This is a genomic window from Pseudoalteromonas sp. 2CM28B (genome assembly GCF_023161935.1).
In genome coordinates this window covers 57672-115342 of sequence record NZ_JALNTH010000003.1, presented here as the reverse complement: position 1 = coordinate 115342, position 57671 = coordinate 57672, and the positions used below count along the sequence as shown (strand labels likewise).

The window sequence follows — 57671 nt, the reverse complement described above, 5'->3', positions numbered from 1 at the left end:
AATCCTGCGGCAAATAAGCCAATAGCAAAAAAGTAATGCGCTGCTTCGCCAAGTAATGGCTCAAGTTGCACGGCCATATTTGCTGCACTAATTTTACCGGCATCGGTGCCATAAAAGGCAACAGACGCGGTTGATAAAATGGCAAGGGTGATCACCCCACCGAGCGTAATTGATAAACCTGTATCTAAGTTAGTTTGTTTAATAACAGTGTCTTTATCACTTTTAGAATGATCTTGCGCTGCCAAAACACCAGAGTGCAAAAATAAGTTATACGGTACAATGGTTGTGCCAATGAGGGCCAATACCGTTGTAATTGAGCCACTTGGCATTGTAGGTATAAACCCAGCGAGGACTTTAGCCATTGGTGGCGCAGCCATAATTAGGGTAGATATAAATACCAGGCTCATAAGGATCACCAGCAGTATTAATGCATTTTCTACCACTTTGTGCTTACCACTGTATAAAAGAATAGCGCTACATACAGCAATTAACGGCGTCCATATTTGTGCACTTACCCCTGGGAAAATACCAACTAGCCCCATACTTGCACCACTGAGGTTTCCGGCTTCATATGCAGCGCTACCTACACCAATAGCACTTATTACTAAAAAACTAGCAAGCGCTTTAAGATAAGGGGTTTTAATGTGTGCACGTAACGCTTGTGCTAAATCTTGCCCTGTTGCTACTCCTAATCGAGCAGCCATAGACTGCAACAAAATAGTGGCAATAACCGAAAAAAGTAATGTCCAAATTAATGCAAACCCAAAGTTTGCACCGGCAACACTTGCCGTTGTGATTGTTCCGGGGCCAATAAATGCGGCTGTTACAAGTAATCCTGGGCCAAATCGCATACTGTTACCTTAATATTTGCTTTTAAATTTAGAACAACGTTTTATTATGTTGAACCTAGATTGCTGCCACTTTACGTGCCATGCAGCGAGAGCCCCACCTTGGCTAATTAACCTTAAACTCTGGGTAATTATTTTAATATGATTATCAAAAAGCCGCGTAGGATACCAACTTATATATAGATTTAAAGAGCCAAACGCTTACCTGCTTGTTAATTGCACAATATGCGCGAGTTATATTTATAAATCAGCCATGTGCGTTGCTGGTTTCATATTTTTATCCTACCTTATAGATTGTAAAATGAGCAAGTTACTTAGTTTTTTAATGATGTGAGCCATTTTTTAAATAAATTGTTTAAAAAGGCATCTTTTTATTGCTGAGCTTCGTTAAATAGCACTACTATGCGCAACTTTTTGGTTTTGGACCTTTTAATGAATACTAATTTAAAAATCTTTCACTTGATCTGTATTATGTCGCTGGCTTTAGGTCCGAGTAAAAGCGCTGCGAATGAATTGCTACACGAGCTTGAGGTAGGTGTAGGCGGGAATATAAAAAGCGTTGCACACCCTGACCACGCAAATGAAAAATTAAATATTCATATTCATCCTTTATGGGAAAGCCATTATGTGACAGAAGGGCGCGATAACTTGCCCGGTAGCGCTTTAGTCTCTATTGCGGGCGAAATAAATTACAATGACTTTACGTTTATCCCTTGGTTAGCAACAGACACTGATAATGACTACGATGAGCTAAATTTAAATGCGATTTAATCGACTGAGCTTGCAGAGCACCTAACTTTGTATGCAGGTTACAACCATATAAAAGCACGCGAGGAAGGAGTAAATTCCCATGATAATGAGCTTAGCCTAGATATAAGCTATGCATATGATTGGGATATACATGCAATGGCGAGTATTTACCACTCGTTATCGCTCAGCGGCTCTTTTATAGAGCTGGCAATTACAAAAGAGTATGCATTTAGTGATTTAATGCGATTGGAGCTGCAAACTGCGGCGGGTTTTAATAGTGGTTATGTAAGTGATGGCCACAATGGCCTTAATAACGTAAAACTTGCTGCTAATTTATCTTATCAACTATTAAATAATGTCATGCTATCTGGCTATGCCAGTTACAGCGTTGCAATAAACAAAGATGCTGCACACTATAGCGGTGATGAGCATTTACGCTCCTTATTTTGGGCAGGACTTGGTGTTAGTTATCAATTTAATTAAGTGGAGATTAGGCGTTAGCATTAAAGCGTAAGTGATGGGTGCCACCCTTATTAATTTTTGTTTAGAGTGCTAAAAATTGTGCAAACAAATAAAAGTCTCGCATTTTTAATATGTTTTAGGTTTAAGGTATAGTGGGTACAACACTCAATTAAGGAGGCTTTTATGAAATTTTTAGTTTTTTTAGGCACCGTTCGAGATAGCACACCCCCTAAGCCAGCACGATTAGGAGAGCGAGTAGCTGAGTCATGCCTCAAATGTTTAAACCAGCGCTACAGCGAGCACGAGTTTGAGCTTATAGACGCGCTCGACTTTCCTTCAGAGGATGTATTTAAACCTCATTTTGCCTATGCAAAAAGCCAAGCTCCAGCACATTTAACAGCCTTAGCAGATAAAATTACCCAAGCCGATGGCTATATAATGGTAAGCCCAGAGTACAATCATAGTATGAGCCCGGCATTAGCTGATTTGCTAAACCATTTTGGCAGTTCTTTGTTCTCGTATAAGCCAAGCGCTATTGTCACCTATTCGGCAGGGCAATGGGGAGGGTTACGTGCCGCAATTAGTTTACGTACCTTTTTATCAGAACTTGGGTGTTTGCCAGTCTCTGCAATGGTTCATGTACCAAAGGCACAAGAGGTGCTAAATAGCGATGGTTCAATGCAAGAGGGCGAAGAAGAAAAATCGTGGTTTAATTATTATTCGCGTACTTTTAGCCAACTGATGTGGTGGGCACAGGCGAGCAGCCAACATAGTAAAAACGTAGATCCCCACGCTATGTTAAAAAGTTTTAAAACAGCGCCATCTCAGCGAAATGCACCTTAAAAAATGTATTAAGGTGCGCTTTTATATGTGCACTGTTTTTATATACAGTGTTTTGCTCGGTTAAAACAATAAGCTAATTGATAAGCGGGCTGTGCGAGGCTCAATAGGATGAAAGTGATTGTCTTCTACACCTTGTGCAGGCTCGCCCGGTAAGCGCGAAGCGTAGTAGTAATCTATATCGTGATCGGTACTATCAAATAAATTCAGTAGTTCAAAATCGACTTTCCAGTGAGTTTGTTTATAGCTAATAGCACTATTTACAACCGTTAATGGTTCAGAGCGAATATCACCCGAGTCAGAAAGCATCCGTTTACCAATATGGCGCACTCTAAACGATGATTGCCACAATTGCGTTATATGCCAATTTAAACCTGCACTTGCAACAACAGGTACTGCGCCTTCTATATAGTTTTTGTCAGAGTTTATATTTAATCTTGAATGAGTAAACGAGGCTTCCATGTCTAGACTAAAGCGCTCATTAATCCAATAATACGCGCTTAGCTCTAGACCATAACGTTTTGATGCATCACTGGGCTCTGTATTACCCGCATCACCTACAAATAAAAGCTCTGAGTCGAGTGTAAGCCACCATAAAGCGGCGGATAAATTAACGTTTTGATCATCGGCAAAACGCAGGCCTAGTTCAGCACCTTCACTTTTTACCAGTAAATCTACTTTTTCGGCATTTTGTTGGCTAACAGGGTCAATATTAATGGTAGTGCCGCGGGCATCGTTTGAATGAAACGACTGCCCCCAGTTTGCATAAGCGACTAACAAATCAGTAAGTTTATAATTTAAACTGCCTTTAAAGCTTACTAAGTCATCGTTTGCTTTGCCCGAATTTACCCGTGTAATACTGCTAACATCGGTATCAAAATAGTCGTACCGCACGCCTGCAGTGGCCTCTAATTTAGGTGTGAAAAGTATTTTTGTTTGCCAATAACTCGAATAGCTTGTTTGTTTTATTGCATCTTGTCTTATTGTATTGAGTCTCTCTCGCGCTTTAGTGTTATAAAGTCCTACCTTGTCTATATCGTCATGGCGAACCTCAAGCCCTGCAGTGTGCTGCATATTTAAACCTGCAGAAAGGGAGTCAAATTGATAACTTAGCTCACCACCATAAATAGTGCGGCTATCTTGTTGGTTAAACTGATCGCCATTTATAGGGTCGTTTAAAAAATAGCTAAAGTTAGAAAACAGCGTTAAATCGTAATCTATGGCATAAATACTGGTTTTTATATGCTTGCCTTGCCAAACACTTGATAGGCTATAGCGACTCGAACTCCCCCCAAGGGTGGTATCAAGCGACCCTAAGGGTGACGTTATATTTTGTGACACTGCGCGCTGTGGAATTTGATCGGCTGATTGCCATGTGTTGTCGTAAGCCATTGCTGTAATAGATAAATCTCCATTTAAAGCTTTGCCAACATAACGAAGTAGGGCATTTTTTTTATTTACGTTTTCGTTTATATCATCCCATGGGCCATCGTAGCCTTGCCACTCAGCTGCTGCTATTAACTTGGCATTAGATACATCAACTGCACTAAGCACTACTGCACGTTTATAGTTATCTTCACCAATGCTTAGCTCTATTTGCTTGTGCTTTAAGTTATTAGCTAAATTAAATTGCGCACTCCCAGCACTTGAAAAGTCCCCTTGTGTAGCGCTGTATGATCCTTTTTGGTAATTAATAGTTGAAATAGCTTCTGGAATAATAAAATTAAGATCGGTATAACCTTGCCCGTGTCCATGGCTTCGCATATTTATGGGCATGCCCTCAATGCTGGTGGCAAAGTCGGTGCCATGATCTAAATTAAAGCCTCTAATAAAGTATTGATTAGCCTTACCCGAGCCACTGTGTTGTGTAACCGCCATGCCTGGAATAAGCTCTAACATTTCGGCGCTTCTGAGCATGGGGCGCTGCTGTATTTCTCCCTGACCAATAATACCGCTTGAGGCACTGATAGACTCGCCAATTAAACCATTTCTATGTCCATAAACAGTAAGGGTCTCTATATTAGCGTAGGTGCTAATGCTATATAACGTGCTCAGTGTAAGTAAAGCTAATCTCTTCATCGCTAAAATCCCTATGTATTTACTATCTAAAATAAGCAGATAGTTTAAATACGGCTTAGCTAATCGATTGGATGCAACATTTGTTAGCAAGGTGTAATAGTGCATGTTTAGCACTTGGCTAGTTAGCTCTTTAGGTATTAGTAAAAACTACCTAGTGAGTATTGTAATCTGGCTATATAACACTAATAATCATGTGGCTAACTCACTATTTAACCTATAAAACAAAGAGCCTGTATTGAAAGCCAAAGAAATTCGCAATTTTTATATTAACGAAGAGCAATCTGTTTATTTGCTGTCACATAGAGATGCCAAAAAACACCGTCAATGGCTTAATATTTGTATTAAACAACTGAGTGCGCTTGGGTATAAAAATGTAGAGATGATTGGCTCAGGGGCGTTTGGGTTTGTGTTTGCTGGCAATGACGAAAACGCCTTACCTTGGGTGTTTAAGTTCTCGCGTATTACGCTTGCCCAAAGCGTACGCGACCGCCTAGAAGACGAAGCGTATATGCTCTCGCAAATTAATAACCCCCTAGTGCCCACCTTTTATGCTTTTGAGCGTATAAAAAAGCAAGGTATTTTAATGATGGCCCGCGCCATTGGAGAAGACCTTGAAAAAGTATCGCTAAAAAAAGGGCGTTTTAGTGCCGCCCATATTATGCAATTAGCGGTGCGGCTGCGTAATGTATTAATAGATTTGCGTAATCATAAAAATGGTTTAACCCCTAAACCTATAGTCCACGGCGATATTAAACCTTCTAACTTAGTATGGGATGAGCAAAGCGATGCGCTGTCTTTAGTTGATTGGGGAAGCTCTGTTTACGCACAGGTTGATAGTAAGGGTGAGCCTATAGCCAGTAATTTTATGGATTTAATGTCGGGAGATTTAAGCACTACTAATGCCAGGATGGGCGATGTGTATTTTATAGGTGATGCGCAAATGTCGGGTGAGCAGTCATCACCACGCTTTGATGAACAAGGCGTGGCTTCTACTTTATATGCACTTGCCTCCGCTCAGTCGTGTCGTTTTGGTGCGCAAGCCATTCCTGCAAGCTCGCTTGGCTTACCCAAAGAGCTTGCCAATGTAATTGATGGCATGCTGTCTAAAAATAAAACCATACGCGATGGCGCAGGCGATTACTTTATCCGTAACATTACCAAAATGGCTAAGGCGTATTTACCTGAGCTTAAAAAAGCGGAGCCTCGTCCTGCTATTCCGTATTGGTTTGGTAAAGGCGATAAGCCCGACACCGTAGTATATAGCTCGCGAAAACAGTTTTTACGACAAGCCGATCATAATCAACAATTGCTTGATGTAAACGATGCTCAATTAGACCGCTACTATAAAGAGTTTTTGTTTGATACCGGCGATACCGAAAAAGCCTTTTTGGCCTCTATCAGCCGCCTAGCTAAATATCCGGTAGTGGGTGGATTGAGCTTTCATTGGAAAGATGAGTCGTTGTTTGTTGAGTCATCGCTTATTATGCATGATGAAAGTTTAAAAACAGCCTTTACCGATGCCATTAATAATACCGTGATGCTTGCACAAGCAATAAGTCAAAAAGGTTTATTTAAGTGTTGTTTATTTGATGCGCGTAAAACTATTCAGTTAGAGCGAGATGGAACCGGGGCGTTTAAGTTTGATAACCTCCCTGAGCTTGATTATGAAGTTGTCAGTATGAAGGCAAACGAAATTGCACGTCCACATTCTTACTTTGAAGATGGTAAAGACCCTGATGAGCAGCTGCAACTGCCTAAAAAAGTGATTAGATGCGTGTTTGAGCTAAACCAAATTCATCATACTGGCTGTATTATATTTGAAGCCCTGCCAGATAGAATGAAAATACACCATTACTATCGCTTACTCGATGAAAGCAAAGAAGTAGAGTTTAAACGGTTACTTAATAAATTAATGCAGTATGCAGTTAACATTACTGATGTAGGGGTAGCAGGATTTATGAAGCTTCCTTATAAAAACACCCGCGAATTTTCGCTTTGTGAAAAACAACCAGAGAATTTCTTTCCTAAAAATCCAAAATTATTAGCGCAATAAATTAAAAAAGGGCAGCTTAATATTAAGTCTGCCCTTGGCTACTTAATTGTTAGTTTAAAACACTGTGCTAAAAGGCGTACGCGGTGTTAAGGCAAACTGATTAGTCATTTTTTGCTGTTTGTTAGTGGCGGTAATGTGGTACTTATTTAAATCAGAATTTTGACTAAATAACCTTACGTTTAATTTTAGCTGTGCGCTTATATCGGGCACTGTATATCGGCCCGTAATCGTTATGTACTCAATGTTATTAGTATCAGTATGCGACACTTCAGGGTTTAGTAATAAGCCCTCTAAAGAAAACTTATAATGATGATCGTTTAAATAAACCCCTCGCATTATGGTTTTGCTGATTTGCTTTTTATGGGCGTTGAATTCATCCATAGATACTTTTTTATTTAAATCATCATCAAGGTTATTAAATGCAGAAATAGGCAGCGAGAGCACAATAAAGGCATGGTTATCAATCACGTTTAATGTTCCGTGTTGAGCCACCATTAAATGTGCATAAACAACCGGTGCTATAACAATGTTGGCCACTAAAATAAGCGCAACAAGTGCTTTTTTATGTAATTTCATCATGCTCACTTTGCCTATAAGTAAATTTATAGCTCGCCTTTAACACAGCGTTGAAAAAACGGATAAGTATCGGTTGCATAGTAATGGTATATGCCTTGTGGAAATTCAGGGGTAACACCAAAGCGCCCGTTACACTCATCTAAATCGCCAGAGCCAGCTACATACTCCCAATCTTGTGCAAAAGTTCCCAGTGGATAAATATCGGTAGAAGGGCGGTTATCGCTCACAGTACTAATATGTTGGTAGCTACCTGTCATCACTTTAAGTGACGAACTTGCATCATCTGCGGTGCTATAGCCATAACGCGCATAAATAGGAAACCCATCAGCCGCCCATGCAATTAGAGTCATTGTTGAGCTGTTGCCGCCTCTAAGGGAGATAAACCCCTCAGGCATGCCATGATAATGATATGTGCCATCGGGCTGTACGTGTGCGTTGTTATCGTCAGTACCAAAACTAAAGGTATCTTGGCTTAGTGCTTCAATACTCCAGTTGCCACTGTTATCGCCAAGCGAGCAATTATCGCCAGAGTCATCACAACTGCCGCCGGTACCAGCATCAATTTTAACGCCATTTAGTACTATGCCTAACACGCCTCGAGGGCCGCCCATTAAGGTTGCTGTATCGCTTTGTTCAGGCGTTAACGTAAAGCTCTCACTCACTGTTTGCTCAGAAATAGTGTTTGGATTATCGGGGTTAGGAAACGTGCCCACATAATGATCGGGAATGCCATTAGCAACTACATCGCGTGTTGTACCTGTGCATGCCCAATCAGCAGAGCTGGTGTTTTGCACTGATGTTGAGTCGTTGTATTCATTGTAACTGTATTCACATAGCACTTGCTCGGTTGAGCTGGTGCCACTTGTTGCTGTTGTGCTGTCACTGCTTGAACTTGTACTTTCATCAGTGGCGGTTGTTAGGTTTTGCTCATCACTGCCACATGCAACAAGAGAAGAAATTGCTGCGCTTAATAACGAAATTTTTAATAGTTTAACTTTATTACATAGAGAGTGATTCATCATACACTGCCAATTAAGTACTAATTGACGCTATTTTTGATCTTAAATGTGCAAGCAATGTGCAAAAATAAATCAACATTGAGTATGTTTGTTAATCAGGTGATTTTACTTAAGCTGCATGTATTATAAAATCAGTGCATTAACAGCCTAAAGTAAAGAATGGTGTAATGGCAAAATCAAAACCTGAGGTGTCGATTCAAAGTTGTGGGATTTATTCTACTTGGGATAGCAAAAGTAAAGCATTGCCACAAATTGAGCAATTTACTACCAATGTAATTGCCAAGCTTGATGTTGAATTTGGTTTAATAATTAATATTAAAAAAGCAAAAGGCGAAAAACTTCACTTTTGCATCTATCACCCCGATATACCAGACAGTAATGGCGAAATAATGCCGCCCTTTGAAGGCGTTGAATACATTAAAGAGAACGACTGGCAGTTTTATTTAGGTGATACGCTGTGGGAGCCTATTGAAAATAAATTAGGTGATTGGCGAATGACACTCACCCTTAATAATAAAATTATTGCCGATAAAACATTTAACGTTGCACTTGAAGAGCAAGGCTCTGTTAATGATTTTTGGCGTAAACGAGGTTACTAAGCCCTAAAACTGCAGAGCTAAAAAAAGCCAATATACATTGGCTTTAAAAATATAACTTAACCTGAACTCTGGTTAAGAGATATACCAACATAATTTATCATGATGATCTTTAAGCTTAATTCTCTAGCCAGCGGTTTTCGGTGAAAACAAGGCGAATTTACGCGTCAATAGCTAGCCTATTGCAAGTAAATTCAACGCTGTTAGCGCTGAAAATAGCTGCTAGAGATAGATTTATTATCCAGAGTTGAGGTTAACTTAGTTACCCCACGGGTTAGTTGCATTTGAGCGTTGTTTTCGTGCCCTGGCGCGTTGTTTAGTGGCCTTTTTTTCCATAATTCGCTTTGCATCACTAAAACTTAATTCGCACGGCTCCCCCGGTTTATGATCCGCAGGAATGACTCTATCTCGTGGCGGTAATTCGTATTGCACGTCGTCGGGTTTAGGTAAGTTTTTAAGGCGGTATAGGTAAAAGTTATCTACCTTTTCTTGTGCCCATTGTGTTTTACGTAAAAACTTAACCGCCGATTTAATATCAGGATTGTTTTTAAAACAGTTTAATTGCAAATAAGCGTGTAGTAGCTCCCACCCATATTGCTCAACCAGTTCTTCAACCACTTGCTCTAATTTTACGCCTTGCAGTGGGTTATTACTGTAAAGATCTTGGTTGCTCATAGGTGTTGCCTCATTAATAAAAATACAAATGCCATTATAAATTTAATAACGAGGCTTTAATAGATAAAATTGCTTAACTTTGGCAATTAACAACTACGCGGCCGCGAATTTTACCTTCCATAAGTTGCTCGGCATTTTCGATTACTTGTTCAAGTGTAATTTCGGTTGAAATTTTATCAAGGTAATCGGCTTTAACTAAGCTTGCTAGTCTGTCCCATGCTTCTACTCTGTCTTTTTTAGGGCGCATAACGCTGTCTATACCAATTAAAGATACACCACGTAATATAAAGGGCGCTACAGAAGCGGGTAAATCCATGCCTTGGGCTAAACCACACGCAGTAACCACACCACCGTATTTAAGCGATGCACAAATATTAGCAAGTGTGTGGCTGCCTACCGAATCTATAGCACCCGCAAAGCGCTCTTTTTGAAGTGGCTTACCTGGGTTTGAAAGCTCATCGCGGCTAATAATTTGTGACGCACCTAGTTCTTTTAAGTAATCGCTTTGCTCCATTCTTCCTGTTGCAGCGGTTACGTTATAGCCTAGCTGATTTAATAAATAAATAGCAAAGCTGCCAACACCACCGTTTGCACCGGTCACTAATATTTCGCCATCACTTGGAGTGATGCCTTGTTTTTCAAGGGCAATAACACTCAGCATTGCTGTGTAGCCTGCGGTGCCAATTTGCATTGCTTGTTTTGGCGATAGCGCTGCAGGGAGGGGGATTAACCAATCACTATTAAGCGATGCCTTTTGTGCAAGGCCGCCCCAGTGTTTTTCGCCCACACCAAAGCCATTTAAAATTACATTATCGCCAACAGTAAATTCATCCGTACTTGTTTCACTTACTGTGCCCACTAAATCGATGCCTGGCACCATAGGAAAACTGCGCACAACAGGGCCTTTACCTGTAATGGCTAACCCATCTTTGTAATTGAGTGTGCTGTAAAGTACATCAAGTTGCACGTTTTGATCTGGTAGGTCACTTTGCTGCACTTCACTAAGCGCCGCAGCGTAGTTTTCGTCTTTCGTAATTACAATAGCTTTAACTGAGTTACTCATAACATATCCTTTTAGACCGATCGGTTTTTAATGGCTAAATAAAATGCGCATTAGGTAAGTAATGCGCGTAAAAACATTTCTGTATACAACGTAAGGGGTTTACTTGATTGGGTAAGTTTAGCTCGCATAACGGCGCCTTCCCAGCCAATCCAAAAATATTCACTCATAAGCTGCGTATCAACAGTTTTAGCAATCGTGCCTTGTTGCTGTGCTTCATTTAAACACAGCTCAACTTGCTGCTGCCATGCTACGTAGCTTTGTAGTAGGCGGATTTTAAATTCATCACTTAAATGATTTAGCTCTTGATTTAAATTGCCGACCAAACAACCGCGTTTGTACTGGTATTTTTGCATGCCCATAATGGCGCTTTGCGTAAAGTGAATTAAGCGCTCCAGGGGCGGTGTATTGCTATCGGTTAAATATTTTTTGAGCTTAGTAATAAAGTAGTCATCGTAGGCATTAACTAAAGCAATACCAAACGCTTCTTTACTTTTAAAGTAATGATAAAACGAGCCTTTAGGGACGCCGGCTTTTTTTAAAATGGTATCAAGGCCTGTTGCGCTAAAACCAAATTCAGTTAAGGTTTCTAGGCCAACCCTAATAAGGTGCGCTTTGGTATCGGCGTTTTCGCGAGGTATTTTAGGGGGTCTTCCGCGCCGTGCAGGTGCTTGAGCAGTATTCATTATAAGTAACCCCTAATAGCATTTTTTAAGTTAACCCATATTAGACCGATCGACTTTAATTAATCAAGCACAAATACCAATTGTTTAAAAATAAATCGTTAAAGCTGTTTTTTAAACAAAAGGGCAAATTGCAATAAAATTGTCATGATTACATTTTTGTTTGGAACTTAGCCAAAAAAGCTGTGTCGGATAAATAGGTCGTGTTAATTTTTGCTGGTTAAATTTGCAGTGGTGTTTGGAATTTAGATAAGGCGATAATGCACCATAAATACCAACTATATGCTGCCCATTAGGTGCTTTCATTAAGCAGTTATTTAATCGCTCTAATGGATATATTTAAATCAGCAAAGTAGAACACGCCTTAGCACATAAGTGCATTTAAGCGGTTAGATAGCCGTATTGTAAATTAAAGAAGCAGTAAGAAATGAGGTGGTACGACCACTGTGTTTTTATTAATGTTAAATTATTTTTGCATCAGCACGTTAGTTAATGTCAAACAAATTAATTAATTTTGCTATTTGAATTTAACATTTTTATTAACTATTCATTAAATGTAGATTTCACTAATGCTACAAAATTTATAATTAAAAAAGGTGAGGATATTACCGATGAAGAGACAAAAAAGAGATCGTTTAGAAAGAGCTCATTCTCAAGGTTTTAAAGCAGGTTTAGCCGGGCGCTCAAAAGAGCTATGCCCTTATCAGCAAATCGATCCTAAGTCAGAATGGTTAGGCGGTTGGCGTGAAGCAATTGAAAACCGAAACATGTATAAAACCTAATTCATCAAATAAGAATTAACGTAAAAAGGCCTCCAATTGGAGGCCTTTTTGCATACATTACTAATTTTAGAATGCGCTTGTGTCTTGAAATAAGCCCACTTTTAAATCTTTTGCTTCGTAAATTACGCGGCCATCTACTTCAACTGTGCCATCAGCCATGCCCATAAATAATTTACGCTTAATTACACGTTTCATATCAAGGCGGTACGTTACTTTTTTAGCGGTAGGTAAAATTTGACCGGTAAATTTAACTTCACCCACACCTAAAGCACGGCCTAAACCTGGGCCACCAGACCAGCCTAAGAAAAAGCCAACGAGTTGCCACATAGCATCTAGCCCTAAACAACCTGGCATAACTGGGTCGCCTTTAAAATGGCAATCGAAAAACCATAGGCTTGGGTCAATATCAAGCTCAGCTACAATTTGGCCTTTACCGTGCTCGCCGCCATCAGCAGTGATTGAAGTAATACGGTCCATCATTAACATGTTGTCGCTTGGTAAACGGCAGTTACCTTCACCAAACATTTCACCTTGACCACATAGGATCAAATCTTCTTTTGTATAGCTATTTTTAGGTTCCATAACACTTATCTTCGCTTAGAAATTGCCAAGTACTTTAGCGTACACTTGTACGCTAAACAACTCGGAGCAGTTGAAAAAAAGACTTTTTTGCGTGATTTATCGCCAATCAGTAGTGGCGATTGCTTTTTGCACTATAAAACCGCGCAATTACAATCAGAAATCATTATAATTACCCCTGACTTATAACCAGTTTAAAGGAAGTTTATGATCCTTTTTGTTAACTCACTAACAGTGATTGATTTTTCTTACTTATGTAACAAACGCGGCGCCGTTGGCGAGAGCTGGATTGTTGACTTAACGTTGCATGGCAAGCTAAATGAAGAGTCTATGGTGTTAGACTTTGGCTTAGTTAAAAAGCAAATTAAAGGCATAATTGACGACTGTTTAGACCACAAATTAGCAATTGCTAAAGGTTTAAATGGCACAGTACAAGAATTTGATTCGCACAAAACGCTCGATTGCACATTTGGTGATAACCACCATTTAGCCATGAGTGCTCCGCATCAAGCTTATTGCATGATAGACGCGCCAGAAATTAGCGTTGAATCAGTGACTGAATTTTTAATCGACACTATTTTACCAAAACTGCCAGGAAACATTGAAAAAATTGAGTTGTCGCTTAAACCAGAGCACAGCCAAAGTTTTTATTATCATTACAGCCATGGCCTTAAAAAGCACGATGGCAACTGTCAGCGTATTATTCATGGCCATCGTTCGCAAATTGGTATTAGTTTAGATGGTATGTCTATGCCACGCTTACAAAAGCAATGGGCAGAAAAATGGCAAGATATTTACTTAGCCACACGTGAAGACCAAATCACAGCAAGCGAATTAAAACACATAAGCGCTAAAAACGATGATGTGTGTTTTGCTTATACCGCTGCACAAGGTTACTTTGAAATGGCGATTAGCGAGTCACGCTGTGACATTTTACCTGTTGATACAACGGTTGAATGTATTGCTCAACACCTTGCTGAGCAAGTTAAGGCAGAATACCCCGACAAAGACGTAAGAATTACCGCATATGAAGGCGTAGGAAAGGGATCGATTAGTTATGCTTAAAACTCTTTTAGCAACAGCGCTTGTAACCACAACTAGCTTTAGTGCATTAGCGCTTGAGCTAAAAGGGCACCTAACGCAGGGCGGCTTAGTGACTGGCAAGCTTGAAAATGTAAAGTCGGTATCGCTAGATGGTAAAACATTAAAGTTATCAGACTCTGGCGATTTTGTGTTTGGCTTTGGTCGCGATGCGAAAGCAAAACACGTCCTTACGTGGGTAGATAATAATGGTAAAACACACACGCAAGATTTAATGATCACTAAACGTGATTATAAAATTGATAAAATTACCGGTGTGGCTAAAAAGTATGTGTCGCCCCCTAAAGAAGTAAGCGCACGTATTAGCCGTGAGGCGCAAGCAATACGTAAAGCGCGCGCAGTTAACTCTGATTTACAGTACTTTTTAGACCCGGTATTAAAGCCTGCACAAGGACGTATATCGGGTGTTTATGGTAGCCAACGTTATTTTAACGGCGAACCGCGACGCCCACATTTTGGTTTAGATATTGCCAATAAAACCGGCTCACCTGTTTATGCTCCGATTAGTGGCACCGTGGTGTTTGCTGATCCCGATTTATACTACTCTGGCGGTACGCTTATTATTGACCATGGCCATGGCGTTACCTCTACATATATTCATTTAAGCAAATTAGATGTAAAAGTAGGCGATACAATAAGCCAAGGCGACAAAGTGGCCGAAATAGGTGCGACAGGGCGTGTAACAGGCCCACACCTTGATTGGCGTTTTAACTGGGAAGGCGAGCGCCTAGACCCAGCATTATTGATGCAAGATAAGCTTGCTAATAAAAAGTAGATACTATGACAGACATTAACCGCGATGCAATTATTGCAAAGCGTATTGAAGACTCAACGACCTCGGTTACTAAAACCGTGTTTCCTGGGCGCACTAACCATCACAACACATTATTTGGTGGCGATGCGTTAGCATGGATGGACGAGGTTGCTTTTATTGCCGCCACTCGCTTTTGCCGAAAGCCGTTAGTGACTATTTCATCTGATAGAGTTGATTTTAAAGAGGCTATTCCAGCGGGTACTTTTGCTGAGCTAATTGCTAAAGTTGTGCATGTGGGCAATACATCACTTAAAGTGGATGTGGATATTTGTTTAGAAACCATGCATAAAGATGATAAGCACTCGGCGATTTCAGGCAGCTTTACTTTTGTAGCCGTAGATGATGACCACAGACCGACACCGGTTGTGTGCGATAAAATGATTTACGGTTTTGAATAAATAAATATTAAGGCAAGCAGCCTTTAAATAAGCATCTTTATTAGGTGCTTATTTAATTACAGGAAAAGAACACATCATACTAGTTAATTGTAAAAGCAATCTTAGCAGCTATAAAAATATATAGATTAAGTCAGCAAAGAGGGAGGTATAAAAAAGGCATGAAATACATGCCTTAAAAATAATGAATTATACACACTATAAGTGCAGAGGTGCTAAAGCACCATAGCCGCAATCCAACCAAATATAAGTAATGGAATATTAAAATGTATAAAGGTGGGGATCACGGAATCTCGTATATGGTCATGTTGACCATCGGCATTTAAACCCGAGGTTGGCCCAAGTGTAGAGTCAGAGGCAGGAGAGCCCGCATCACCTAATGCACCCGCTGTACCAACTAAAGCCGCGGTCGCCATAACCGAGAAACCTAAATCTAAACATAAAGGAACAAATAAGGTAGCTATAATTGGCACTGTAGAAAACGAACTACCAATACCCATTGTTATCAATAATCCCACCAATAAAATAGAGCCCGCAGCGAGGGGCTTATTGCCATCAAATAACGCCGCGCCACTGTGAACTAAACTTGCTACATCACCGGTTGCTTTCATTACTGAGGCAAACCCTTGAGCCGAAATCATAATAAAGCCAATCATCGCCATCATGGCGACGCCTTTACTAAATACGTCGCCGTTTTCTTCCCACTTAACAACACCAAATACACTAAATATCATCACGCCAACAAGGCCGCCTAATATCATAGAGCCACTTAGGTTTTGTGCAACCAATGATGAAAGTACAGCAAACAAACCCACGATCATCACTTTTTTTGGTTTCTCAATCTCGGTAGCTTTACTTTGTGTTGTTAACGGTTGCGCTTGGTAGTCACGGCGCTTTGCGTAACTTATAAACACCGCGATAATTAAACCAACCAACATACCGCAGGCAGGAATAATCATTGCCATAGGCACTTGTGTGTTAACTATGTCTAGGCCGTTATCAACTAAGTTTTTATGCAAAATAGAGTATAAGTAAATGCCACCAAATCCATAAGGCAATACCATGTAAGAGGTAGCTAAACCAAAAGTTAATATACAAGCAATGGCGCGGCGGTCTAAACGTAGTTGATTAAACACAACCAGCAAAGGGGGGATTAAAATAGGTATAAAGGCTATGTGCACAGGCACTAAATTTTGAGATGAAATAGCGCAGCCTAATATAATTAATAAAATAAAATAGCTTAAAAAGGTTTCGCTGCCTGCACCTTGTGCATTCACTTTGTTTAATAGCTTTTCGGCGAGGATACGGGTTAATCCCGATTTTGAAATAGCCACAGCAAAGGCACCTAACATTGCGTAACTTAGTGCAATTTCAGCGCCGGCCGACAAACCAGAATTAAATGCATCAACACTTTCTTTTATTCCTAAACCCGCTGTTAAACCAGCTACAAGTGCACTAATTATCATAGCTACAATGACATTTACACGGGCTAAGGAGAGCCCAAGCATTAAAATAACGCCTATAACAACCGCATTCATAGTTTTCTCTATTTTGAAGATTTAATTAATTTTATCAGATCTTTAGCCTGATTTTTACGTTCTTTAGTAAAAGGTTTTTTAGCGTAGCGCACTTGGTTAAATAAATAGCTAAATTCGCTTAAAGGTTCCGCAGTATCAGGGCTTTGCTCAGCAAAGTATATTAACTGCTGATTAGGTGAATAATGACTAGGCGCCGCTATGTCGTTTTTATCTGCCCAGTGCTTAATTGCCTCAAATTCTACAACTAACGGCGGCCGTTTACTTTTATTGCGTGGCCAATTTAAATAAATAAAGTAAGCAGCAAAGCTAAAAGCAAGCCCTAAAATAACCGCTAAAGGTACCAACCAAAGATGTTTACTACCAAAAAGTGATTTTAAAAAGTTGCTTTGCTTTTCTTCGTCAAAGCCAAGTACCCAGCTAGTCCATTGGTAATCAAGGGTTTCTAGTTTGAGCCTTAACCAATTAACGACTGCAAAGTTACTTAAACTCACTAAACCAAAATCGAGATTACTTTTAAATTCATCATTGAGTTCTTCGTTTTGCGAAAGTGAACCATTTAAACGCTCGGGGGCGACCACCGCAGTGGCATCAAAAATTTGCCACTGATTATTAATATACACTTCAACCCAAGCGTGGGCATCGTATTGGCGAACCGATAAATAGTTATTTGTTTGGTTTTTTTCGCCACCTAAATAACCGCTGGCCAAGCGCGCGGGAATACCGGCGCTTCTAAAAATATACGCTGCTGCACTGGCGTAATGGCCGCAAAAGCCGCGTTTTTTATCAAATAAAAATTGATCAATAGTGCTGTCACCGGTCATTGGCTCGGGGGTTAACGTGTAACTAAATTCTTGTTTAGCAAAGTAGCTAAGCAATGCATTATAAAAGTCGCTTTGCGAGGTGGTTGATTGTTTAAGTTTGGCAGCAAGCTCGGCTGCTTGTTGGTTTGTTTGGTTATTTAAGCGTGTGTAATAAGCGGTTTGCCAATCTGAAAGTTGCTCTGTACTCAGTGCTGCACTTGATACCTGATACTGCAAGCTTTTAGCTTGATATTGTTTTTTTCGAAGTAGCCCCAGCGCATTACTTTCAACATTTTTATTGTTACTGGTTGCGTAATCAAGCCCATATAACCATTTTTGATTAGCAGGCTCGGCAATAATAGTGTAGGTATTTTGTACTGCAATTTGTTTATTGGGATCTGCGCTTTGATTATTATATTTTAATAAATCAGATGTTTTCCACGCTTTACCATCAAAGGTATCGTGCACAAGTGCTCGCCAATAATAAGGTGAGGCGGGCGTGTCGTTATCAAAACGCGCTCTAAAAACAAGTTCATCAGAATTAGACAGCTTTGCAATATCAAACGGGTCTACCTGTTCAGAAAGCCCTGTTTTAGCAAGCTTGGGCCCAGGTAACTGCCAAAAAGCGGGCATTTTAGGTAAAAACAACAACAAAAATATAGCTAAGGGCAAAGCAATAAATAACAGCTTAGCACTTTGTTTAGAGGCTAATTTTAAACTATGAGAAGATTCAATTAAGCTCAATACAGCAAAATTGAGTAAAAATAGGGTGCTCATGGTTAAGGTGGTTATTATGCTTTGGTTAAACAAATACGCCGATGAAATAGAAAAAAACGTGAGTGTGACAATAATATGGTAATGTTTTTTTGTTTTAGCCTGCAGTAATTTAAAAATACTAGAGAGCAATAACATAGCAACAAACAATATGACTGTATCGCCTATACCTATGGTGTAAATCATTAATATTAAGGCTAATCCAGCCAAAATATTTGCAAGCCACGCGTTAGGTTTAGGGTTGTTAGTCAGTGTTAAGTACACGTTCCAAAGGCATAAAAGCGATAAAACCCCAATAAAGAGTATGGGCATATGCGATAAATAAAACGCAAATAAGCAGGCGTATATAAAGCTCATTGCTAAATTAATTGCCCGGTAATTTAATAGCTCAGCCATTATTTGCTCCGCCGTATTCGCTCAGAAGTGCTAAACACAGTGATTTATCGTGCGTATCGTTAGTTGCTTTGTAACTTGCTGAGGGCAAAATTAGTGTAAACGGCGTGTTGTTTTCGCATGCATTACACACTAAAAAGCAAAGCTGACTCAAGCGTTGCTCGGTGTTACCCGTTAGCAGGTTAAAATCAAAAACAATATCGGACTTTTTATAATCTATAAATTCTTTTACGAGTAACTGCTGCGATTTAGCATAATGTTTCCATGAAATTCGCTGCAATCCCATTTCTGGTAAATGCGTAATTAGTTCATCAAACTCTTCGCTGCCGGGCTCTTTAATACTGCCTGTTTGCGTTGTGTGTTCAAACGTACTGTTGTAAGTGTCGTTTAGTACATGCTCTGGCGCAGGGTAAACGTAAACAGAGTCATTGGGTTGTATATAACTCCACACGCTTACCAGCCCAAATGGGTAATTACTGTGTATTTTAAAACGTTCAAGGGTATATTTACCGCGGGCATTATAAGGTAGGTTAATAATTAAAGCGCTGTCTTTGGGCGTAACTTGCGTTAAGTGCTTTGCGTATTCTGAGTCACTCGAGTAGCCAAGCGATACTGATTGCGTAAGTGTAGGGGCTTTTAAAATAAATTTAACCGATCCTTTATTTGGTGAGAAGCTGGCAAAACTTTTTATATATTGAACTTTTAGCCCTTTGGCGTTTGTATAACCAAGCAGTACGGCAATAATCATCACCACAAACATTAAATAAGCCATCACCAAAATTAAGTTATTTTGATAATTAATGCCCATAACAAAATTTAAAATAGCCACAATAATAAAGTAAAAGCCGAGCTGCGAGGGCACTACATAAATATTGTTATGAGCCAGCGTAATGGATTGCTTTGAATGCTTGTTTTTAAGTAGTTTATTAAGTAAACGCTTTTTTAATGCGCCTAATATACTGACCTTTTTGGCTTTTTTTTTAAATAACACGTTAAACTGGCACAGCAACGGTTTTTAAGATTTCATTTACTTGCGCTTCGCCTGACTCGTTATGCAGTCCTAATCGGTGTTGGCACACACTGGCAAATACAGCTTGTACATCGTCAGGGGTTACAAACTCTCGCCCTTCAATAAATGCCCACGACTTAGCCGCTTTGGCCAGCGCCATACTTGCCCGAGGAGAGAGCGAGCCTGCAAATGCTGCGCTTTGACGAGTATGTGTTACTAATTCAATAATATAATCGATTACAGGGCTACTTATCACAATTTGGTTAATTAAGGTTTGAATTTGCTGTAGCTGCTTAGCGTCTATTCTTTGTGGTAATTGGCTGTAGTCTCGCGGTTTAATGTTTAAAATAAGTTGTTTTTCAGCCTCTTTAGGAGGAAAACCTAAACTTATACGCATTAAAAATCGATCTAACTGCGATTCTGGAAGTGGGTAAGTACCCGACTGATAAAGCGGGTTTTGCGTGGCAATTACAAAAAAAGGATTTGGTAACATGTACTTAGTACCATCTACTGTAACTTGCTGCTCTTCCATTGCCTCAAGCAATGCACTTTGCGTTTTAGGGCCCGCGCGGTTTATTTCATCTGCTAATACAACTTGGCTAAAAATCGGCCCTTTATGAAATGTAAACGTGTGCTCATTAGCGTTAAATACATTGGTTCCTAAAATATCGGCAGGTAAAAGATCGCTTGTAAATTGTATACGCTGATACGACAGCCCAAGCACAGCAGCAAGTGCATGTGAGAGCGTAGTTTTGCCCATACCGGGTAAATCTTCTATCAGTAAATGTCCTTCACTGAATAAGCAGGTGAGTGCTAGTTTTATTTGTTGTTTTTTGCCAAAAATAACACTAGATAAATCGTCGATAATTGCCGTAACAGTGCTTTGCATACTGACCTTATTTTATTCGCTTAGTTCGAGGCGCTTCATAACAGAATTAACTTTTTTAGCGTTAAAAGGTTTTTCTATAAAGCCTTTAGCGCCTAATTCCCAGGTGTTTTGCACGTTTTCAAGGGTGTTATGTCCCGAGCACATAACAACGTGAGCGTGAGGGTAGCTATCATTAATATGTTCTAGAATATCAGAGCTTTCAGAATCAGGTAAGTCCACATCCAAAAATATGACATTGGGTGATTTTTTATCAAGAAGGGGTTTTGCAGAAAGGTAATCGTTGCTTTCTAAAATATCTTCAAAGCCTAGCTCTGTTAATATTTGGTTTAGGTAGTCACGTATTTCCTTAACGTCATCAATAATAAGTATAGGCTCAAGCGGGCGCACAAATTCCATATGTTAATTACTTCTATTTTTTATACATCTAAAGTAATTTAATTTTATGCTAAGCACTGTATAAGCTCAAGAAAGTAAATCAAAAAACAACCAATTAGCGCTTTTACGCGCCTAAACCTGCTGTATTAATTAAACGCCCACACCATTTAATTGGTTAATAAATGTTAAATATCGTTCTTCAATAGCCCTTTACAGAACATTTTAAATAAGACTTTAGTCATAGCTGGCAATTTTATTTTGGAATTCAAAACTATTAAACCCTTGTTTATAAATGTAAATTTTTATAAACGCGATTTCATGTAAATGTTTTGTAATAAAAGATGTTGACGTTACATTATTCATTTGTGATTATGCTCATAAGCTGAGCCGATGCCCATTACGAAGTTTAAAAACACATTTAAATAAAATGCCCATTAGCTTTAGCTGCACACTGAAAATACACAACACACTAAATAGAGAGTTCATTATGTTAAATAATAAGAAAGCTAAATTTGCGCTAACTTTAGTAGCAGCAGCGTTGGCGGCGCCTGCACAAGCAGAAATGTCAGATTACTTTGACCGCCTTGACGTTAACTTTCTAGCAATGCAAAACTTTCAGTCTATTCAAGCTAAAGACGGTGCATTTCGTCCTGGAGATGAAGAACAATCATCAGGTTTTGGGCGTATTAGAGCTAACTTAATGCTTAAGTTTCATATAAATGAATACATTACTGCCGACATTGATATAGCCGAAGAGCCAAACGATTTTGGCGGCGGCGACCGTGATTTTTCGTTCCATAACGACTTTGCAGGTATTGAATTTGATTTACTTGGCTTATACGGCACACCAAACGAAAACGAAAATTTAACGCTTCGTTTAGGTAATATTGGCGCGTCTCCATTTCAGTTCAAAGGTTTTCAAGACGGCGCAGATAACCAAGGTAATGCCTTAATTGGTAACGGCATTAACGACTACGCAACCGCAGAAAACGGTGCACAATTAAGCTACACAGAAACTTTTGACAGTGGTGTGCTTCGTTCTTATAACGTGGCAGGTCACATTACTACATCAAGCTTTGGCGAAGCATTTCAAGAAGATAGAGGCTTTAATTACCGCTTACAAGGTACATTAGAGTTTGAAGGTGGCTTTAAAGTTGGCTTAAATTACTTACAAGCTAACCAAGGCGACCAACTTCGTTTTGAAAATGGCGTAGCGAGCTTAGATGGACTCACAACAACAAATTACCGTTTTGGTGATGGCGAAAACTATAACTTTTCGGCTTCTCCTTCAAGCGAACGTGATACTCACGTAGGTGTTATGCCAGGGCTTGATCAGTCTATCATTCAATTAAATTTAGCGTATCAGCCATCAGATCAAACCAGCATCATTTTAATGTTGGGTAAATCGTCTGACGATTACACCTTTGCAGACTCTGCAGGTAACGCAGTGGCAGGTATTACCTACTTTGGTACAGATGGCGTGGCAGACGAAAACGGTACCACGTTTGATTCTAACAGTGTAATTAAAGGCGAAAGCTCAGTAGAATATTACGCCGTTGAAGCACAGCAATATATCATTCCTGAAAAACTTTACGTAGCCGCGCGCTATGCAGAGTCAGAAAACACTTCCGATTTAATCAGCCAAAACGATAACACCGTTGAGCGCTTACAAGTAGCCGCAGGTTACTGGTTTACAGATTCAACACTTTTAAAAGTTGAGTATGTAAACCAAGAAGAAGGCGCAAACTCAGGCGGCCAAATTGGTCGTGGTTTTGACGGTTTCACCTCAGAAATCTCAGTTAAATTTTAAATAGCTTACTAACTTACTGTTTGGTTTAAAGGTAATTTCAGCGTTGTAAATACGTTGAAATTACTCACCGCTTTATTTACTAAGGCGCTTTACAGTTATTTTTTAAGCGTCATTTAACATATTTATGAGGGTTAACCCGATGAAAACTAAATTATTAATGCTCGCGTGTTCAGTTATGGCTATTAACGTAGCCGCTAAAGAAACCATAACCATTGCCACTGTTAATAATGGTGACATGATCACCATGAAAGAGCTAAGCAATCATTTTGAAGAACAAAACCCAGATATTTCATTAAAATGGGTAACACTAGAAGAAAATATTTTACGTCAACGTGTAACAACCGATGTTGCCACAAAAGGCGGCCAATACGATGTAATGACAATTGGCACATATGAAGTGCCAATTTGGGGTAAACAAAACTGGCTAACTGAGCTTGATAACCTAGGTGAAAATTACGACGTTGATGACTTACTACCGGCTATTCGCAGTGGCTTAACGATAGATAACAAATTATACGCGGCCCCATTTTATGGCGAAAGCTCTATGGTTATGTACCGTACAGACCTAATGGAAAAAGCCGGCCTAGAAATGCCAAACGCGCCTACGTGGAGCTTTATTCAAAAAGCTGCAAAAGCGATGACCAATAAAGATGAAGGTGTTTATGGCCTTTGCTTACGTGGTAAAGCAGGTTGGGGCGAAAATGTTGCTTTAATTACTTCAATGGCAAATTCGTTTGGCGCTCGCTGGTTTGATGAAAATTGGAAACCACAATTTAACACCCCTGAGTGGAAAGCCACACTCCAGTACTATGTAGATGTTATGAAAGAGTCTGGACCTGCGGGTTCGTCAGCGAATGGGTTTAACGAAAACCTAGCGTTATTTCAAACGGGTAAATGTGGTATTTGGATTGATGCAACGGTTGCTGGCGCATTTGTAACCAATAAAAAAGATTCTGAAGTCGCTGATAAAGTAGGCTTTGCACTTGCACCAGATAATGGCCTAGGTAAACGTGGTAATTGGCTATGGTCATGGACACTTGCAATTCCTTCTAGTAGTAAAAAATCTGATGCTGCAATGAAATTTATTAGCTGGGCTACATCAAAAGAGTACAGCCAATTAGTTGCCGATAACAAAGGCTGGGCCAAAGTACCGCCGGGTACTCGCGCATCACTTTATGAAAACGAGCAATACATGAATGCAGCACCGTTTGCACAAATAACGCTTGATTCTATTAATTCGGCCGACCCGAAAAACCCTACTGTTAAACCCGTGCCTTATGTTGGCATTCAGTTTGTAGCTATTCCTGAATTCCAAGGAATTGGTACTGCTGTTGGGCAGCAGTTTTCCGCTGCACTTACTGGGCAAATGACTGTTGAGCAAGCACTTAACACATCACAACGCCTAGTTGAGCGCACAATGCGTAAAGCGCGCTACCCAAAATAAATAAGTAGGCGGGTAAGTTTAACGCTTACCTCGTATTTTTCGTCAGCATTAGCATGTTATCTAGTAGCCGTTTGTCGTTGTTGCTAAGGTTAATGCTGACTTTTTGAAGGTCACTGATATGGCAACTACACAGTCTCGTACGCTTGCACGCATAATGCTATTTCCTAGTGTAATTTTATTACTAGGATGGATGATAGTGCCGCTGTGCATGACACTCTATTTCTCGTTTGTAGATTACAACTTACTTATTCCTGGTGAACGTGAATTTGTAGGCTTTTTAAACTACGAGTTTTTTTTAACAGATCCCGCATTTGTAGAATCCTTTTTTAATACCCTTTATTTAGTAACGGGTGTTTTAGCTATCACAATTTGTGGTGGTATCGGTTTAGCTGTTCTCCTCGACCAAGCAATATGGGGGCGAAACTATGTTCGTATTATGGTTCTCGCCCCATTTTTTGTTATGCCAACCGTATCGGCTTTGGTGTGGAAAAACATGTTTATGAACCCTGTAAACGGATTATTTGCACACTTTGCAATTTGGCTCGGGTTTGAACCTATCGACTTTTTTGCGCAAATGCCTTTGTTTTCAATCATTATTATTGTTTCTTGGCAGTGGTTACCGTTTGCTGCGTTGATATTACTCACGGCAATTCAATCCCTTGACCGCGAACAACTCGAAGCTGCCGATTTAGATGGTGCAGGACCTTTTAGTAAGTTTTTTTACATCGTGCTGCCGCATTTATCACGCGCTGTTACCGCTGTTATTTTAATTGAAACTATATTTTTACTGTCTATTTTTGCAGAAATTTTAGTGACAACCAGTGGCGGGCCAGGGTATGCATCAACCAATATTACTTACTTAATTTACACCCAATCGTTATTACAATTTGATGTAGGCGGGGGCTCAGCAGGGGGCATAGTTGCAGTAATTATTGCCAATATTGTAGCCATATTTTTAATGCGCCTTATTGGTAAAAACTTAGAGGGTTAATCATGGCTAGTGCAGCAAATAAAAAATCAAAACTAATTTATACCCTGGCAGCATGGACCATCAGTGGGATGATATTTTTCCCAATTTTATGGACATTAATCACCAGTTTTAAAACCGAAGCAGAAGCAATATCAGCCACACCAGCGTTATTTGCTTTTGATTGGACACTGGAAAACTATCAAGATGTGTTAGCCCGCTCGCCGTATTTTGATCACTTTTGGAACTCGGTGGTTATATCACTCGGCTCAAGTTTATTGGGCTTATTAATAGCCGTACCAGCCGCGTGGTCAATGGCGTTTGTGCAAACGAAAAAAACTAAAAACCTACTTATGTGGATGCTTTCTACAAAAATGCTCCCGCCAGTAGGGGTGTTAATTCCTATTTATTTACTCTTTAGAGACTTTGCCTTATTAGATACAAAACTGGGCTTAGTTATTGTTATGACCTTAATAAACTTACCGATTATGGTATGGATGTTATACACCTACTTTAGAGAAATTCCGGGTGAAATTTTAGAGGCGTCACGAATGGATGGTGCAACTATTGGCGAAGAAATATTTCATGTATTACTGCCAATCGCATTACCCGGCATAGCCTCAACATTACTGTTAAACGTAATTTTGGCATGGAACGAAGCATTTTGGACACTCATTTTAACCGCTGCGAATGCCGCACCACTAACGGCATTTATTGCCAGTTACTCAAGCCCTGAAGGGTTATTTTACGCCAAGTTGTCGGCAGCTTCTGCCATGGCCATTGTGCCAATATTAATTCTTGGTTGGTTTAGTCAAAAACAATTAGTGCGCGGCTTAAGCTTTGGCGCAGTAAAGTAGGAGAACACACATGGGCAGCATCACACTAAAAAAAGTAACTAAAAGTTTTGATGAAGTTAACGTAATTAAACCGCTTGATTTAGAGATAAAAGACGGCGAATTTATTGTATTTGTAGGGCCATCGGGTTGTGGTAAATCAACATTACTACGTATGATTGCCGGATTGGAAGACACAACCAGCGGCACAATTGAGATTGATGGCCAAGATGCCACACAGACGCCACCGGCAAAACGTGGTTTAGCTATGGTATTTCAGTCGTACGCTTTGTACCCGCACATGAGTGTACGCAATAACATTGCGTTTCCACTAAAACGCGCAAAAGTAAGCCCTGCTGAAATTGAAAGTAAAATAGAAAATGCCGCTAAAATACTTAATTTAACTGATTACTTAGACCGTAAACCAGGGCAATTATCGGGCGGGCAACGCCAACGTGTAGCAATAGGGCGCGCAATTGTTAGGCAACCGTCGGCTTTTTTGTTTGACGAACCGCTTTCAAATTTAGATGCATCACTTCGTGTAAATATGCGCTTAGAAATTTCTGAACTACACAAAAGCTTAGCTACAACAATGATTTATGTAACACATGACCAAGTTGAAGCGATGACAATGGCAGACAGAATTGCGGTATTTAATGGGGGGATTATTGAGCAAGTAGGTACGCCGCTTGAGCTGTATCAGCACCCGGTAAATAAATTTGTGGCAGGCTTTATTGGTTCACCAAAAATGAACTTTATTGAAGTAGATAACGATAGCCATGCACAAACGCATAGTTTAGGTGTGCGTCCTGAGCACTTTGAAATTTCAACTGAGTCAGGAACTTGGCAAGGTACTGTGGGCGTAATCGAGCATTTAGGTTCTGAAAGCTTTTTACATGTAACTATTAACGATGGCAGTACGGTTACGGTAAAAGCAGATGGTGATTGCCCACTACAATATGGCGATACAATTTATTTAAGTGCACCTGAGCACAAGGTACATAGATTTGATAAAAATGGTTTAACGATTAAAAACCCAACAGTTTAATCCGCCGTTTTAAGCCAATACTTTAGGAATAGCAAATTTACCTAAAGTATTGGTTATTAAATTAATGTGATACTTCGGCATTTTATAAATGAATGATATATTTGCAAATATTATAAAATGATTATCGCTAAAACTAAGCGGCTTATCAAAATAAGAGGTTTATGTGGCAAAGCTATCAAATACAGAAATACGTAAGCTCGATGATGCAGCTAGAGCAGGGTGGCTCTATTATGTTGCGGGTAAAACACAAGACGAAATTGCCAAAAAGCTCAATGTATCTCGTCAATCGGCTCAACGTATGGTGGCATTATCTGTAAGCCAAGGGCTTATTAAAGTAAGGCTCGATCATCCTATTGCTAAATGTATGGATTTAGCAGAAAAAATTAAAAGCCGTTTTGGCTTAGACTCTTGTGAAGTAGTGCCTAGCGATGGCTCAGATCCAAACTCTACAGTAGGTTTAGCGCAAGCCGGTGCAGCTGAAATACAACGTCATTTAAAATCAGAAACACCGAAAATTTTAGCTATGGGTACTGGGCGCGTATTACGTGCATGCGTTGATGAACTGCCAACGCTAGATTGTAGCCAACACAAAGTAGTGGCGATGCTAGGTAACATGGCACTTGATGGGTCGGCTTCACCTTATGATGTAGTCGTTAGAATGGCCGAGCATATAAATGCAAAGCATTACCCAATGCCGCTTCCTGTATTACCAAGAAGTGTTGAAGAAAAACAGCAATTGCATTCACAACATAATATTACCAGTAACTTAAAATTAGCCACCCAAGCCGACGTAACGTTTGTGGGTGTAGGTAGCCTAGGCGAAAAATCGCCATTGCATATTGATGGCTTTGTTGATGAGCAAGAGCTAAAAGAGCTACAAAGTTTAGGGGCTGTGGGCGAAATGATCAGCTGGGTTTACGACAAACGCGGCCAATTAATTGACTGCAATGTAAACCAACGTGTTGCCAGTACGCCATTAAAAATTGAAGGTAATAAACAAATTTACGCTATAGCCGCCGGTGAAGATAAAGTATTTGCGATACTTGGTGCAGTTAGATCGAATATGATCAGCGGTTTAATTACTAACGAATACACAGCAGAGCGTATTTTAAGTATGGATTAGCTAAGGTTGTTTTAGGTAGCTTTTTAAAATCTACGGATAATAACTGACTGAATGAGCCTTTATTTTTCAAAAAGGAAAACTAACAGGCTCATTTAAAATACCAATAAAGTTTTAATAAATGTAGGCTTTTTATAAAACGTTTTAAATAGCGCTTTAATAAAAGAGCGCCGAACTGAAAGAACGTTGATGAAAATAGCAAAGCAAAAACTGATGTGGTTAAAATTTTAAAGTAGCCAATGCTTAAAGTTCTTTGTAACTAATTTAGTTAGTAAAGTTTTAAGTGTAATGGATAATAAAAGCGTAATGAATAATAAAAGCGTAATGAATAATAAAAGCGTAATGACCTGGAATAAACTAAAAGTACATAGCAAAGTAAGACTAGGTATAGCTTGGTAAAAACAACCTTAATGTCCGATACCGTCTAGTATTGGACATAGTAGGAGTATAATACACACTCCTTTTTATAATATAGATAACTACCTATAATTTATATTATGTTAAATAGGATGAATTATTACATAATCAAAGTAACTATTCTTCTATTATTTAGGTATAAATCCCTATTTTTAGTGTTTTGAGTAATAGTCGTTTTAAAGTTGGTCTTTCAGTTAACCGTTTAAATTGTTATGCACAGTAACTTTTAACAACAACTTACGGACTATTTTTTACAGTGATATTTTCGCAACAATTTATGTAGCCTTTCAATCTTATAAAACCAAGCAATTACAAATTCCATATAGCAGCCTCTATATTCCCTTTATGAAAATTAATTACCTTTTTAAACAGGCTCAAATTTTGTAATTTTCGTTTCTATCATTTTATTTAAAGCTAACTTATTGCTACAAGATTTTTTGCGACTCATATCAGGTTTAATTTAAAGCCTTAGATTTAAGTTCTTCAAAACCTAAGGCCTAACGCAAAAATAATATGGCTTAGTTACAACCTAGTTCAGACCTTAAACCATACACTGATGATTCAATTGTTTGTGCACTGTTATACGATAAGTTTGGCATTACATTTATACCCGAGCGCGATTCAACTTCATCAATACTTACTTCGGTATTACAAAAGTTATCACTGCGATTTGCTGTTTGCTCCATAATAAATGCCGATGCTTTAATTGTGCTACCAGTTTGCTGCATAACAATTTTAAAATAGCCACTTGGAATGGTATGCGCTTCGTTAGCTTGTGGTAACTCTGCAAAATAATATTCGTATAATGGACCTGTTACTACATATAAATCATTTCCATTTCCTACGTGATTTCGCACTGCAGATTCAAGCCTAACCCATGGGCCTTGATTTAATGCGGATGATTGCGGCGTAATATTAGAAAGTAAGTTTGTTAGTTTCCAATCAGCCGTATTGCTAAAAGATGCTAATGGAACTTGATGGCCTCTATCGGTATTTATTGTTGCATATGCATCGGTGTAATCACTAGGCTCTAACGTGTAATGTGAGTATAGATCAGGATCGGCTTTCCAACTTCTGCTTCTCGATGGTCCACTCATAGTGCTAGTCGTAACATGGTAAGCCACCCAATCTGCAAACTTTGTATAACGATTATTTTTTAAAGTATAAATACTTCGCTCAATTGTATTGCCATTATCTAAACCTGTTGGGCAACCTTGTAAACAATTGTCTGCACTTGCACTGTGTGCAAAACATAAACCTGTAAGTACTATTGATGCCTTTATTATTGTCTTCATTGTTTTATCCTCAATTAAATGAGGGTAAAAATTAGCAGTACATTATTACAGCAATATGTATCTAACTAATTGTTTATAAATACAATAATATCGTCTTAGGCTTTTGGTATTACTAATAAAAGTCGCGAGCATACAGTTACCCTCGCCTTATATTCAACGTAGTAACGTCACTTGTAGACCTAGCGAATAAAGGGGTTTTTATATACCTACATGAATTATGTTAAATTGAGCTCTTTGTGGTTTTCTATGCGTATCACCCTGATATAAAGCGTTTACGCATACTTTTAATGTATGAATATTGAGCTATTAATAGCGGTTTATACTTAAATGGTTTAATACTAAAAAATAGATGAAAACAAAAAGCCGTTTGAGTAACTAATTATATAAAAATTAATACAGCTCAAACGGCATGGTTTTATATACATGTTAGCCAAAGTGGCTAACTAGGCCTTTAAAACTAAGGTGTTTTAAAACTTTTTATCAGCCAAAAATTCACCCATTAACGAAGTTACTCGTTCTGGTTTTTCATCTATAACCCAGTGCCCTGCTTTTTCTATCCAAGTTAGTGTTGCATTTGGTAAGGTTTGAGCTAACTGAGGTGCATATTTAGGTTTTTGAAAGTTATCTTCATCACCCCATAAAATGAGGGTTTCATGCTTTAAGCTTTTAAGCTCACCGGCAATTGCTTGTGTGTACTCTTTATTAAGTCGGCGCATATTATTAAATAACGCTGCTTTACCTTGCTCATTACTCCATTGCTTTAAATACTGTTTTTTCAGCTCATCGGTCATTATGCTTTTATCGTATACACCTTTTGGCATAAATTCATTTAGCGTATCAACAAACTCATCAACCGATGTTTCTTGCTCTACACCAGGCTCAAGCAAAGGTTCAAACTCGGGTATTGGCCAAGAATCAAAGCAAACACTATCAATTAATATTAAGCTGTTTACTTTTTCTGGGTAATTTACCGCCATGAGTTGTGCTATTCCGCCACCTATATCATGAGAGGCGACGTTTGCTTTAGCAATACCTAGCTCATCCATAAATTGACTGATTATTTTGCATTGGGCATTAATTGATACATCGGTATTTTTTGGCATATCCGATTCACCGTAATTGAGTAAATCAGGTGCAATAACACGATGTTGCTCACTCAGTGTCGGCATAATATTTCGCCATAGCGATTTGTTAGTCGGAATACCATGTAATAATAGTAGAGGTGTGCCCTCGCCCATTTCTTGATACGCAATTTTGTGGCCTTCTACGGTAATGGTTTGTGTTTTACTCATACTTAATATCCTCATCAATATTTAAAATTTAGCCTAAACCTGTGTATGTATAGTGATGAGCAATTATCATCCCAGCTTGTTTTTTAAATAATTTTTTTGAGGTTTAAATAATTACAAAAACCTGAGAGCGCTTTAAAACGCGGTCTGTGGCTATTAATAGTAAGTAGGATTTATTTTGAGTTAAGCGAAAAGAGTAAAAAATAAAGAGTTATAAAATAACCTTCATTTTTAAAATTATGAAATAAAGTAGCAGCTACATGAAATAATTACTGCCAGTTTGGGCCTATTAAAAATAATAGGCCCTGTGTATTTTACAGTTTTATATTGTTTAATTTGGACTAGCTTAGCAAAAGCTTAATTTTATTAATTAATACTTGCTGCTTTACTGGTTTTTCAAGCATGTCGTCAAACCCAAGCTCAACATACTTAGCATTACTATTTGTGTCAGAATCTGAAGTGTGGGCAATAATTTTAGTCTGCTTGTCTGCGTTATGTTTTTTTATTTTAAGCATCGCGTCAGTGCCCGAGAGTTCTGGCATAACAATATCCATTAAAATAATATCGTAATTATTTTGCGACACCATCAACATAGCTTCTATTGCATTGCTTGCATAATCTATTGCTACGTTTTCATCTTTCAACATGGCTTTAATAACCATTTCTACGAGCGGTTCATCATCAACTAATAACAACGATTTGGTGTTGTTAAATTCTGTATGCGTTGTAGTTTCAGTAATAGGTTCTTGCTTGTTTGCACTTACGGGTAACAATTCTACCGTGTTAACTAATAACGATAAATTAATAGATGTTGTTTTACCGCGCTCGTGCACAGTAATATTTTTACCGCCGAGCATTTTAAAAATTGAGAGAAAAAACCGCAGCTCTAATGTAGCATCAAAATTAATATCACTTTCAAAAGACTGTTGTTTGCATACCATTTGTAACTGACTATAAAAACTCCCCTGATTTGCTAAGTTATTTATAGAAAAACCCAGCGACAAATAATGTTTACCTTGCTCGTTAATTAGCTCAGAATTTAACGACAATTTACCTTGATGTGTACTTTCTATAAGCTCACTAGCCAGCTGAATAATTAATTGCATAATCAGTTTTTCATCACTGCTTATGCCTTTATCTATGGGCACATTGTTATTAATAATTATATTTTTATCATCAGAGTCTTTATTAAGAATATCAGCTGTATTTTTAAGTAAGTCAGCTAAATTAATAGCGCTCATTTTAAGCTTTAATTTACCGGTATCGGTTTTATTTATATTAACCAACTGCTGCACAACACAACTTAACTGTGTGCATGCATTTTCTAACTCATTGCTAAAATTGGCTTTACTGTTTTTATAATTAAGCTCTACTATAGATTGCAGTGAACTAAGTGGGGCTTTTAATTGCATTGCTAAGCGTGCTACAAATTTATCTTTGAGCTGGTTAGCTTGCTTAGATTTTTCTACTACTTGGGCAAGTAATAACTCTTTTTGATGCGCTTGTGTTTCATCTCTAAAGTAACAAACAAAGCCACCAAAGTCGGTATGCCTTTGCACAACGGTGATCCAGCGGCCATCGCTAAATCCTATATCTATTAATTGGCTATGTTCATTAGCTAATTTATTATGCTCTTTATAATGGGTAATAATATTATTTTGTTGAGAAATACTCATTATTTGGCTGTAACTTAATTGCTTATTGTTTTGAATAACATGAGAAAACAATTCGTTAAATGCCTGATTAGTTATTACCGGAAATTCGTTACTATTAAAAATGGCAAAGCCATGCGGAAGTGCATCAAGCGAGCTTGAAAACAACGATTCTCTATTAAGTATAAGGGTATTTTTTTGTTTAATTTCGTCATGTAAGCGCCTTGGTAAACGTAAAAAATAATAAACAAATGCAAATATAGCTAAGCTAATTAATGCCAGTTTAAATAAGTCGAACCTAGATACATTAGCAGGCGTTATCGGTTTAATGGGTTGCACATGCAAGCGCCACGTAGCAGGAAAACGGCTACTTGCTGCGCTTATGCTGTTAGGGATAGTTTTAACATTTAGCTCCCCCCTACTTCCTAATATAAACTGAGGGGTTGATATAAATAAATTATAATTTTGCGTATTTAGCTTACCTATAATGGCATTTAAAAACTTACTTAAATCAAAGGCTGTGAGTGTATAAATAGCGCTATTACCCATGTTTATTTCTGAAATTAAAAACGCTGTATCGGCTACAGTAAATACCTCTACTGATTGTTTATTTGCCCGCATTGAAAAGGCGTTTAGCCAATTAGTAAAGCCATAAGCTGCTAAATCAAAGTTGTTTTTAGACCATATGGCAAGTTGTTTATAGTCATTATCAAATACAACAAAACCTTTATACGTTAAACTGCTTGATACCTGCGTTTTTACTAAATCACTTAATTGTTGCTGAGTATAACTTTGTTGGCTTTTTAAAAAGCCTGCGACTATTTTATCTTTTTGAGTAATATAAAGTGCTTGGTTGTCAAAGCGCTCTAATGCATCAAACAGCGTTTGCCTTAACTGCTGAGTTTGTATGGCATAGGCACTTTTTTTGTCTTTTTTATCTAACGTATATAAAAGCAAAGCCGAGAACGAGCAAATAACCAACGCAATTAAAAAGGCCACCGGCGCTAAGCTAAATAAGTGAACAAATCGATTTAGTGATTTTGTCTCACTCGGTTTAACTGTCTTAGTTGGGGTAAAATGCTTATTAAGCTGGGTTTGCAGTAATTGCGCAAAAGATACAAATTGTTCTTTTTGAGAGCCTATAAGTGTTTTAGGCGAAATATCGGCAATGATCAGTACGCCAATTAAGCTGTTATCTAAATTATAAATGGGGTATTGAGAGTAAAAGCGTACCTGTTGGGAGCGCCCTTTTGTTAGTGGGTCAAATAAGGTGTCTTCAATTATGTAGAGTTTTTCTTGTGTGCACGTTTGTGCCAAGCTATTTAATTCACTGTCGGCTTTGTATGGGTCATCGCAGCTAATAATTTGTTGCGTATACAAGGCATTATAATCAACGAACTTAACAATAGAAACATCATAAAACTGCTTCATTAGGGTCAGCGTTTCGGTTATTTCTTGTTTTATTTCATCTATTTGTGTATTGTTAAATTCATTTATATTATTTGCATATGAACTGTTCATGGGCGCACTCCTTCACCTTTCGGCGGTGTAGAAATCCAACGCGTGCTGTTAGCACTTGTATGTGATGGAAGTTTTACTCTAAATGGCGGAAGTAAGTTATTTAAAGCAGGTTCGCCTTGTGCATTTAACACCGGCTCTGCCGAGGTTAAATTGAGCGAAGCCTCGCAGTAAGTTACGCCAGGCTCTATGCCAATAAGGGCCAGCGTTTGAATAATTATGTCGTTATTTATTAAATCGATACCTAGCAGCTCAAAAGTTGTTTCTAAAATAGTAAATACCAGTGTTTCTACTATATTTTCATCTTCTTCTAGTTGCGTACCTTGTGGGCAGCAAATACTGCCTAGCTCTACATCTACACTGCTTGCAACACCTATGAGCGACAGTGCATCAAGCGCGGTTCCTAATAACACTTCAACTTGTGGCAAATATAAATCAAGAATATCGCCTTGCGGCTCATACCCTGTTTGGCAACTATTGCACGACTGCGATAATTGCTGACTGTCTATGCCTAATAACGGATTACCAAGTGCAGTTACACCAACCAAACAACTACTATCGGCTTGTTGTTTAGCAATTGAAAAGCTTTCGCATGGGTTACCAGTAACTACCTTTTGAGACATATAGCGCGATACAATTTCGTCACCTGTTGCGGGGCACGCTAATGCTGTACTTTTTAGTAATTGCCCCATTACGGAGTTACTTAATTGCCCAATGGCATAATTAGGGCCTTGCTGTAGCGCATTGATATAACTTACATTGCCACTATTAGCGGTGTTACTAACTCCTAAACTATCTGAAAACTCATCACTTAAACTTTTTATACACGGGTTGCCTTGGCAATTAGGCGCATCGTAATAAATGGCTTCTCGTGAGGTGAACCTGTCATCGCGTATCCCAATTAAAGCGCGATATGTTGCATTTGCTTGGCGGTCTGTGTAAAAAATTAAAGGCGCTTGGTGCTCATCAAACCCAATGGCGATACCTAAAGGGGTGTTATTAGCATCAACCACTGTTATTTGGTTATCTACTTTTGTGTGATAGCGCTTAATAAGTGCATCGCGCACTAAAATAACACCACCAATTGAGCCAATAATTAAAATGGTAATAATTAAAATCAGCTCAATAGTGAGTATGTAGCCCTGTTGGTATTGTTTATTCATAGAGCGCTCCTATAGCACTTCAACCAGCATTTTTAGTACATTCATTACCTGCAGCGACGCAGGAAAAAACACCAGTACTAAAAACATAGGAAAACAAATTAAGATAATGGGAAAGGTGGTATGCAATGCTTTTTTATTTACTTTTTTAGCTAATAAAATATTTTTTTTAAGCGCAAAGCTTTCTAATTGTGACTCAACCGCCTGTATTAACGGGGTGCCAAGCTTAGAGCCAATAAGCATTAAATTAGCTAATTTTTTTAAACCCGACACCCCTGTTCTGTCATATAACGAATTAAAGGCTGTTTCGCGGTCTTTACCGGCACTGAGCTCAAACAAAAATAGTTTAAGCTCTTTATATAAAGGGTGTTTTTTACTTAACCCGTGATCAACCGCTAAAGCAAATGCGCGCTCTAGCGAAAAGCCAGCGCGCATATACACTAACAGCACACTTAAAAAAAACTCTAAGCTATTGTTTATTTGTACTTTACGCTGGCCTTTTTTAAATAAAAACCACATATCAGGCGCAAAAAAGCTAATAAAACAGATAATGGCTACAAGCGGTGTACTTAATACATAACCAGTGATCTCTATGGCAGTATAAGCACAAAATGTGGCGGCCATTTTAAAGCAGTACATGCTCAATAAAATTTTATTTAACTGATACCCTGCTTGTCTAAATTGGCTTTTTGAAATAACAATTAATGGATACCAATTTATATTGGTTTTGATAGGTTGCTGAACCTCAGCCTTTAATGACTGCTTTTGAATATGGATAAATGCACCCATACTTACCAATAAGCCAACAAATAAAAATAGGTCTATCATAGCGTTACCCTCAAGCTTAGGCGAAGCCATAAAAAGCCAAATAACTGGCAAAGCACAGCAACGGTAATAAAGGCCATGCCATTGGGGTTATTTAACAGCGGATCGAACCAGGTTGGATCGGTGTAATTAAATAAAGGCACTAAAGCGTAGGGTAAAACGCCACTAAACAGCGCAGCGTATTTAGTACCAGAAAGCTTAGCTTTGAGCTGCTGGCGATCTAGCGTTCTTAACGACATCATTTTGCATACACTTTTAAGCATGTCAGTTAAATCACACTGGCTTTGTGTATGAGTAATTATGCTATGTGCAAATAACCGGACGGTTTCGCAGTTGTAGCGTTTAATCAAAGGGGCAAACGAGCTTTGTATATCACTGCCCATACTTAAGCGCTGCAGTAATAAATGACTTTGCGGTTTAATGTATTTATCAGCGTGTTCGTCGGCAAATTGCATAGCCTGAACAAGTGAAAGCCCAGTACTTAAACACGATTGTACGGTTTCTATGTACTCTAAAAATAAGTGCTCAAACTTGGCTAATTTATAGTGCGCTAAATCAATAATCACAATAAAGCAGGTTATAAATACAACCAAAGAAACGATTAATGCACTTGTAGTTGCTTGAGGATAAAAGTACTGTGCAACATACCAAGTACTGGTGGCAAGCGAGCAAGCAACGCTTATAAATAAAGCATTACTGATGTTAATCCCAAGTACCCGCAGTGACACTGTGATAATGTCTTTTTCTTCAAGTACATCAACCTCGTGCTTAGTATTTGCAGCGTGTGTTTTTACTTTTAGTGTTATAAAAACACTCAGTGCTAAAGTAAATGACATAACACTTGCTATGGCCAGTAAGTAATCAAGCTTATTCATAATTACGCTCCCTGGCCGGTTGCAGTAATGCACCTATTTCGTTTGCGTTGGCACCTTGGCTTTGCATAAAGCTCACCACGCTTGAGGTACTAATTGCCTTATCATTTACTTGCTCGGTATCACTTACGCTATACAGCGCAGAGTATTGCGCACGTGCGTCTACACGCTTTATTTCGCCAATACTTTTTAGGGTTCTTACACCGTTTGTATTTCGAGAAACATGCACAATTAACTGAATGCTTGATGCGATTAATGCGCTGGTGTGGGTATCGCTTAGCTGCGCGTTATGTAATTGCACTAGCGTTGATAATCGGGTTACCGCATCGCTTGCACTATTAGCATGTACGGTGGTCATTGAGCCTTGGTGGCCGCAGTTCATGGCTTGCAGCATGTCTATTACTTCACCTGCGCGTACTTCGCCTACAAGTATTCTATCGGCGCGCATTCTTAGTGCCGCTTTTACTAAATCACGCAGGGTAACGGCGCCTTTTCCATCGCTGTTGGTGTCGTGCGCCTCTAACTGCACAACATGATTATGGTGCAAATTTAGCTCTGCACTTTCTTCTATAGTTACTACCCGCTCGTTGGTATTTATTGAATTAGCCAGTACATTTAACAAAGTGGTTTTGCCTGCGCCGGCATTTCCACACACTAAAACATTAACCCCTAAGGCCACCGCGGTTTTTAAAAAAGTGAGGCAGTTTTTGCTTAAAAACTTATTTTCGATTAAAAAATCATCGTTAATTTTTTTGTGGTTAAATTTTCTAATCGAAACAATAGCAGCACTGGTGCATGCCGGTGGCACTACAATATGTACCCTGCTGCCATCTTTTAGTTTGCCATCTACAATGGGAGTCAGTGCGTTAACTTGTCGAGCGCAACTATCAAGTAATCTATCAACAAAACGACGTAAGTGACGTTCATCGTCAAACTTACTGGCTGTACATAGCAATTTACCTTGCTTATCTATCCAAATATTTTGCGTATCGTTAATTAAAATATCGCTTACTTGGTCATCCAGCATAAATTGCGCTATTGGCCCTAAGCCTTGTATTTCGTCGTAAACGGCTTGTACTACTTGAGCTTGTTGATGGCTGTTAAATGATGATTGTGCAAATTCGTCAATATCACTGCAAAGGGCGGATATTTTTTCGAGCAGCGCATCATTCAGTAAAGCACTTGGGTCTTGCTCGTATTCTTCAATTACCGCATCGTGGAGAATTTTTTTAAGTGATTCAAAGGTATTTAAATTGGTTTCTACAGACTCAGGTTTACTTGATAAATTAAACATAGCGCCTCACTTAGCTACATAAACAGCTTGGTTTTTAACGCCTTTAACCACTTGAATTGTTCGGCTAGTTTGTAATTGGGAGAAATTTTGTAAGCGCCCTTGTTCAATGTCATAAGCGCTGTGCACAATTATCGATACCTTATCTTGGGTATCAATTGCGGCTAACGAATACACATCTTTAGGAAGTACAGCCAACACTAATGACACACCCGCGCTGGTTGCCGGATCTTTTTTTGCTAGGCTGTCCATCACGCCATTTTTTTGCGCTTTACTGCCAGGACCTTTTGAAATGCCAATAAGCTGCACATCGCGCGCAACGGTTCTTACAAGCCGGTTTGTTTTAGCAACAATATCTAAGCGGTCGCCTTTGTGAACCCGCGATAATGGAATATCTAAAGTGGTTAATTTTAATGTATAAAGCACTCTGCCTGCGGGGATCGCCTCTGATAAATTTTGGCTTTTAACCTGCATAAAATCTGTTTCAAATAGTGGTTGTTCACCCATTTTATTAGTGGCTAATTGCTTACCAATAAAGGCGCGGGGATTTTGTATACTTAGCGCCATATTTGCATAGTTACTGGGGTTTACATCTTTTTGGGCAATGTCGTGCACACTCACTACTTGCCCCGCCGACATATTTTTATTTACCACCCAGGCAGTAACTAAGTCTTGTTCGTTTACTTGTCTGATGCCAAGCGCTGAGGCCAACATGCCAGAGGTGATAAGTAAGGTGAGTGCAGCGGTAGTCGCCCCTTTATTATTTTTACTTTTCATAATTTCCTCCTGACAAATTTCACTGCCACACGGTTGTGGCAGTGTGATTTAGGTAGTTATAATTTTAATTACCTTGTGAACCACCTGCTGCTGTACGTGTTGCAGCATCGCCACTTGGCGTTGCATTAATAAGTGCAGCACTTTCACTAAAGTCAGAGGCAACAAAAGTAAACGAGCTACCATCACCTGCGTAAACATCTACTGCATCAACATAGCCAGAGCCTGAAATTTCTGCAGTGCCTTCGGCGTTGATCATGCCATCAAATACATAGCTTTGATCTAACGAGCCAATTGCTTCTGCTACATCTTCAAGCTCGCTGGTTACAGAGTCTCGTAAGGTTGATAAACCAATTACCAGCGCTGCCACCATAGAAGTTGAAAGAATAATTAGCTCAGAAGTAAGTACAAAGCCTTGTTGTTTTTTACCGTTTAAGTTGCTTTTCATAGTTTTCATAATGATCACCTTAAATGTGTTAGAGCTTATGCCCACTTTATATATAGCGAGGACCGTGCCATTAATTAAATCTTTAAAAATCATTAGTTTAATTTTATTATTTAAAATATGCTTTGCTTATCCTTGTTATGATTCGCATTTTGCAAATCATTATTAAAGTGCGTTAAAACGCAAGCAGAGATTAATTAAAAGGCAAGCTGTTAACTCATTTATACAAAGCTTTTAAAAGTAAGAGAGACGAGCAATTAGTTGGGATTATTCACAAAGCGAGATAGGTTTAAACAACGCCGAGTAAGGCTATTTTAATTGTTTAGGTAGGTACGTTATTTTTACTTTTTATGAGCGGGTTTAACTAAGGAGTGCGCAGTTTAATAAAATAAAAAGGCCTTGCGGCCTTAACTTTTACAATTACCAAGTACCGAAAGTTTCGCGTAGCGCGCTGTGGCTTGGCTGTGCTGCGCATCAAAACCTATTGCCTCATTATAATAATGACACGCCAATGCGTTATCAGGTGTCGCCTCAGCTATTAGCCCTTTGTGATAGTAATAATGGCTTTTATGCGTGCCAAATTTATAGGCAAGCTCTAAATAGTTAGCTGCAATAACATAATGCCCTTGCGCATAATAAATAGACGCCATTTGTAAATACGGTGAAGCCTCAGTACCAAATTCATCAATAGCGTATTGGGCAATTTGTTTAGCTTTGGCTAAATTGCCTTGCTCAATAGCCAAGTTAATACCTAAAGATAGCGCGTTTAAAGGCGGATTAGGTAAATTAAGAAGCTTGTTTATTACCGATTGCGCCTGATTAGCTCGTCCGCTTTTATAAAGCGCATAAGCTGATACAGATAAAATAACCTTATTGTTTGGGTGCTCAAGCATTAACTGATTAAGCTCATGCACTAAGGCTAAACAATTAACCGCGCTTACCCCTTCACAAGTTAAAGCACTGCTGTTTAATACATACTTAGTAACAATTTCACTTAGTGCAGTATGTGGGTTTACACTGGGCGCATAATCTATATGTGCGCAGCCCGATATACTCAGTAAAATAATGATATATATTACTTTCATAACCCTTGCTCCTGTATAAAACTGGCCATTTGGCTATCTAAATCAACTCTTTGCCACACACGTAAATTATTAACCGGCTCGCGGACTAAATTAGGGGTAACCACAATAATCAACTCGCGATTGTTTTCGCTTTTACTAGTTGTTTCGCTTAATTTACCAAACAGGCTCTCGCCGTTTGCATCAGGTACAAAGTCGTGACTGGCGTTGTTATCTGTACTAATTAATCCGCCAATAATTAAAGGTTGCCCGTCTTGTAAACGGGTAGATGTTTGCATACTGCGCGTATTAAATGCACTGCTGTTTAAACTGCTGCCGGTGCTTTGTGCTATTTCTGCTGTGAGTGTGGTGTCTGGCAATGAAATAACCGGATTTAAATCAAGGGTTATGCGGTCTTTGTCATCCACTAAAGCACGAACATTAAGCTCAACGCCGAACGATTTAAACTCAGTACCGCTAAATACTGAACCGCTATTACCTTGTTGCCCGCTGGTAACGCCTGATGGGCTGTAGCTTGTAGGTACTGGCACTTCGCCGCCTACTTTAAATACCGCGCTTTCGCCTGCAAGTACGGTAAGTGTAGGTCGCGAAAGCGTTCTTGAAATTCCCTCTTGCTCTAGCAAAGAAAACAACATATCAATTGCAAATTGCGAGGTTGATAACTGCAAGTTATTTGTTAATTGTCCGCCAATTAATTGCAGTGCGTTTTCTATTGATGCTGAGCCAGACTCACGGGCATTCATGCCTTCTAGGCCAAATAAGCCTTGCTCGTTGTTATACCCATTCGAAAGCACACTAATATCTGGACGCCATTGCTTTAAGCGGCGCTGATTAACTTCATAAAGCTGCACCGACACCCTCACTTGAGGTAAGTCTTCTACTTCAATGCTTGATAGCACTTTACCTTTAGCCACCGAAAGCAAAGTTGCCCGCGCTACGTTTGAATTTACATTGCTTAAAGTCAGGCCTGAATCGCCATTTAATAACCCGCCAGACTCATTTGCGAGTACTTCAATAGAGCTTGTTTCGTTTTGCGTTGCACTACTGATAAGCCCGTTTGGATCTAGTGCCGATGTGGGTGCTTGGCTTGCTTGCTCTGGTTCAAATAATTTATTGATGGTATTTAACAAACGCACCAGTTCAATTTGATTTTTAACTGTGCCGCTGAGCATAAACACATCGTTATCATCGTTTGATAACTCATCAACCGAAATACGTTGTACAGTTACTTTGTCAGCCCCCATCGATTTTAACACCTGCGCTATGCGCGCTTCCTTAGGCTTTGGCGCTTGCGTAACTTTAATAAGGTTAATAATCGCTACTTTACTTGAGCTTTGTGCTAAGCCATTGTTTAAATTACCCATGCCCTGTAAACGCTGGGCTAAAGAATTAAACATTCCTTGGTTAGGCGCAGAGGTTATAACAGGTTGCGCCGATTGCGAGCTACTAGCATATAAATAGTTTTTTGCCGCTTCGTGGGCTGCATGACGATAATTAAGCGTAGGTACTTCGCCGCGTAGTACTACCGCGTGTCTATCAGGTGCGATGGTGAGCGCTAAGTTAGGATGAATATCGTTAAGGGCATTTTCAAGCACACTGTAGTCTTCGGTCACGCCCAGTAAAAATGTTTCTGATGTGTTGTCGTCATACCACACCATCATAGAGGTGCGGCCCAACTTTTTAGCTAAAATCAATAGCTCGCGTCCGTTTACTACGTTTACATCGAGTGTGGTTTCGTGGCCTAGCGCAACACGTGCTATATCGCGGTTAAATACAAAGCGAGTATGGGTCCACTTAACTAAGTGGGATACTTTTTTTACTCTATCGCCATTGGCGTTTTCTATGTAATTTAAATTGCTTTGCTTGGCGTATACACAGCACGGTAAAAAAAGTATTACAAAAATAATGGCTTTAAACATATGCGCGTCCTCAAGTATGCGTTGGTTTAACAGAGCAAGTTTAAGACCAGCAAATATTTAGCTTTAAATTCAATAAATTAAAATGATTGGAGATATGAGCACAGGCGGCTTTAGTATTTTGATTTGCAAAATGCAAATGAAGTTAGGAGAGAAGGCACAAAGCAGTGCTTTGTGCCAAAAGTATTAATGCAGTGCAGCAGTAAAAGGAATGTTTTTACAAATTTCAGCTTCAGCGACTAGTAGCTCTTCTAAACGGATATCAACTTCTTCTTTATCAAAGTATTCGTACGCTAACTCTACAAATAAGTTTTTATGTTTTTCTTCTGATTTAGCAATCGCCACATAAAAGTCTTTTTCTTTACCCTCTGGTAATGCTTGGGCAACCAATGAAAAGCGTTCGTGGCCGCGGGCTTCAATAACGCCGCCAACCAGTAATCTATCCATTAAAAATCCATCACGGCCATGTCTAAATAAAGCGCGTATTTGTTTTATGTATGGATCTTTTTTGTCATCGCCTAAATTAGTATCGCGTTCAATAAGCAGTTTAAGCACTTGTTTAAAGTGTATTAACTCCTCAAGCGCTAAATCGGTCATGGCTTTTACCAGTTTACGTTTGTCTGGGTAATGAGACAGCATAGAAATAGCCATGCCCGATGCCTTTTTTTCAGCGGCAGCGTGGTCTTGTAAAAACGTATTAAAGTCGGCTAAAACCGCTTCGGTCCATTCAAAGGGGGTGTTGTATTTTAATTCAAACATTTTTTGTACTACTTAAAAAATAATGCGGGGATTTTAGCGTATTTAATAGTAAAAATCTTGCAGCGCAGAGCAAAATTAACGCATATAAGGTAAATGCTTATCTATGCGCCCTTTTGCTGTTGAGTCAATTTTTAACGGGTGTTTAATATCGTTCCATGCGGTCACTTTGCCGCCTATGTTCATTTTTTCAAAGTCTGTAAGCTCGCTTTTAATGCCCAAAAACGCAGTAAGCTGGGCAAAACTTTGTGGCTTTGCTATATCAATTTCTAAGTAGTCGTTACTGCGGTGCTTAAAATACTCACGCGCGTTGGCTAAATGTTTGTTGTAGCACTTTGTTAAATAATCATCTTGGTTAATATTATCAATCGACAAGTCAGTAAAGGTCGTTAAGTAACAGCGCTTTATATGAATATTAAAACCACCGTCTGGGCGCGTTAAATTAGTATGCATTCGCAGCAGCAATTGCCTAATTGAGGCAATCCAGGGTGTTTTTTCGCGCGCTAAATATATAAATTTAGCGCCGGGGTAATGGCTATCTAATGCTCGGTAGTCATTAAATGCTGGGGTATCGGCTATGGCTGTGGCGTTTTCAAAACAATACGAGGTGTACGCAGTGTGCGCCGTGGCAATGCCAAACTCTAAAAAAGCGTGGCATACACTGGTGGTGCCTGTACGCGGAAGCCCTATTATAAATATTTTACTCATAACAGCTATTACTAACTATTGCGTGTTACAAGCAACAAAAAGGCACTAATAACCATCACTAAAAAGGTGGCAATGGTACCAATTTGGCGATACTTAAGGTTGTTTTCAACAATGCCTAAATTGTGAAAAACGCGCCCTATTAATAATGCGCCACCTAAAATATTACAATAATGGCTGGCAAGGCCTTGGTATTCGGCTAAAAAAAGCAAAATAATCGCAAAGGGTACGTATTCCATAAAATTAGCATGGGAACGCACAGCACGTTGTAATTTAGGGTTGCCGTTATCGCCAAGCGACACTTGCTCGCTGCGGCGCACTTTGATCACATTGAAACTTAAGTAAATATAATAAAACGCTAAAAGCGCAGCATACGTAGAAACTATCACGGTGTTGTCCTGTTTTATTTTTGGCAATAATAACATAGTTTTGCACAATCATAAGTTTACTTAGTAACTATGCTACAGTGTGTATTAGTTGAATTTTATAACGCAATGAAAGGAATTTATGTTTGTCCCTCGCAAAGTAGCCGACCGCTATCGTGAAATGATCAACAGCATTGGCTTTTACCCTTCTGTACTTTCGGTTGGTTTTTTACTTTTTGCTGTAATTACCATGTCGCTTGAATACATAGCACCTGTAGAGCAGCTCAAGGCGTTTATATCTGTTGTGCTCGTAGATAGCGCCGAAAATGCCCGCACCATTTTAAGCACCCTAGCAGGCAGTATTATATCGCTTACGGTGTTTAGTTTTTCTATGGTGATGGTAGTTTTAAATTCGGCCAGCGCCAGTTTATCTCCGCGGGTTGTACCTGGGCTTATTACCCGTAAGTCGCATCAAATGGTATTGGGCTTTTATTTAGGCAGCATAATTTACTCAATTATTATGCTCATTAATATTAATAAGCTTGAAGGTGGCGATACCGCTATTCCATCGCTTGGGGTGCTGCTGTCATTGGTGTTTGGCTTAGTATCGCTTGGCTTGTTTGTATTTTTTATTCATTCAATATCTAAAGCCATTCAAGTAGATAATGTACTTAACGGTTTATTTAGCCAAACTAAACGCGAAATTAAAGCCATTGTTGATAGGCAATCAGAAAAACCGTTCACTGACTTTCCTGATTTTACACAATGGCACTCAGTTAATAGCACCACCGAGGGTTATTACAAAGGGGTGCATACAGATAAGTTATGCGCCATATTAGCCGAGGAAAATATTCGGGTGTATATCTCGGTAAACCAAGGTTACTTTACCGTTAAAGGCTATCCGTTTTTAAAATGCGATAAAGACATTTCTAACAACGAAGAACTTATCGCTAAAATTTTAGACTGCTTTATTTTTTATATAGAAGAGTACATTAGCGATCATTACCGTTATGGATTAACGCAAATTTCAGAAATTGCCGTTAAAGCAATGAGCCCAGGTATTAACGATCCCGGTACAGCGGTTAAATCGATAGATATGCTGAGTATTTTGTTAATTGAGCGCCTGTCGCTTAACGATACAAACTATTCGTTTAAACACAGCGACAACGCCCCGTTACTCTTTATACACGAAACCAGTTTTGATGAGTTACTGCACGATAACTTTACGCCACTGCGTAATTACGCAAAAGGCGATGCGTATGTAATGACGAACGTTTTAGAGGCATTTAAAAATATATTGTTTGTGGCGCATGGCAATGATGCAGCCCGAAACAGCCTATTTAATTACTTAAATGCCATTGTAGATGACATAAACGAGCATGTAAGTAACGAATACGACAGACAAGAAATCACCAACATGCTTAACGCGATTGCCCGCATTAGCAAGCCACAAGGGGATAAACTAGTGGCTCGTTTTACCTGCCAGCACACTAGTCAATAAAGTAAACCGCATAGCTAGACGCTGTTACTTTAATTTCTCCAGCATGATACGCATCAGGAACAAAATTACCGGGTGCGCTATCTGCTACCATCATTGTTTTTTCTGAGCGTGCATAAGGCTGCGCAGGTACGTTCATCGGGCTTAGCGATGCCGTATATAACCCTTTAAGCTCAACGCCGTAATCGGCACTTAGTTCTTTAGCGGCTTTACGGGCATCTTGAATGGCCAATTTTTGCGCCTGTTTGTGCAGCTCTTCATAGTTACTCGCTAAAAATTGCGTTTGGTTTATTTGGTTAATGCCGTTATTTACTAGGTTTTGTAACAGCTGAGGATATTTTTCGATTTGCGAGAGTTTAACGCTTAACGTGCGCGACACTCTAAAGCCTTTAAACTCTTGCTCGCCAGAGCTTCTGTTGTATTGGCTTTCGCGATTTATAGAAATATGCCCTGCATTAATATTACCGTCTTTAATGCCAAGCTCTTTTACTAATTTGATCGCTTTAGCCATGGTTTTATCGGCCTTGTTTTTAGCATCAATTAGGTCTTTATCTATTTCTACAATGCCTACGCTTAATTGTACGTAATCAGGCATAGTGGTTACGGTTGCTTCACCTTTAACATAAATATGAGGAGCGTTAGGTGTTGAGTTTGCATGCGCATCAACACTTAAGGTACTTAAGGCAATTGCGCTACTTAATAAAAGAATGTGTGTTTTCATTGCATTATCCATTGTATTTTTGTTGTCACCATTAAAGAGCCTACGTGGTTAACAATAAATGAACAAGCACAAAAAAACAGGCAATTGCCTGTTTTTTGTAATTGGCTGTAACGCAACGTACAGCCTTATTTACTTTACGTTACTCAGCGTAATTAAATGCTACAACGTTTGTAGTTACGGTATTTAGGTAACCAGTAATTTCTATCAATAGCAGCCCACAGTGCATCGTCGCTAATCTCAAGAGCTACGCCCTCTTCAATTGCTTTTTTAGCCACTGCAAATGCAATACGCTTACTTAACGTTTCAATTTCAGTCAGTGCAGGTAATAAGCTGCCTTTACCGGTATTTGCACGTGGTGATGACTCAGCAAGCATTTCGCTCGACATACTCAGCATTGCATCGGTAATGCGTGTTGCTTTTGCTGCAATTACACCTAGCCCAATACCTGGGAAAATATAACTGTTATTACATTGTGGAATTGGGAACACTTCACCATTAAATTCTACTGGCTCAAATGGGCTACCCGTTGCTACAAGTGCTTTACCTTCAGTCCATTTAATAACATCAGCTGGGTGTGCTTCAACCTGCTTAGATGGATTACTTAATGGGAAAATAATCGGTTGTTCACAGCCAGAGTGCATAGCGCGGATAACTTGCTCGGTAAATAAGCCCGGTTGACCCGATACACCAATTAAAATATCAGGTGCTGCACAGTGCATTACATCTAATAATGAAGCGTATTCGCCGCTGTAAGTCCACTCGCTTAATGCAGCTTGTGGTTGCGCTAGAGCTTGTTGGAAATCGCGTAAGCCTTCCATGCCTTCAGTGAGTAGGCCAAAACGGTCAACCATAAATACTTGGCTGCGCGCTTGTGCTTCGCTAATACCTTCAAACACCATTTGGCTAATAATTTGCTCAGCAATACCACAACCGGCTGAGCCTGCGCCAACAAATACCACTTTTTGCTCGCTAAGGGTTGAGCCTTTAACACGACACGCAGCTAATAAAGAGCCTACAGTTACCGCTGCTGTACCTTGAATGTCATCGTTAAAGCTACAAATTTCGTTACGGTAGCGTTTAAGTAATGGCATAGCGTTTGGCTGTGCAAAATCTTCAAACTGCAGTAATACATTTGGCCAGCGACGTTTAACCGCTTTAATGAACAAGTCTAAAAACTCATCGTATTCATCTTGCGCAATACGCTTGTGACGCGCGCCCATGTACATAGGGTCATTAAGAAGTTTTTCGTTGTTAGTACCTACATCAAGCATTACAGGTAATGTGTACGCTGGGCTAATACCACCACACGCTGTGTAAAGTGATAACTTACCAATAGGAATACCCATACCACCAATACCCTGATCGCCTAGGCCTAAAATACGTTCGCCATCGGTAACAACAATTACTTTTACTTTGCCTTTGGTGGCGTTACGTAGAATGTCGTCAATTTGATAGCGATCTTCGTACGAAATAAATAAGCCACGCGCACTGCGGTAAATATCTGAGAATTTTTCACAGGCATCACCAACCGTTGGCGTGTAAATAATTGGCATCATTTCTTCAAGATGATCACGCACTAAACGGTAGTAAAGTGTTTCGTTGTTATCTTGAATGGCACGCAAGTAAATATGCTTGTTTAAGTTATCGTTAAAGCTTGAATACTGCTGATAACAACGCTCAACCTGCTCTTCAATTGTTTCAAAACGTGGAGGAAGCAAACCCGCAAGATTAAAGTTTTCGCGTTCTTTTTTACTAAACGCGCTGCCTTTATTTAAAAGCGGAGTTTCAATTAGGCCAGGGCCAGAGTAAGGAATATAAAGGTAGTTAGGATCAGTATTAGTTGTCATATTTCCAGGCTTTAACGGAGTCTTAAGTTATGATCTGCCATTATCATTGTAAAAGGTTAAATTGCAATGACAATTAAGCTTGTCAGACCATTGAGAGAAAACACATGCAGGCTTCACTGCCTGCATGGCTATTATACATAAATTAAAATTTGATAGTGGCGTTTTTGTCAGTTAAATCCGACAAAGCAACCCCTTCACGGCGCGGATCAGCACCGCCATACAATTTATTGTTTTTAACCTCTACGGCATGTAAGCCAGAGTTTAAATCAAGTACGCGTACAGCATGGCCGCGTTTAGTTAATTGTGGGGCTATGGCTTCAAGCGCGGTGCCTTTTTCAAGGCTCGTGTAATCGTTACGATTGGTGGTTCTTGGCAGGTTAATCGCCTCTTGCGCCGATAAGTTCCAATCCAGTACACCAATAACCACTTGCGCTACGTAATCAATGATACGGCTGCCACCTGGCGAGCCAACCACTAAGCGTAAGCTGCCGTCGTTGTTAAACACCATTACTGGCGACATAGAGCTACGTGGGCGTTTGCCCGACTCAACGCGGTTGGCTACTAATTTGCCGTCAATGCGTGGCGAAAGCGCAAAATCGGTTAATTGGTTATTTAAAATAAAGCCATTAACCATCACAGTAGAGCCAAATGCCATTTCAATTGAACTGGTCATTGATACGGCATTACCAAAGCTATCTACAATGGATACGTGTGATGTTGATGGCAGTTCAAAAGAATCATCTTTTGCGTAGCTTAAATAGCCTACCGGATTACCTGCTACTGCTTTTGTGTCTTGCTCAGTAATAAGCTTGGCGCGCGATGCAATGTACTTTTTATTTAACAGCTCTTTGGTAGGCACTTGTGTAAAATCAGGGTCGCCCATGTACATATTGCGATCGGCAAATGCTATGCGTGAGGCTTGGCTAAAGTAATGAATTGCCTCTTCGCTATTAGGTTTAAGCGCGCTCATGTCTTTGTGTTCAAGCAAGCCTAAAATTTGTAAAACCGCTACACCACCACTGCTCGGTGGTGCCATAGAGCACACATTATAAGCACGGTATTTAATACATACTGCGTCGCGTTGCTTGCTTTTGTAATTAGCCAGGTCTGATTCGCTTAATGTACCCGGTGCAATTTTTGAATTTTGCACTGCGTTTACCATTTGCTTAGCGTTATCGCCTTTATAAAATGCATCAATGCCTTGTTTAGCAATGTCTTTGTATAAATTAGCTAAGGGTTGATTTTTTTTAATCGTACCGGCTTTAATTAATTCGCCATTAGGGTAAAAGTACTCGTTAATCACCGGCATACTCATTACACCTGGGTTTAATTGGCGTGCCAATAAACCGTGTAAACGTGGCGACACCTCAAAGCCCTGCTCGGCAAGTTTAATAGCGGGTTTAAATAACTCGCTCCACGCAAGTTTACCGTATTGTTGATGCGCAGTTGCAAAGGCATGCAAAATACCAGGCACACCCACAGAGCGACCGCCAACAACCGCTTCAATCCACTTAACGGCTTTACCGTGTTTATCTAAAAACAGGTTTTCGTCTGCATTTTGTGGCGCGGTTTCTCGGCCATCAAAGCTTGTAAGTAGGTTATCGGCTTTGTTGTAGTACATCATAAATGTACCACCACCAATGCCCGATGATTGTGGCTCAACTAAGGTAAGCACTAATTGCGTTGCAATTGCCGCATCTACCGCGCTTCCGCCTTTAGCTAAAATCTGTTGTCCAGCTTGTGAGGCATACGGGTTGGCCGCGGCCACCATGTATTGATCACCAGTTACTAATTGTTTTTGTACAATTGAGGTGGTGGCTTCTGGCTCGCGAATTTCTAATTTTGCAGGTTCTTTTGCTATTGTTGGCAGCGTTACTGCAAACAAACCAATAGTAAATAATGACTTAAGTTTAAAATGCATAAAAATACTAAAAACACTTAATTACGTAGTTGTATTTGGCATCTTAAAGTTAAACGGGCACAATATGCAAAAATTTTGACTAAAAAAACATAATAAAATGCTTAATTTACCGCTACAACCTCGTTATTTACTTCCGCCATTATTTTTGATGCTTTTTAGTATTGTTTTTGCTGCATTTGATTTAAATAATTTACTTGAATTTAACCGAGCGTTCATTGAAAACGGCGAAGTTTGGCGAGTGTTTACCAGTCAATTTGTACACGCTAACTGGGCGCATTTAGGATTAAACGCATTAGGCATATTTTTAATTTGGTTACTGCATGGCGAATACACATCGCCTGCGCGTTATGCCTTTAATGTGTGTTTTTTAGCACTGTGGTGTGGGCTCGGCGTATTATGGTTTTGCCCTGCTATATCTATATACACGGGGTTAAGCGCCCTATTGCATGGTGTCATTATTTGGGGAGCGGTAAAAGACATTACCCTGTCGCTTAAATCGGGTTATTTATTATTTATAGGTGTGTGGATAAAAATAATAATGGAGCAAGTAAACGGCCCCGATGCCAGTATTGGCCAATTAATTGATTCAACCGTTGCCATTGATGCGCACTTAATTGGCGCGGTGGGCGGCACATTGCTTGGCATACCTTTAGCAATTAAATACTTAAAAAATAGCGATTAAGCTTTTCAATATTAATAAAAACGCCGCGTTAGTTAACGCGGCGCTTTTGTTTTTACACTTTAATTTTTAAATTTAAGATTAAAGTGTTTCTTTAAATAATTTATGAATACGGCGGTATTCATCTAACCAGCTTGACGGCTGTACAAAGCCATGCGGCTCTACCGGGAAGATAGCTGTTTCAAAGTTTTGCTTTTCAAGTTCAATTAATCGCTGTACTAAACGTACTGAGTCTTGAAAAAACACGTTATCGTCAACCATAGGCGCGTTAATTAATAAGCGCTTGTTTAAGCCCTCTGCGTAATAAATTGGCGAGCTGCGCTCATACGCGATGGGATCTACATCTGGGTGATTCAAAATATTAGCCGTGTAAGCGGTGTTGTAATGCGCCCAATCGGTTACTGGACGAAGTGCTGCCCCCGATTGAAATAGCTCAGGGGCAGTAAATAGCGCCATAAAGGTCATAAACCCGCCGTATGAGCCACCGTATGTGCCTACTGCGTTGGTATCAACATTTGCGTTTTGCGCCATCCATTTAACGCCATCTGCTAAATCTTGCGTTTCAGGTGTACCCATTTGGCGATAAATCGCAGTACGCCAATCGCGGCCATAACCTTTAGAAGCGCGGTAATCCATATCCATCACTATGTAACCTTCATCGGCAAGTAATGAATGAAACATAAACTCACGAAAATACACAGACCAACCCATGTGTGAGTTTTGTAAGTACCCTGCTCCGTGGTTAAAAATAACCGCTTTACGGGTTTTGCCTGTTTCACCTTCTACATAGTCACTTGGGTAATACACCTTGGCATAAATAGGTTGCTCTGTGTGGCTAGAGGGCACGGCAACTATTTTAGGTGCGGTGAGCTTTTTAGCTAAAAATTCATCCGACACCGTATGGGTGAGCTGTGTAGCCGTGGTGTTAGCTTTAGCATCGGCAACAAAAAGCTCTGTTGGCATTGTTATTTTAGAGTGCTTAAGCAGTAATTTACTTTCGTCTGGGCTTAACGTGTAGTCGGTCATACCGTTCAGGTCAGTCACTTGCTCGTTTTTACCTGTTTGTGGGTTAACACGGTAAATTTCGTAAAGGCCTGGGTGTTCTACGTTTGCCTTGTAATAAATAGCGCTATTATCATGAGTTAACGTAATGTCCGATACTTCAAACTGGCCACTAGTTAAAGCGGTTGCTTTGCCGTTAAGCGGTTTTTTGTAAAGCTGACTATAGCCCGACTCTTCTGATAAGTAATACAGGGTGTTTGAATTATGTAACCAGCCAAAATTGTTAAACGCGTAAGCTATCCAAGCATCATCATGCAGGCGGTGCTGCGACACAAGCTCGTTTTTATCAAAGTCGATTGTGGCTATCCAGCGGTCTTTGTTATCCCACGCCTCTAGCATAATGGCAACTTGCGTGCCGTCATCGTTCCACACTATGGGAGCTTGGTTTAAACCCCAATTAGTAATTAAGTTAATACCGCGTGGCGCTTTTTTAGATTTATACGTTTTACCATCACGCGCGTAGTTTTCTTTTTTAACCTCGGCTAAAACATCTTCATCAAAGCCCGGTAGCGTATCAAAGCTCAGTGGCGTTTGTGTTTTATCTACAAGGTTAATGTGTATCACAGATGATGTTTGCTCTTTTGCATCAGCCACACGACGACGCACTTTTTTAGGCTCAATAGTGGCATCATCGGTGATATAGTTAGGCATAATATCGCCTTTATCACGCCACGATTGCTGCTTTTGCAGCACAACAATTAAAGCATCACCGTTTGGCGATAGTTGCGCTTCTTTAATTACATTGCCATCACCTAAATAAAAAGCGGTGTTAGCAATGGAGCTATTTTGCGCGTTTATTTGCTCATTGCGTGTTTGTGTATCCTGTTTGTTTTTATGTTGCAGCGCTACAAACTCAATCAGTTTATGCTGCTCTTTTGCTATGTAACTAGTTGGCTCTTGTAAGCCTTTTGGCTCATCGGCCAATTTTAAGTTAGCAAGCTCTGTACTTAGCCCTGTTTTTAAATCAACTTTAAAAAACACATTACCTTGGCGGTAAACTAAATCGCCATTGTTTAAAAACTGTGGTTTAGACTCATTAGCTGAGGTGGCTGTTATTTGTTTAAGTTCACCCGTTGTTAGGTTTTTAACAAATACATTGCCTTTAAAGGTATAAGCTTGAAGTGTTCTATCTGATGAATAAACCGCTTTAGAAGCACCTACAGTATGCAGTTTATCAAGTGATACTTGCATCGCTTTTTTGCTGTTAATTGGCTGGCTATAAATATCGTTTAGGTTACTGCCTTGCTGCTTTTGAGCATAAATAATGGTGGCTGAATCACTTGCCCAGTACGCATTTTTAGGCTGGTTACCTATCCAATCAGGGTTTGCCATGGCTTGTTCTAGCGTAATATTTTGCGAGCCAGCATCAGCAGGTGTGTTTACAACCGCAGCAACGGGAGTTGCTGGTAAAGCGCTTTGCTGTGATGAAGAGGTATTGGCGGTAGCACTACAACCTGCAAGCATAATGCTAGAGGTTACAGCAAGCGCTACTAATGTTTTTGATGACGATAGGTTAAAAATCATAGTGCTTCTATACGGTTATTATAATTGAGCCGTATTTAAGCAGAAGCACTTGAGTTATTGCAATTTTTTAAGATAAATAACACATTCTCACGGTAAAGCTGAGTTTACTCTATTAGCAAATCAAGCCACACCAATCGGTGATCGCTCGATGCGTTTCTATCTTTTATTAATCTATATTGTTCGCTGTTTTTAGTGGGCCAAAACACCCCGCCGTCTTGTATTTTAAACCCATAGGTAGAGGGTAATACATAATCTACTCGTGCTTGCCAGTTAGCAGTAAAGTGCTTTGCGTATGGCTGCGGGTATTGCTCTTTAGCACCAGCGCTTTGCGGTATAAATTGTGAATTTATAAGTGGGTTATTTAAAATTTGATTGGTGGTTTCAACCCGTGCTTTATCCCCTTCAGGTGCGGCGTTTAAGTCACCTAAAATAACAAACCGCGAGTTTGCTTTTAATCCGCCTTTTTGGCCGTTATCGTCGTAAATATAGGCTTTATTAGCAACATAATCGGCAATTAACCTAACTTCGTCATGATTACGTTTGCCGTTTCTGTCTTCGTCGCCATCAAACACCGGCGGTGTTGGGTGCGAGGCAAGTACATGCACTGTTTTATTGTTTACTACAACAGGTACATCCCATAACGATTTTGAGCTAAGCCTAAGCGCTTGCCATTCTTGCGTGTTATACCAATTCTCTTTTGTTTTAGGGTCTATTGGCATTTGCGCATTAGGCATATCTTTATATTTAAACGTTTGAAGCGTGCGCAGTTTCTCAAGGTTAATGGGGTATTTAGATAAAATAGCCATTGCGTAATGCCCTTCAAAAAAACCAAAACCTTGCGCATCGCCCATTACATCGGTTTTTTTACCGTTGTTATCAAGGTCAAACTCAGTAGCAAGGCCTGTATTTACAGGGGCAATAAAACTGTATGGGTAATCAATGGGGGCTTGTTTATTTTGGCTTACATTTAAAAACTGGCGTTTAAAATAATCTATACCTTGCGCTTTTGGTACATAGTCAAACTCGTTTAATAAAATAATGTCAGGGCGAACACGCTGAATTATTTCGGCTATATTTTTTATTTGCTGGTGGTTTGATTTTAGTGCATTAACTAGCGCATCGGGGTTAACTTGCTCGCCTTTTGGCGTGTGATTAGTTGCATCCATACTCACATTAAAGGTGGCAATACGAAGGCTCTCGCTGGCTGTAGCATTTAAACTAAATGAAGCGGCAATGGCTAATGCGCCATAAAGTATGTTTAGTTTCATTTTTTTACTTCAAAAAATTAAAAAATAGACTTTACCAGTATTACACAATTAATACCTATTTTTATGACAAAAAAATACCGGCTTAAGCCGGTATTTAATTAGTTAATTGCAGCCTTTACTCACTTAGCATAAGTGCAGTAGCAGCTTTTAAAATGCCGGGGTACGCTTGCTCAGGTAGGTAATCGGTAAGTTGCCCAAGCTTATCGGCAAGATTATTAATGTTATCTGCAGATACATTAATATGCCCCATTTTACGCCCAGGTTTTGCCGTTTTTCCGTACCAGTGGCTGGTTACATCACTGACTGTTAAAACCTCGGTAGGAATACATCCTTGGCCCAACACATTAACCATGGCGGTAATATGCTTAAGCTCTGTATTACCTAGCGGTAAACCCGCTACAGCTCGCATGTGGTTTTCGAACTGCGAACAATGGCAGCCTTGCTGTGTCCAGTGCCCTGAGTTATGAACTCGCGGCGCAATTTCGTTAACCAGTAAAGTACCGTTTACATCAAAAAACTCAATGGCAAGTACGCCAACATAATTAAGCTCGCTAGCAATTTTTGTAAATGCACTATGGGCCTGCTGCTCAACAAGCGTGTTATTTTTACCCGCAATCGACAAAGTAAGCACGCCGTTGGTGTGCTCGTTTTCAGTAATTGGGTAAATGGCCACATTACCTTGCTTATCGCGTGCACCAATAATAGAGACTTCACGGTCAAACGGGATCATTTTTTCAGCAATAATGCTGTGTGGCGCATCCTGTGTGCCAGAGGCAATAAAATCAGCCATTTCTGACCATATTTGCTCTATTTGGTCATCTGATTTTAAACGCCACTGCCCTTTACCATCGTACCCTGCTTGGCACGTTTTAATAACCAGCGGTTTGCCTAGGGTTTTAACCGCTAATTCTAAATGCGCTTTTTCTGTGATCAGTTGATACGGCGCACATGCTACGTTTGTTTTATCTAGTAACGCTTTTTCTAATGCGCGGTCGCCACCAGTTTTTATGGCAGCTTTCCCTGGGTAAAATTTATTACTGTTGCAGCACAGTGTAAGTACATCATCGGGGATATGCTCAAACTCTGCGGTAATCGCATCAGCGTCACTAATTGCCTGCTCAAGTGTGGTTGTGTAAATTTCACCGGTTAGCGGATGCATAATTTTTTGGCTGCCTACATCGTACGCAACCACATTTAAATTAAGGGGGGCGCCTGCTAGGCTCATCATTCGCGCAAGTTGGCCGGCACCTAAAATTAAAATTTTCATTTTTACTCTGCAGGATTAGGGTTAGCTAAAATAGTCTCGGTTTGCTCTTTACGAAATGCTTCAATTTTTGCAAAAATTTCTGGGTTTTGGCACCCTAAAATTTGTGCAGCAAGTAAACCTGCGTTAGCAGCGCCTGGCTCACCAATTGCTAGTGTACCCACGGCTACGCCTTTTGGCATTTGGCAAATAGATAACAATGAATCTACACCGTTTAAAGCTTTAGATTTAACCGGTACACCAAGCACAGGGAGTGATGTAAATGCCGCTGCCATACCCGGTAAATGCGCAGCACCACCGGCGCCAGCAATAATCACTTTTATGCCACGATCTGCGGCTGAATTTGCATAATCTGCAAGAAGTTGAGGAGTGCGGTGTGCAGAGACCACTTTTGTTTCGTACTCAATACCAAATTTTTCGAGCATGAGCGCTGCGTGTTCCATGGTTGGCCAATCTGATTTAGAACCCATAATAATGCCAACAGTCATAAATACTCCTCAGTAATGTATTTTAAAAATAGCGGACTTATGTCCGGTTTTAGGCGGGTATTATACCCAAACCAAGTTTAATTGCGACTCACAAAAACAAAAAAAGCCACGTTTAAACATGGCTTTTAAAGGGTTGCAGTTACAAAGTGCTTATACTTCTTTGCTTGCTAGGTATTCGCTGTAGTTGCCTCTAAAGTCAATCACCTTGCCATCTTTTATCTCCCAAATACGGGTGGCAACCGATGATACAAACTGGCGATCGTGCGATACAAACAGTAAAGTGCCTTCGTACGCTTCTAATGCAAGGTTTAACGCCTCAATAGACTCCATATCCATGTGGTTTGTTGGCTCATCCATTAACAGTATGTTTGGTTTATGCATCATAATTTTACCAAATAACATACGGCCTTGTTCACCACCTGAAATAACCTTTACAGACTTTTTGATATCGTTTTGCGAAAACAACATGCGTCCTAAAAAGCCACGAACCACTTGCTCGTCGTCGCCTTCTTGTTGCCATTGCTCCATCCACTCAAACAAGTTCATGTCTTTTTCAAACTCGTCAGCATGATCTTGCGCGTAGTAACCAATATTGGCATTTTCAGACCACTTAAACTCGCCCGACTTAGGTGCTAAACGCCCAGCAAGCGTATTAAGTAATGTTGTTTTACCTACACCGTTTTCACCGATAATAGCAATGCGCTCGCCTACTTCTACTAAACCTT

Annotated in this window: 52 protein-coding genes (2 of these 52 cut by a window edge); 17 read left to right on the top strand and 35 right to left on the bottom strand. The window is 39.6% G+C overall.

Annotated features, from left to right (window positions below):
* Positions 1-851, bottom strand: partial view of an Nramp family divalent metal transporter gene (locus tag MTN96_RS05205; protein ID WP_024032231.1) — the 5' portion only. Its footprint begins 349 nt before the window's first position; only the first 851 of its 1200 coding nucleotides appear in the window; its start codon is at positions 849-851; its stop codon lies beyond the left edge, outside the window.
* Positions 852-1280: 429 nt separating this feature from the next.
* On the opposite strand from MTN96_RS05205, the gene MTN96_RS05200 reads away from it, so the two are divergent.
* The 3 genes from MTN96_RS05200 to MTN96_RS05190 all read left to right on the top strand — a co-directional run bounded on the left by MTN96_RS05200 (position 1281) and on the right by MTN96_RS05190 (position 2903).
* On the top strand, positions 1281-1619 hold the full coding sequence (locus MTN96_RS05200; protein ID WP_248530894.1) for a hypothetical protein: 339 nt from the start codon (positions 1281-1283) through the stop codon (positions 1617-1619).
* Between the two features lie 27 nt (positions 1620-1646).
* Positions 1647-2081, top strand: a complete 435-nt coding sequence (locus MTN96_RS05195; protein ID WP_248530893.1) for a hypothetical protein — start codon at positions 1647-1649, stop codon at positions 2079-2081.
* Between the two features lie 162 nt (positions 2082-2243).
* The gene (locus MTN96_RS05190) at positions 2244-2903 is read left to right on the top strand and encodes an NADPH-dependent FMN reductase (protein WP_054982492.1); all 660 of its coding nucleotides are present in this window, start codon (positions 2244-2246) and stop codon (positions 2901-2903) included.
* A 60-nt stretch (positions 2904-2963) separates the two neighbouring features.
* Here the strand turns inward: MTN96_RS05190 and MTN96_RS05185 are convergent, their stop codons facing one another.
* Complete coding sequence (locus MTN96_RS05185) at positions 2964-4979, bottom strand: TonB-dependent receptor (protein WP_248530892.1); 2016 nt, start codon at positions 4977-4979, stop codon at positions 2964-2966.
* Between the two features lie 235 nt (positions 4980-5214).
* On the opposite strand from MTN96_RS05185, the gene MTN96_RS05180 reads away from it, so the two are divergent.
* Positions 5215-7032 (top strand): serine/threonine protein kinase, encoded by a 1818-nt coding sequence (locus tag MTN96_RS05180; RefSeq protein WP_248530891.1) that lies wholly within the window; start codon positions 5215-5217, stop codon positions 7030-7032.
* A gap of 54 nt (positions 7033-7086) precedes the next feature.
* Here the strand turns inward: MTN96_RS05180 and MTN96_RS05175 are convergent, their stop codons facing one another.
* Together MTN96_RS05175 and MTN96_RS05170 are read right to left on the bottom strand one after the other, a co-directional pair.
* Positions 7087-7611, bottom strand: a complete 525-nt coding sequence (locus MTN96_RS05175) for a hypothetical protein (RefSeq protein ID WP_248530890.1) — start codon at positions 7609-7611, stop codon at positions 7087-7089.
* Positions 7612-7634: 23 nt separating this feature from the next.
* On the bottom strand, positions 7635-8630 hold the full coding sequence (locus MTN96_RS05170; protein ID WP_374274780.1) for a YHYH protein: 996 nt from the start codon (positions 8628-8630) through the stop codon (positions 7635-7637).
* A gap of 164 nt (positions 8631-8794) precedes the next feature.
* On the opposite strand from MTN96_RS05170, the gene MTN96_RS05165 reads away from it, so the two are divergent.
* A complete protein-coding gene (locus tag MTN96_RS05165; protein WP_004586517.1) occupies positions 8795-9226 on the top strand; it encodes a DUF3859 domain-containing protein in 432 nt (143 codons plus the stop codon).
* Between the two features lie 255 nt (positions 9227-9481).
* On the opposite strand, the gene MTN96_RS05160 is transcribed toward MTN96_RS05165, so the two are convergent.
* The 3 genes from MTN96_RS05160 to MTN96_RS05150 form a co-directional block, all read right to left on the bottom strand.
* Positions 9482-9898 (bottom strand): VF530 family DNA-binding protein, encoded by a 417-nt coding sequence (locus MTN96_RS05160; RefSeq protein WP_248530889.1) that lies wholly within the window; start codon positions 9896-9898, stop codon positions 9482-9484.
* A gap of 73 nt (positions 9899-9971) precedes the next feature.
* Positions 9972-10961 (bottom strand): MDR family oxidoreductase, encoded by a 990-nt coding sequence (locus tag MTN96_RS05155; RefSeq protein WP_024032239.1) that lies wholly within the window; start codon positions 10959-10961, stop codon positions 9972-9974.
* Positions 10962-11011: 50 nt separating this feature from the next.
* Positions 11012-11644 (bottom strand): TetR/AcrR family transcriptional regulator, encoded by a 633-nt coding sequence (locus MTN96_RS05150; RefSeq protein WP_054982497.1) that lies wholly within the window; start codon positions 11642-11644, stop codon positions 11012-11014.
* 608 nt (positions 11645-12252) lie between these two features.
* Here MTN96_RS05150 and rmf point away from each other — a divergent pair.
* Complete coding sequence (gene rmf / locus MTN96_RS05145) at positions 12253-12423, top strand: ribosome modulation factor (protein WP_004586522.1); 171 nt, start codon at positions 12253-12255, stop codon at positions 12421-12423.
* Between the two features lie 66 nt (positions 12424-12489).
* On the opposite strand, the gene fabA is transcribed toward rmf, so the two are convergent.
* Positions 12490-13005, bottom strand: a complete 516-nt coding sequence (fabA, locus tag MTN96_RS05140) for a bifunctional 3-hydroxydecanoyl-ACP dehydratase/trans-2-decenoyl-ACP isomerase (protein WP_004586523.1) — start codon at positions 13003-13005, stop codon at positions 12490-12492.
* Between the two features lie 204 nt (positions 13006-13209).
* Here fabA and MTN96_RS05135 point away from each other — a divergent pair, with 204 nt between their 5' ends.
* Genes MTN96_RS05135 through MTN96_RS05125 form a run of 3 tightly spaced genes read left to right on the top strand, consistent with a single transcriptional unit; the run spans position 13210 to position 15315 of the window.
* A complete protein-coding gene (locus MTN96_RS05135) occupies positions 13210-14067 on the top strand; it encodes a 6-carboxytetrahydropterin synthase (protein WP_248530888.1) in 858 nt (285 codons plus the stop codon).
* The gene (locus MTN96_RS05130; protein ID WP_248530887.1) at positions 14060-14878 is read left to right on the top strand and encodes a M23 family metallopeptidase; all 819 of its coding nucleotides are present in this window, start codon (positions 14060-14062) and stop codon (positions 14876-14878) included. The genes MTN96_RS05135 and MTN96_RS05130 overlap by 8 nt, the downstream gene beginning before the upstream one ends.
* 5 nt (positions 14879-14883) lie before the next feature.
* Complete coding sequence (locus MTN96_RS05125) at positions 14884-15315, top strand: acyl-CoA thioesterase (RefSeq protein ID WP_029772286.1); 432 nt, start codon at positions 14884-14886, stop codon at positions 15313-15315.
* A gap of 212 nt (positions 15316-15527) precedes the next feature.
* On the opposite strand, the gene MTN96_RS05120 is transcribed toward MTN96_RS05125, so the two are convergent.
* The 5 genes from MTN96_RS05120 to MTN96_RS05100 form a co-directional block, all read right to left on the bottom strand.
* Positions 15528-16850, bottom strand: a complete 1323-nt coding sequence (locus MTN96_RS05120; RefSeq protein WP_248530886.1) for a Na+/H+ antiporter family protein — start codon at positions 16848-16850, stop codon at positions 15528-15530.
* A gap of 8 nt (positions 16851-16858) precedes the next feature.
* Positions 16859-18820 carry a DUF3488 and transglutaminase-like domain-containing protein gene (locus tag MTN96_RS05115; RefSeq protein ID WP_248530885.1) on the bottom strand — a complete coding sequence of 654 codons (1962 nt, stop codon included), beginning with the start codon at positions 18818-18820 and terminating at the stop codon, positions 16859-16861.
* Complete coding sequence (locus MTN96_RS05110) at positions 18813-19625, bottom strand: DUF58 domain-containing protein (RefSeq protein WP_374274866.1); 813 nt, start codon at positions 19623-19625, stop codon at positions 18813-18815. Before MTN96_RS05110 ends, MTN96_RS05115 begins: the two co-directional genes overlap by 8 nt.
* A gap of 184 nt (positions 19626-19809) precedes the next feature.
* Positions 19810-20715, bottom strand: a complete 906-nt coding sequence (locus MTN96_RS05105; RefSeq protein ID WP_248530883.1) for a MoxR family ATPase — start codon at positions 20713-20715, stop codon at positions 19810-19812.
* Between the two features lie 12 nt (positions 20716-20727).
* Entirely contained in the window at positions 20728-21111 is a 384-nt protein-coding gene (locus MTN96_RS05100; protein WP_029772290.1) for a response regulator, read from the bottom strand.
* 466 nt (positions 21112-21577) lie between these two features.
* Here MTN96_RS05100 and MTN96_RS05095 point away from each other — a divergent pair, with 466 nt between their 5' ends.
* From MTN96_RS05095 to MTN96_RS05070, 6 genes are all read left to right on the top strand, one after another.
* Positions 21578-22900, top strand: coding sequence for a hypothetical protein (locus MTN96_RS05095; protein ID WP_029772291.1), 1323 nt, complete (start codon positions 21578-21580; stop codon positions 22898-22900).
* A 139-nt stretch (positions 22901-23039) separates the two neighbouring features.
* The gene (locus MTN96_RS05090; protein ID WP_029772292.1) at positions 23040-24344 is read left to right on the top strand and encodes a sugar ABC transporter substrate-binding protein; all 1305 of its coding nucleotides are present in this window, start codon (positions 23040-23042) and stop codon (positions 24342-24344) included.
* 118 nt (positions 24345-24462) lie between these two features.
* A complete protein-coding gene (locus tag MTN96_RS05085) occupies positions 24463-25335 on the top strand; it encodes a carbohydrate ABC transporter permease (RefSeq protein ID WP_024033631.1) in 873 nt (290 codons plus the stop codon).
* Positions 25336-25337: 2 nt separating this feature from the next.
* Positions 25338-26168 (top strand): carbohydrate ABC transporter permease, encoded by an 831-nt coding sequence (locus tag MTN96_RS05080; protein WP_004586533.1) that lies wholly within the window; start codon positions 25338-25340, stop codon positions 26166-26168.
* A 10-nt stretch (positions 26169-26178) separates the two neighbouring features.
* Positions 26179-27192: an ABC transporter ATP-binding protein gene (locus tag MTN96_RS05075; protein WP_121637477.1), complete on the top strand. Its 1014-nt coding sequence runs from the start codon at positions 26179-26181 to the stop codon at positions 27190-27192.
* A gap of 163 nt (positions 27193-27355) precedes the next feature.
* A complete protein-coding gene (locus tag MTN96_RS05070) occupies positions 27356-28315 on the top strand; it encodes a sugar-binding transcriptional regulator (protein ID WP_096041753.1) in 960 nt (319 codons plus the stop codon).
* 932 nt (positions 28316-29247) lie between these two features.
* Here MTN96_RS05070 and MTN96_RS05065 read toward each other — a convergent pair.
* The 14 genes from MTN96_RS05065 to MTN96_RS05000 all read right to left on the bottom strand — a co-directional run bounded on the left by MTN96_RS05065 (position 29248) and on the right by MTN96_RS05000 (position 44698).
* The gene (locus MTN96_RS05065) at positions 29248-30024 is read right to left on the bottom strand and encodes a DNA/RNA non-specific endonuclease (protein ID WP_248530882.1); all 777 of its coding nucleotides are present in this window, start codon (positions 30022-30024) and stop codon (positions 29248-29250) included.
* 467 nt (positions 30025-30491) lie between these two features.
* Positions 30492-31316 carry an alpha/beta fold hydrolase gene (locus tag MTN96_RS05060; protein ID WP_248530881.1) on the bottom strand — a complete coding sequence of 275 codons (825 nt, stop codon included), beginning with the start codon at positions 31314-31316 and terminating at the stop codon, positions 30492-30494.
* 338 nt (positions 31317-31654) lie between these two features.
* Complete coding sequence (locus MTN96_RS05055) at positions 31655-34486, bottom strand: response regulator (RefSeq protein ID WP_248530880.1); 2832 nt, start codon at positions 34484-34486, stop codon at positions 31655-31657.
* Complete coding sequence (locus MTN96_RS05050; RefSeq protein WP_096041750.1) at positions 34483-35646, bottom strand: hypothetical protein; 1164 nt, start codon at positions 35644-35646, stop codon at positions 34483-34485. The genes MTN96_RS05055 and MTN96_RS05050 overlap by 4 nt, the downstream gene beginning before the upstream one ends.
* A 9-nt stretch (positions 35647-35655) precedes the next feature.
* Positions 35656-36471, bottom strand: a complete 816-nt coding sequence (locus tag MTN96_RS05045; RefSeq protein ID WP_248530879.1) for a type II secretion system F family protein — start codon at positions 36469-36471, stop codon at positions 35656-35658.
* The gene (locus MTN96_RS05040) at positions 36468-37343 is read right to left on the bottom strand and encodes a type II secretion system F family protein (RefSeq protein WP_248530878.1); all 876 of its coding nucleotides are present in this window, start codon (positions 37341-37343) and stop codon (positions 36468-36470) included. The genes MTN96_RS05045 and MTN96_RS05040 overlap by 4 nt, the downstream gene beginning before the upstream one ends.
* Positions 37336-38634 carry a CpaF family protein gene (locus MTN96_RS05035; RefSeq protein ID WP_248530877.1) on the bottom strand — a complete coding sequence of 433 codons (1299 nt, stop codon included), beginning with the start codon at positions 38632-38634 and terminating at the stop codon, positions 37336-37338. The genes MTN96_RS05040 and MTN96_RS05035 overlap by 8 nt, the downstream gene beginning before the upstream one ends.
* A gap of 6 nt (positions 38635-38640) precedes the next feature.
* On the bottom strand, positions 38641-39408 hold the full coding sequence (locus tag MTN96_RS05030; RefSeq protein ID WP_248530876.1) for a hypothetical protein: 768 nt from the start codon (positions 39406-39408) through the stop codon (positions 38641-38643).
* A gap of 64 nt (positions 39409-39472) precedes the next feature.
* A complete protein-coding gene (locus MTN96_RS05025) occupies positions 39473-39862 on the bottom strand; it encodes a hypothetical protein (RefSeq protein WP_024033620.1) in 390 nt (129 codons plus the stop codon).
* A 395-nt stretch (positions 39863-40257) separates the two neighbouring features.
* Complete coding sequence (locus tag MTN96_RS05020) at positions 40258-40935, bottom strand: lipopolysaccharide assembly protein LapB (RefSeq protein WP_248530875.1); 678 nt, start codon at positions 40933-40935, stop codon at positions 40258-40260.
* Entirely contained in the window at positions 40932-42851 is a 1920-nt protein-coding gene (locus tag MTN96_RS05015; protein ID WP_248530874.1) for a pilus assembly protein N-terminal domain-containing protein, read from the bottom strand. The genes MTN96_RS05020 and MTN96_RS05015 overlap by 4 nt, the downstream gene beginning before the upstream one ends.
* 183 nt (positions 42852-43034) lie before the next feature.
* The gene (locus MTN96_RS05010) at positions 43035-43607 is read right to left on the bottom strand and encodes a tRNA-(ms[2]io[6]A)-hydroxylase (RefSeq protein WP_248530873.1); all 573 of its coding nucleotides are present in this window, start codon (positions 43605-43607) and stop codon (positions 43035-43037) included.
* A gap of 75 nt (positions 43608-43682) precedes the next feature.
* Positions 43683-44312 carry a sulfotransferase gene (locus MTN96_RS05005; protein ID WP_248530872.1) on the bottom strand — a complete coding sequence of 210 codons (630 nt, stop codon included), beginning with the start codon at positions 44310-44312 and terminating at the stop codon, positions 43683-43685.
* Positions 44313-44323: 11 nt separating this feature from the next.
* Positions 44324-44698, bottom strand: coding sequence for an MAPEG family protein (locus MTN96_RS05000; protein WP_248530871.1), 375 nt, complete (start codon positions 44696-44698; stop codon positions 44324-44326).
* A 118-nt stretch (positions 44699-44816) separates the two neighbouring features.
* Between MTN96_RS05000 and MTN96_RS04995 the strand changes: the two genes are divergently transcribed.
* Positions 44817-46175: a DUF2254 domain-containing protein gene (locus MTN96_RS04995; protein ID WP_004586600.1), complete on the top strand. Its 1359-nt coding sequence runs from the start codon at positions 44817-44819 to the stop codon at positions 46173-46175.
* Here MTN96_RS04995 and MTN96_RS04990 read toward each other — a convergent pair.
* The 3 genes from MTN96_RS04990 to ggt form a co-directional block, all read right to left on the bottom strand.
* On the bottom strand, positions 46165-46893 hold the full coding sequence (locus tag MTN96_RS04990) for an SIMPL domain-containing protein (RefSeq protein WP_004586601.1): 729 nt from the start codon (positions 46891-46893) through the stop codon (positions 46165-46167). The two genes, MTN96_RS04995 and MTN96_RS04990, sit on opposite strands and share 11 nt — an antisense overlap.
* 152 nt (positions 46894-47045) lie before the next feature.
* The gene (locus MTN96_RS04985) at positions 47046-48740 is read right to left on the bottom strand and encodes an NAD-dependent malic enzyme (RefSeq protein WP_004586602.1); all 1695 of its coding nucleotides are present in this window, start codon (positions 48738-48740) and stop codon (positions 47046-47048) included.
* Positions 48741-48882: 142 nt separating this feature from the next.
* On the bottom strand, positions 48883-50661 hold the full coding sequence (gene ggt / locus MTN96_RS04980) for a gamma-glutamyltransferase (protein WP_248530870.1): 1779 nt from the start codon (positions 50659-50661) through the stop codon (positions 48883-48885).
* A gap of 97 nt (positions 50662-50758) precedes the next feature.
* Between ggt and rrtA the strand changes: the two genes are divergently transcribed.
* Entirely contained in the window at positions 50759-51343 is a 585-nt protein-coding gene (gene rrtA / locus MTN96_RS04975; protein ID WP_248530869.1) for a rhombosortase, read from the top strand.
* A gap of 78 nt (positions 51344-51421) precedes the next feature.
* Here the strand turns inward: rrtA and MTN96_RS04970 are convergent, their stop codons facing one another.
* From MTN96_RS04970 to MTN96_RS04950, 5 genes are all read right to left on the bottom strand, one after another.
* The gene (locus tag MTN96_RS04970; protein WP_248530868.1) at positions 51422-53926 is read right to left on the bottom strand and encodes a prolyl oligopeptidase family serine peptidase; all 2505 of its coding nucleotides are present in this window, start codon (positions 53924-53926) and stop codon (positions 51422-51424) included.
* A gap of 104 nt (positions 53927-54030) precedes the next feature.
* The gene (locus tag MTN96_RS04965; RefSeq protein WP_248530867.1) at positions 54031-55194 is read right to left on the bottom strand and encodes an endonuclease/exonuclease/phosphatase family protein; all 1164 of its coding nucleotides are present in this window, start codon (positions 55192-55194) and stop codon (positions 54031-54033) included.
* Positions 55195-55309: 115 nt separating this feature from the next.
* Positions 55310-56461 (bottom strand): 5-(carboxyamino)imidazole ribonucleotide synthase, encoded by a 1152-nt coding sequence (locus tag MTN96_RS04960; RefSeq protein WP_248530866.1) that lies wholly within the window; start codon positions 56459-56461, stop codon positions 55310-55312.
* 2 nt (positions 56462-56463) lie between these two features.
* A complete protein-coding gene (gene purE / locus MTN96_RS04955; protein WP_024033606.1) occupies positions 56464-56946 on the bottom strand; it encodes a 5-(carboxyamino)imidazole ribonucleotide mutase in 483 nt (160 codons plus the stop codon).
* A gap of 150 nt (positions 56947-57096) precedes the next feature.
* Positions 57097-57671 carry the final stretch of an ABC-F family ATPase gene (locus MTN96_RS04950; protein WP_095206740.1) on the bottom strand. Its footprint extends 1015 nt past the window's final position, so the window shows 575 of its 1590 coding nt (coding positions 1016-1590); the start codon falls outside the window, past its right edge; it ends in the stop codon at positions 57097-57099.

Bases quoted from the DNA above. Each gene is read 5' to 3' on its own strand.
- MTN96_RS05200 (WP_248530894.1), top strand. From the start codon at position 1,281: ATGAATACTAATTTAAAAATCTTTCACTTGATCTGTATTATGTCGCTG.
- MTN96_RS05190 (WP_054982492.1), top strand. From the start codon at position 2,244: ATGAAATTTTTAGTTTTTTTAGGCACCGTTCGAGATAGCACACCCCCT.
- MTN96_RS05185 (WP_248530892.1), bottom strand. From the start codon at position 4,979: ATGAAGAGATTAGCTTTACTTACACTGAGCACGTTATATAGCATTAGC.
- MTN96_RS05175 (WP_248530890.1), bottom strand. From the start codon at position 7,611: ATGATGAAATTACATAAAAAAGCACTTGTTGCGCTTATTTTAGTGGCC.
- MTN96_RS05170 (WP_374274780.1), bottom strand. From the start codon at position 8,630: ATGATGAATCACTCTCTATGTAATAAAGTTAAACTATTAAAAATTTCG.
- MTN96_RS05165 (WP_004586517.1), top strand. From the start codon at position 8,795: ATGGCAAAATCAAAACCTGAGGTGTCGATTCAAAGTTGTGGGATTTAT.
- MTN96_RS05160 (WP_248530889.1), bottom strand. From the start codon at position 9,898: ATGAGCAACCAAGATCTTTACAGTAATAACCCACTGCAAGGCGTAAAA.
- MTN96_RS05155 (WP_024032239.1), bottom strand. From the start codon at position 10,961: ATGAGTAACTCAGTTAAAGCTATTGTAATTACGAAAGACGAAAACTAC.
- MTN96_RS05150 (WP_054982497.1), bottom strand. From the start codon at position 11,644: ATGAATACTGCTCAAGCACCTGCACGGCGCGGAAGACCCCCTAAAATA.
- rmf (WP_004586522.1), top strand. From the start codon at position 12,253: ATGAAGAGACAAAAAAGAGATCGTTTAGAAAGAGCTCATTCTCAAGGT.
- fabA (WP_004586523.1), bottom strand. From the start codon at position 13,005: ATGGAACCTAAAAATAGCTATACAAAAGAAGATTTGATCCTATGTGGT.
- MTN96_RS05135 (WP_248530888.1), top strand. From the start codon at position 13,210: ATGATCCTTTTTGTTAACTCACTAACAGTGATTGATTTTTCTTACTTA.
- MTN96_RS05130 (WP_248530887.1), top strand. From the start codon at position 14,060: ATGCTTAAAACTCTTTTAGCAACAGCGCTTGTAACCACAACTAGCTTT.
- MTN96_RS05125 (WP_029772286.1), top strand. From the start codon at position 14,884: ATGACAGACATTAACCGCGATGCAATTATTGCAAAGCGTATTGAAGAC.
- MTN96_RS05120 (WP_248530886.1), bottom strand. From the start codon at position 16,850: ATGAATGCGGTTGTTATAGGCGTTATTTTAATGCTTGGGCTCTCCTTA.
- MTN96_RS05115 (WP_248530885.1), bottom strand. From the start codon at position 18,820: ATGGCTGAGCTATTAAATTACCGGGCAATTAATTTAGCAATGAGCTTT.
- MTN96_RS05110 (WP_374274866.1), bottom strand. From the start codon at position 19,625: ATGGGCATTAATTATCAAAATAACTTAATTTTGGTGATGGCTTATTTA.
- MTN96_RS05105 (WP_248530883.1), bottom strand. From the start codon at position 20,715: ATGCAAAGCACTGTTACGGCAATTATCGACGATTTATCTAGTGTTATT.
- MTN96_RS05100 (WP_029772290.1), bottom strand. From the start codon at position 21,111: ATGGAATTTGTGCGCCCGCTTGAGCCTATACTTATTATTGATGACGTT.
- MTN96_RS05095 (WP_029772291.1), top strand. From the start codon at position 21,578: ATGTTAAATAATAAGAAAGCTAAATTTGCGCTAACTTTAGTAGCAGCA.
- MTN96_RS05090 (WP_029772292.1), top strand. From the start codon at position 23,040: ATGAAAACTAAATTATTAATGCTCGCGTGTTCAGTTATGGCTATTAAC.
- MTN96_RS05085 (WP_024033631.1), top strand. From the start codon at position 24,463: ATGGCAACTACACAGTCTCGTACGCTTGCACGCATAATGCTATTTCCT.
- MTN96_RS05080 (WP_004586533.1), top strand. From the start codon at position 25,338: ATGGCTAGTGCAGCAAATAAAAAATCAAAACTAATTTATACCCTGGCA.
- MTN96_RS05075 (WP_121637477.1), top strand. From the start codon at position 26,179: ATGGGCAGCATCACACTAAAAAAAGTAACTAAAAGTTTTGATGAAGTT.
- MTN96_RS05065 (WP_248530882.1), bottom strand. From the start codon at position 30,024: ATGAAGACAATAATAAAGGCATCAATAGTACTTACAGGTTTATGTTTT.
- MTN96_RS05060 (WP_248530881.1), bottom strand. From the start codon at position 31,316: ATGAGTAAAACACAAACCATTACCGTAGAAGGCCACAAAATTGCGTAT.
- MTN96_RS05055 (WP_248530880.1), bottom strand. From the start codon at position 34,486: ATGAACAGTTCATATGCAAATAATATAAATGAATTTAACAATACACAA.
- MTN96_RS05050 (WP_096041750.1), bottom strand. From the start codon at position 35,646: ATGAATAAACAATACCAACAGGGCTACATACTCACTATTGAGCTGATT.
- MTN96_RS05045 (WP_248530879.1), bottom strand. From the start codon at position 36,471: ATGATAGACCTATTTTTATTTGTTGGCTTATTGGTAAGTATGGGTGCA.
- MTN96_RS05040 (WP_248530878.1), bottom strand. From the start codon at position 37,343: ATGAATAAGCTTGATTACTTACTGGCCATAGCAAGTGTTATGTCATTT.
- MTN96_RS05035 (WP_248530877.1), bottom strand. From the start codon at position 38,634: ATGTTTAATTTATCAAGTAAACCTGAGTCTGTAGAAACCAATTTAAAT.
- MTN96_RS05030 (WP_248530876.1), bottom strand. From the start codon at position 39,408: ATGAAAAGTAAAAATAATAAAGGGGCGACTACCGCTGCACTCACCTTA.
- MTN96_RS05025 (WP_024033620.1), bottom strand. From the start codon at position 39,862: ATGAAAACTATGAAAAGCAACTTAAACGGTAAAAAACAACAAGGCTTT.
- MTN96_RS05020 (WP_248530875.1), bottom strand. From the start codon at position 40,935: ATGAAAGTAATATATATCATTATTTTACTGAGTATATCGGGCTGCGCA.
- MTN96_RS05015 (WP_248530874.1), bottom strand. From the start codon at position 42,851: ATGTTTAAAGCCATTATTTTTGTAATACTTTTTTTACCGTGCTGTGTA.
- MTN96_RS05010 (WP_248530873.1), bottom strand. From the start codon at position 43,607: ATGTTTGAATTAAAATACAACACCCCCTTTGAATGGACCGAAGCGGTT.
- MTN96_RS05005 (WP_248530872.1), bottom strand. From the start codon at position 44,312: ATGAGTAAAATATTTATAATAGGGCTTCCGCGTACAGGCACCACCAGT.
- MTN96_RS04995 (WP_004586600.1), top strand. From the start codon at position 44,817: ATGTTTGTCCCTCGCAAAGTAGCCGACCGCTATCGTGAAATGATCAAC.
- MTN96_RS04990 (WP_004586601.1), bottom strand. From the start codon at position 46,893: ATGAAAACACACATTCTTTTATTAAGTAGCGCAATTGCCTTAAGTACC.
- MTN96_RS04985 (WP_004586602.1), bottom strand. From the start codon at position 48,740: ATGACAACTAATACTGATCCTAACTACCTTTATATTCCTTACTCTGGC.
- ggt (WP_248530870.1), bottom strand. From the start codon at position 50,661: ATGCATTTTAAACTTAAGTCATTATTTACTATTGGTTTGTTTGCAGTA.
- rrtA (WP_248530869.1), top strand. From the start codon at position 50,759: ATGCTTAATTTACCGCTACAACCTCGTTATTTACTTCCGCCATTATTT.
- MTN96_RS04970 (WP_248530868.1), bottom strand. From the start codon at position 53,926: ATGATTTTTAACCTATCGTCATCAAAAACATTAGTAGCGCTTGCTGTA.
- MTN96_RS04965 (WP_248530867.1), bottom strand. From the start codon at position 55,194: ATGAAACTAAACATACTTTATGGCGCATTAGCCATTGCCGCTTCATTT.
- MTN96_RS04960 (WP_248530866.1), bottom strand. From the start codon at position 56,461: ATGAAAATTTTAATTTTAGGTGCCGGCCAACTTGCGCGAATGATGAGC.
- purE (WP_024033606.1), bottom strand. From the start codon at position 56,946: ATGACTGTTGGCATTATTATGGGTTCTAAATCAGATTGGCCAACCATG.